Annotated in this window: 53 protein-coding genes and 1 pseudogene (1 of these 54 running past the window's edge); 7 read left to right on the forward strand and 47 right to left on the reverse strand. The window is 31.3% G+C overall.

All coding sequences use genetic code 11. The features are described 5' to 3' along the window. Positions 1 to 146: 146 nt before the first annotated feature. The 7 genes from mraY to mraZ all read right to left on the reverse strand — a co-directional run bounded on the left by mraY (position 147) and on the right by mraZ (position 8,885). Positions 147 to 1,103: a phospho-N-acetylmuramoyl-pentapeptide-transferase gene (gene mraY / locus ABF633_RS06455; RefSeq protein WP_415522833.1), complete on the reverse strand. Its 957-nt coding sequence runs from the start codon at positions 1,101 to 1,103 to the stop codon at positions 147 to 149. 86 nt (positions 1,104 to 1,189) lie between these two features. After that, complete coding sequence (locus tag ABF633_RS06460) at positions 1,190 to 2,581, reverse strand: UDP-N-acetylmuramoyl-tripeptide--D-alanyl-D-alanine ligase (protein ID WP_415522834.1); 1,392 nt, start codon at positions 2,579 to 2,581, stop codon at positions 1,190 to 1,192. Next, positions 2,582 to 4,030: a UDP-N-acetylmuramoyl-L-alanyl-D-glutamate--2,6-diaminopimelate ligase gene (locus tag ABF633_RS06465; RefSeq protein WP_415522835.1), complete on the reverse strand. Its 1,449-nt coding sequence runs from the start codon at positions 4,028 to 4,030 to the stop codon at positions 2,582 to 2,584. It abuts the gene before it with no gap. Between the two features lie 346 nt (positions 4,031 to 4,376). After that, positions 4,377 to 6,569, reverse strand: coding sequence for a stage V sporulation protein D (locus ABF633_RS06470; RefSeq protein WP_415522836.1), 2,193 nt, complete (start codon positions 6,567 to 6,569; stop codon positions 4,377 to 4,379). A gap of 217 nt (positions 6,570 to 6,786) precedes the next feature. Beyond that, complete coding sequence (locus ABF633_RS06475; RefSeq protein WP_415522837.1) at positions 6,787 to 7,275, reverse strand: hypothetical protein; 489 nt, start codon at positions 7,273 to 7,275, stop codon at positions 6,787 to 6,789. Between the two features lie 214 nt (positions 7,276 to 7,489). Further along, positions 7,490 to 8,422: a 16S rRNA (cytosine(1402)-N(4))-methyltransferase RsmH gene (gene rsmH, locus ABF633_RS06480; protein ID WP_415522838.1), complete on the reverse strand. Its 933-nt coding sequence runs from the start codon at positions 8,420 to 8,422 to the stop codon at positions 7,490 to 7,492. A 34-nt stretch (positions 8,423 to 8,456) separates the two neighbouring features. Further along, entirely contained in the window at positions 8,457 to 8,885 is a 429-nt protein-coding gene (gene mraZ / locus ABF633_RS06485) for a division/cell wall cluster transcriptional repressor MraZ (RefSeq protein ID WP_015616032.1), read from the reverse strand. A 232-nt stretch (positions 8,886 to 9,117) separates the two neighbouring features. Here mraZ and ychF point away from each other — a divergent pair, with 232 nt between their 5' ends. The 3 genes from ychF (at position 9,118) to ABF633_RS06500 (ending at position 10,901) form a co-directional block, all read left to right on the forward strand. Continuing rightward, positions 9,118 to 10,215 carry a redox-regulated ATPase YchF gene (gene ychF, locus ABF633_RS06490; RefSeq protein ID WP_415522839.1) on the forward strand — a complete coding sequence of 366 codons (1,098 nt, stop codon included), beginning with the start codon at positions 9,118 to 9,120 and terminating at the stop codon, positions 10,213 to 10,215. Between the two features lie 353 nt (positions 10,216 to 10,568). Next, entirely contained in the window at positions 10,569 to 10,700 is a 132-nt protein-coding gene (locus ABF633_RS06495; RefSeq protein WP_415522840.1) for a hypothetical protein, read from the forward strand. A 33-nt stretch (positions 10,701 to 10,733) separates the two neighbouring features. Then, positions 10,734 to 10,901 (forward strand): hypothetical protein, encoded by a 168-nt coding sequence (locus tag ABF633_RS06500; protein ID WP_415522841.1) that lies wholly within the window; start codon positions 10,734 to 10,736, stop codon positions 10,899 to 10,901. Between the two features lie 193 nt (positions 10,902 to 11,094). Here the strand turns inward: ABF633_RS06500 and ABF633_RS06505 are convergent, their stop codons facing one another. The 7 genes from ABF633_RS06505 to ABF633_RS06535 all read right to left on the reverse strand — a co-directional run bounded on the left by ABF633_RS06505 (position 11,095) and on the right by ABF633_RS06535 (position 19,419). Next, a complete protein-coding gene (locus tag ABF633_RS06505; RefSeq protein WP_415522842.1) occupies positions 11,095 to 12,000 on the reverse strand; it encodes a fused DSP-PTPase phosphatase/NAD kinase-like protein in 906 nt (301 codons plus the stop codon). Between the two features lie 62 nt (positions 12,001 to 12,062). Then, complete coding sequence (locus ABF633_RS06510) at positions 12,063 to 14,375, reverse strand: AAA family ATPase (protein WP_415522843.1); 2,313 nt, start codon at positions 14,373 to 14,375, stop codon at positions 12,063 to 12,065. A 363-nt stretch (positions 14,376 to 14,738) separates the two neighbouring features. Beyond that, positions 14,739 to 15,686, reverse strand: coding sequence for a M14 family metallopeptidase (locus tag ABF633_RS06515; protein ID WP_415522844.1), 948 nt, complete (start codon positions 15,684 to 15,686; stop codon positions 14,739 to 14,741). Next, a complete protein-coding gene (locus tag ABF633_RS06520) occupies positions 15,664 to 16,656 on the reverse strand; it encodes a M14 family metallopeptidase (protein ID WP_415522845.1) in 993 nt (330 codons plus the stop codon). The genes ABF633_RS06515 and ABF633_RS06520 overlap by 23 nt, the downstream gene beginning before the upstream one ends. Positions 16,657 to 16,670: 14 nt before the next feature. After that, positions 16,671 to 17,453 (reverse strand): transglutaminase-like domain-containing protein, encoded by a 783-nt coding sequence (locus ABF633_RS06525; RefSeq protein ID WP_415522846.1) that lies wholly within the window; start codon positions 17,451 to 17,453, stop codon positions 16,671 to 16,673. Then, entirely contained in the window at positions 17,450 to 18,127 is a 678-nt protein-coding gene (locus ABF633_RS06530) for an alpha-E domain-containing protein (RefSeq protein WP_415522847.1), read from the reverse strand. The genes ABF633_RS06525 and ABF633_RS06530 overlap by 4 nt, the downstream gene beginning before the upstream one ends. Beyond that, positions 18,109 to 19,419: a circularly permuted type 2 ATP-grasp protein gene (locus ABF633_RS06535; RefSeq protein ID WP_415522848.1), complete on the reverse strand. Its 1,311-nt coding sequence runs from the start codon at positions 19,417 to 19,419 to the stop codon at positions 18,109 to 18,111. Before ABF633_RS06535 ends, ABF633_RS06530 begins: the two co-directional genes overlap by 19 nt. Before the next feature lie 381 nt (positions 19,420 to 19,800). Between ABF633_RS06535 and ABF633_RS06540 the strand changes: the two genes are divergently transcribed. Next, positions 19,801 to 20,208, forward strand: coding sequence for a hypothetical protein (locus tag ABF633_RS06540; protein ID WP_415522849.1), 408 nt, complete (start codon positions 19,801 to 19,803; stop codon positions 20,206 to 20,208). A gap of 92 nt (positions 20,209 to 20,300) precedes the next feature. Here ABF633_RS06540 and ABF633_RS06545 read toward each other — a convergent pair whose 3' ends face one another. Continuing rightward, positions 20,301 to 22,013, reverse strand: a complete 1,713-nt coding sequence (locus ABF633_RS06545) for a methyl-accepting chemotaxis protein (RefSeq protein WP_415522850.1) — start codon at positions 22,011 to 22,013, stop codon at positions 20,301 to 20,303. Positions 22,014 to 22,246: 233 nt separating this feature from the next. Further along, positions 22,247 to 24,796 (reverse strand): calcium-translocating P-type ATPase, PMCA-type, encoded by a 2,550-nt coding sequence (locus ABF633_RS06550; protein ID WP_415522851.1) that lies wholly within the window; start codon positions 24,794 to 24,796, stop codon positions 22,247 to 22,249. 422 nt (positions 24,797 to 25,218) lie between these two features. Here ABF633_RS06550 and ABF633_RS06555 point away from each other — a divergent pair, with 422 nt between their 5' ends. Then, a complete protein-coding gene (locus ABF633_RS06555) occupies positions 25,219 to 26,865 on the forward strand; it encodes a putative manganese-dependent inorganic diphosphatase (RefSeq protein ID WP_415522852.1) in 1,647 nt (548 codons plus the stop codon). 98 nt (positions 26,866 to 26,963) lie between these two features. Here the strand turns inward: ABF633_RS06555 and ABF633_RS06560 are convergent, their stop codons facing one another. The 30 genes and pseudogenes from ABF633_RS06560 to ABF633_RS06705 form a co-directional block, all read right to left on the reverse strand. Beyond that, entirely contained in the window at positions 26,964 to 27,743 is a 780-nt protein-coding gene (locus tag ABF633_RS06560; RefSeq protein WP_415522853.1) for a flagellar hook-basal body complex protein, read from the reverse strand. A 24-nt stretch (positions 27,744 to 27,767) separates the two neighbouring features. Beyond that, complete coding sequence (locus ABF633_RS06565) at positions 27,768 to 28,550, reverse strand: flagellar hook-basal body complex protein (protein ID WP_415522854.1); 783 nt, start codon at positions 28,548 to 28,550, stop codon at positions 27,768 to 27,770. Next, positions 28,547 to 28,708 carry a hypothetical protein gene (locus tag ABF633_RS06570; RefSeq protein WP_415522855.1) on the reverse strand — a complete coding sequence of 54 codons (162 nt, stop codon included), beginning with the start codon at positions 28,706 to 28,708 and terminating at the stop codon, positions 28,547 to 28,549. Before ABF633_RS06570 ends, ABF633_RS06565 begins: the two co-directional genes overlap by 4 nt. A 38-nt stretch (positions 28,709 to 28,746) precedes the next feature. Continuing rightward, positions 28,747 to 29,283, reverse strand: coding sequence for a hypothetical protein (locus ABF633_RS06575; RefSeq protein ID WP_415522856.1), 537 nt, complete (start codon positions 29,281 to 29,283; stop codon positions 28,747 to 28,749). A gap of 15 nt (positions 29,284 to 29,298) precedes the next feature. Next, complete coding sequence (locus ABF633_RS06580; RefSeq protein WP_415522857.1) at positions 29,299 to 30,024, reverse strand: FliA/WhiG family RNA polymerase sigma factor; 726 nt, start codon at positions 30,022 to 30,024, stop codon at positions 29,299 to 29,301. Between the two features lie 15 nt (positions 30,025 to 30,039). After that, positions 30,040 to 30,702, reverse strand: a complete 663-nt coding sequence (locus ABF633_RS06585; RefSeq protein ID WP_415522858.1) for a flagellar brake protein — start codon at positions 30,700 to 30,702, stop codon at positions 30,040 to 30,042. Between the two features lie 14 nt (positions 30,703 to 30,716). Next, the gene (locus tag ABF633_RS06590) at positions 30,717 to 31,592 is read right to left on the reverse strand and encodes a MinD/ParA family protein (RefSeq protein WP_415522859.1); all 876 of its coding nucleotides are present in this window, start codon (positions 31,590 to 31,592) and stop codon (positions 30,717 to 30,719) included. Further along, on the reverse strand, positions 31,586 to 32,791 hold the full coding sequence (gene flhF / locus ABF633_RS06595) for a flagellar biosynthesis protein FlhF (protein ID WP_415522860.1): 1,206 nt from the start codon (positions 32,789 to 32,791) through the stop codon (positions 31,586 to 31,588). The genes ABF633_RS06590 and flhF overlap by 7 nt, the downstream gene beginning before the upstream one ends. Next, positions 32,791 to 34,860 (reverse strand): flagellar biosynthesis protein FlhA, encoded by a 2,070-nt coding sequence (gene flhA, locus ABF633_RS06600; protein WP_415522861.1) that lies wholly within the window; start codon positions 34,858 to 34,860, stop codon positions 32,791 to 32,793. The genes flhF and flhA overlap by 1 nt, the downstream gene beginning before the upstream one ends. A gap of 15 nt (positions 34,861 to 34,875) precedes the next feature. After that, positions 34,876 to 36,705, reverse strand: a complete 1,830-nt coding sequence (locus ABF633_RS06605) for a fused FliR family export protein/FlhB family type III secretion system protein (RefSeq protein ID WP_415522862.1) — start codon at positions 36,703 to 36,705, stop codon at positions 34,876 to 34,878. A gap of 10 nt (positions 36,706 to 36,715) precedes the next feature. Then, on the reverse strand, positions 36,716 to 36,985 hold the full coding sequence (gene fliQ, locus ABF633_RS06610) for a flagellar biosynthesis protein FliQ (RefSeq protein WP_015616056.1): 270 nt from the start codon (positions 36,983 to 36,985) through the stop codon (positions 36,716 to 36,718). Positions 36,986 to 36,998: 13 nt separating this feature from the next. Beyond that, the gene (fliP, locus tag ABF633_RS06615) at positions 36,999 to 37,760 is read right to left on the reverse strand and encodes a flagellar type III secretion system pore protein FliP (protein ID WP_415522863.1); all 762 of its coding nucleotides are present in this window, start codon (positions 37,758 to 37,760) and stop codon (positions 36,999 to 37,001) included. 113 nt (positions 37,761 to 37,873) lie between these two features. Further along, positions 37,874 to 38,275 carry a flagellar biosynthetic protein FliO gene (locus ABF633_RS06620; protein ID WP_415522864.1) on the reverse strand — a complete coding sequence of 134 codons (402 nt, stop codon included), beginning with the start codon at positions 38,273 to 38,275 and terminating at the stop codon, positions 37,874 to 37,876. Positions 38,276 to 38,340: 65 nt separating this feature from the next. After that, the gene (fliL, locus tag ABF633_RS06625; protein WP_415522865.1) at positions 38,341 to 38,844 is read right to left on the reverse strand and encodes a flagellar basal body-associated protein FliL; all 504 of its coding nucleotides are present in this window, start codon (positions 38,842 to 38,844) and stop codon (positions 38,341 to 38,343) included. A gap of 122 nt (positions 38,845 to 38,966) precedes the next feature. Further along, entirely contained in the window at positions 38,967 to 39,161 is a 195-nt protein-coding gene (locus ABF633_RS06630) for a flagellar FlbD family protein (protein WP_415522866.1), read from the reverse strand. 94 nt (positions 39,162 to 39,255) lie between these two features. Beyond that, complete coding sequence (locus ABF633_RS06635; RefSeq protein WP_415522867.1) at positions 39,256 to 41,538, reverse strand: flagellar hook-basal body complex protein; 2,283 nt, start codon at positions 41,536 to 41,538, stop codon at positions 39,256 to 39,258. 93 nt (positions 41,539 to 41,631) lie between these two features. Next, positions 41,632 to 42,021 carry a TIGR02530 family flagellar biosynthesis protein gene (locus tag ABF633_RS06640; protein ID WP_415522868.1) on the reverse strand — a complete coding sequence of 130 codons (390 nt, stop codon included), beginning with the start codon at positions 42,019 to 42,021 and terminating at the stop codon, positions 41,632 to 41,634. 9 nt (positions 42,022 to 42,030) lie between these two features. Further along, the gene (locus tag ABF633_RS06645) at positions 42,031 to 42,705 is read right to left on the reverse strand and encodes a flagellar hook capping FlgD N-terminal domain-containing protein (protein WP_415522869.1); all 675 of its coding nucleotides are present in this window, start codon (positions 42,703 to 42,705) and stop codon (positions 42,031 to 42,033) included. Between the two features lie 12 nt (positions 42,706 to 42,717). Next, positions 42,718 to 45,225, reverse strand: a complete 2,508-nt coding sequence (locus tag ABF633_RS06650; RefSeq protein WP_415522870.1) for a flagellar hook-length control protein FliK — start codon at positions 45,223 to 45,225, stop codon at positions 42,718 to 42,720. Between the two features lie 4 nt (positions 45,226 to 45,229). After that, positions 45,230 to 45,667: a flagellar export protein FliJ gene (gene fliJ, locus ABF633_RS06655; RefSeq protein WP_415522871.1), complete on the reverse strand. Its 438-nt coding sequence runs from the start codon at positions 45,665 to 45,667 to the stop codon at positions 45,230 to 45,232. Positions 45,668 to 45,690: 23 nt separating this feature from the next. Next, positions 45,691 to 46,998 (reverse strand): flagellar protein export ATPase FliI, encoded by a 1,308-nt coding sequence (gene fliI / locus ABF633_RS06660; protein WP_415522872.1) that lies wholly within the window; start codon positions 46,996 to 46,998, stop codon positions 45,691 to 45,693. A gap of 67 nt (positions 46,999 to 47,065) precedes the next feature. Further along, the gene (locus tag ABF633_RS06665) at positions 47,066 to 47,827 is read right to left on the reverse strand and encodes a flagellar assembly protein FliH (RefSeq protein WP_415522873.1); all 762 of its coding nucleotides are present in this window, start codon (positions 47,825 to 47,827) and stop codon (positions 47,066 to 47,068) included. Next, entirely contained in the window at positions 47,811 to 48,824 is a 1,014-nt protein-coding gene (fliG, locus tag ABF633_RS06670; protein WP_415522874.1) for a flagellar motor switch protein FliG, read from the reverse strand. Before fliG ends, ABF633_RS06665 begins: the two co-directional genes overlap by 17 nt. Positions 48,825 to 48,830: 6 nt before the next feature. Further along, entirely contained in the window at positions 48,831 to 50,420 is a 1,590-nt protein-coding gene (gene fliF, locus ABF633_RS06675) for a flagellar basal-body MS-ring/collar protein FliF (protein WP_415522875.1), read from the reverse strand. 17 nt (positions 50,421 to 50,437) lie between these two features. Then, positions 50,438 to 50,758, reverse strand: coding sequence for a flagellar hook-basal body complex protein FliE (gene fliE, locus ABF633_RS06680; RefSeq protein ID WP_415522876.1), 321 nt, complete (start codon positions 50,756 to 50,758; stop codon positions 50,438 to 50,440). A gap of 11 nt (positions 50,759 to 50,769) precedes the next feature. Continuing rightward, positions 50,770 to 51,204 carry a flagellar basal body rod protein FlgC gene (gene flgC, locus ABF633_RS06685; protein ID WP_415522877.1) on the reverse strand — a complete coding sequence of 145 codons (435 nt, stop codon included), beginning with the start codon at positions 51,202 to 51,204 and terminating at the stop codon, positions 50,770 to 50,772. A 3-nt stretch (positions 51,205 to 51,207) separates the two neighbouring features. Then, positions 51,208 to 51,612, reverse strand: a complete 405-nt coding sequence (gene flgB, locus ABF633_RS06690; RefSeq protein WP_415522878.1) for a flagellar basal body rod protein FlgB — start codon at positions 51,610 to 51,612, stop codon at positions 51,208 to 51,210. A gap of 532 nt (positions 51,613 to 52,144) precedes the next feature. After that, positions 52,145 to 53,017: a flagellin gene (locus ABF633_RS06695; RefSeq protein ID WP_415522879.1), complete on the reverse strand. Its 873-nt coding sequence runs from the start codon at positions 53,015 to 53,017 to the stop codon at positions 52,145 to 52,147. A gap of 130 nt (positions 53,018 to 53,147) precedes the next feature. Beyond that, a complete protein-coding gene (locus tag ABF633_RS06700; protein WP_415522880.1) occupies positions 53,148 to 54,341 on the reverse strand; it encodes a DUF4317 domain-containing protein in 1,194 nt (397 codons plus the stop codon). Positions 54,342 to 54,551: 210 nt separating this feature from the next. After that, positions 54,552 to 56,151: pseudogene (locus ABF633_RS06705) on the reverse strand (AAA-like domain-containing protein). A 203-nt stretch (positions 56,152 to 56,354) separates the two neighbouring features. Between ABF633_RS06705 and ABF633_RS06710 the strand changes: the two are divergent. After that, a complete protein-coding gene (locus tag ABF633_RS06710; RefSeq protein WP_415522881.1) occupies positions 56,355 to 56,477 on the forward strand; it encodes a hypothetical protein in 123 nt (40 codons plus the stop codon). 52 nt (positions 56,478 to 56,529) lie between these two features. Here the strand turns inward: ABF633_RS06710 and ABF633_RS06715 are convergent, their stop codons facing one another. Continuing rightward, entirely contained in the window at positions 56,530 to 57,084 is a 555-nt protein-coding gene (locus ABF633_RS06715) for a transposase (RefSeq protein WP_415522882.1), read from the reverse strand. Positions 57,085 to 57,640: 556 nt separating this feature from the next. Here ABF633_RS06715 and ABF633_RS06720 point away from each other — a divergent pair. Next, positions 57,641 to 57,671 carry the 5' end (the start) of a reverse transcriptase N-terminal domain-containing protein gene (locus tag ABF633_RS06720; RefSeq protein WP_415522883.1) on the forward strand. The gene runs 587 nt beyond the window's last position, so only the first 31 of its 618 coding nucleotides appear in the window; it begins with the start codon at positions 57,641 to 57,643; its stop codon lies off the right edge, out of view.

Consider the following 57,671-nt stretch of genomic DNA (forward strand, 5'->3'; position numbering starts at 1 on the left):
TAGGATTCAAAATAGGCTAGCATACTGACTAGTTATTTATTTGAATATGCCTTATTGCAAATGCCGCCATAAGAAACACTACACTATAGAAATTACACTACTAAAAAATGAAGTAGAACAATTTCTAATTATTTTCTAAAAAGTTGCTAAATTGATAAAAGTGCTATCAGACATAATATAACAGTAACTATTGAGAATATGGCAACCACTTTAGTTTCATGCCATCCAAGCTGTTCAAAATGATGATGAATAGGTGCCATTTTAAACACTCTTTTTCCCGTAAGCTTAAAGGACGTAACCTGAATAACTACTGATGCTGCCTCCAGTACATATATCCCCCCTACTATTATAACCACTATTGGGAATTTTAGTATGATAGCTATTCCTGCTATCGCACCTCCAAGTGCCAGAGATCCTGTATCCCCCATAAAAATCTGAGCAGGAAAGGTGTTATATTTTAAAAATCCTAACAAAGCACCTGCTACAATACCACAAAATATAGCCAGCTCATAATAATGCCATCCAAAACTAATTATAGTAAAAAATGTTATTACCAGCAATGTTACAGAGGTTGCTAGTCCATCTAACCCATCCGTTAGATTTACGGCATTGGTTATTGCCACTAAAAAGAATACTATAAAAATCATATATACTATTGGATTTAACTGTAAAGTTGTTTTGAAAAATGGTATATATACATCTGTTCCTATACTAAGATAAGAATAATATGCAATTATACAGGAAGCTATAAGCTGAAGAGAAGATTTTTGCCTGGCTGTAAGTCCTTCGTTTCTCTTATGTATTATTTTCAAAAAATCATCAAGGAATCCTATAATTCCAAATACTAATAAACATATGAATGCAAATATTGTGTTTTTATTTGATAATACATTGTTCTTCATTATAAACATAGTTATAGCTGTGGTAATTATAAATATTATTCCACCCATAGTAGGCGTTCCAGCTTTTTTTCTATGACTTTTAGGTCCTTCCTCTCTTATGTTTTGTCCAAATTTTAGCTTATGAAGTACAGGTATTAAAATAGGTCCCTGTAACAAAGAAATTAAAAATGCCACTAATACAGAATATATTATTAGGCTCATAATTGCATCTCCTTTTCTAATTGTTTATATCTTTTAGAACATATTGGATAAAATTCTGTAAAAAAATTATCATAGAAAGCTATATATCAAATTAACTTGTCACTGTTTTTCAGGTGCTCCACTATTTTCTCAAATTTCATCGCTCTTGAAGCCTTTACCAATATTACATCTTTCTTTTTAAGGAAGTCGTCTAAAAATTCAGCTGCTTCTTCTGTAGAAGCAAAATATTTAATCTTTTCACTATCTTTAAAACCTTCTTCAAAAGCATCCTTAAATTCACCTAATACTACTAATAAATCAACCGAATTTTTTCTTGCATAAGCTCCTATTTCTTTATGAGCATCATAGGCCTTTTGGCCTAATTCTCTCATAGTTCCAAATACTGCTATCTTCCTTGTCCCGCCTATATTTCTCAAAACATCAATTGCTGCTATCATTGAATCTGGACTAGCATTATAGCAATCATCAACTATAGTATATTTTTCTCCTTTTACTATATCTAATCTCATAGATGTCATATTGAGCTTTTCTATACCCTTATTCATTTCATCATAGGTTAGTCCAAATAATTCACCGCAGGTAATTGCCAAAAGGGCATTGGATATATTATGTTTTCCAGGCAAATCTATTTTAAAGTCTTTAAACATAAGTTTATCATTCTTAAATATATCAAATATAACGGATGTTTCTTCCAGCCTTGTATTTTCAGCTTTAATATCACAAGATGATTCTATACCAGTTTTTATAATCTTATATATTTTATCCTTTCCAGTTACAGTGGAAAGCATATCATTATCTGCATTTAAAATAAGTGTGGAATGGTCATTAAAATAATCAGTTATCTCCAATTTAGCTTCAAGTATATATTCCCTTGTCTTTAAATTTTCTATATGAGATATGCCTATATTAGTAATAAGTGCAACATCAGGTCTTGCAGCCTCTGCCATATTGTGAATTTCGAAAAAATTACTCATTCCCATTTCAAGTACAGCTATATCATAACTGCTGTCAAGACTAAAAATCATAAGAGGAAGACCTATTTCATTATTAAAATTCCCCTGAGTCTTAAATACCTTATATTTCTCTGACAAAATAGCATAGGTCATATCTTTAGTAGAAGTTTTTCCTGTAGACCCTGTAATACCAACTACTTTTATATCAAGAGTACTTCTATAAAATTCAGCCAGCTTCAGTAATGCTTTTTTAGTATTTTCTACAATTACAATAGAGGTATCTTTATTTATCTCCTGTTTGTCAAATTTTATTTCATCCACGATACAAAGAGCTGCCCCATTTTTACTTGCTTCTGCAGTAAAATTATTTGCGTTAAATTTTTCTCCTTTAATTGCAATAAAAATACTATCTGGCTCTATTTTTCTAGTATCTATACTTATACTATTAAACGACTCCTTAGAACCTTTTATAAGTAATTTACCTTCTACTGCCTTTACAATAGAATTAAGTGATATGTATTCCAATTAAAACAGCTCCTTTATAATTTCAGCAATAATTTCTCTTTCATCAAAGTGAATTGTTCCTTCTTTTAAAACCTGGTAATCTTCATGTCCTTTTCCTGCAATAACTATTACATCATCCTTTTTTGCTATGGAAATTGCCTTTTTAATTGCCTCTCTTCTATTTTCCACAGTTACATAATTTTCACTATGAATACCCTTAACTATCTCATTAATTATAGCCATTGGCTCCTCAGTTCTAGGATTATCAGAAGTTATTATGGCAATATCGCTCATTTTGGTCCCAATATCCCCCATTATAGGTCTTTTAGTCTTATCTCTATCTCCACCGCAGCCAAAGACACTGATAAGTCTTCCTTTCGTAAATTCTCTAGCTGTTTTAAGTATATTCATAAGGCTATCTGGAGTATGTGCATAATCTACAATTATATCAAAACCTAAATTTAAATTTGTTTCAACGGCTTCACATCTTCCGGGTACCGCCTTTAATGCCTCAAGTCCTAATTTTATCTGTTTCAAAGTTAATCCTTCTGAAATGCATGCTGCTGCACATCCAAGTGCATTAGATATGTTATATCTTCCTGGAATATTTAAGCTTACAGGAACACTTTCCTGTAGATAATTCAATTGGAACTCTATGCCTCTAGAATGCATTTTTATATTTTTTGCCTCCACATCTTCAGCCTCTTTAAAACCATAAGTTATTTTATTGCCATCTAAATCATCATAAACTTTTTTCCCATAATCATCATCCATATTTATTATAGAATTATCGCTATTTTTAAATAGAATAAGTTTGGCATTATAATAATTTTCAAAGGTCTTATGAAAATCAAGATGATCTCTTGTCAAATTAGTAAATATGCCCTCATTAAATTTTATTCCGTAAACTCTGTCCAAATATAAAGAATGGGAAGAAACCTCCATTACACAATACTGAACTCCACTACTAACCATTTCTTTAAAAAGCTGATGTAGTTCCAGGGATTCTGGCGTAGTTCTATGGGCCAATATTTTTTTATCCCCAATATAATTGGCAATAGTACCTATAAGACCAACCCTATAGCCACACTTCTCTAGAATGGCTTTAATCATATATGTAGATGTAGTTTTACCATTGGTTCCAGTTATTCCAATCATCTTTAATTTTTTATGAGGATTACCATAGAAATTAGCTGCTGCCAGCGCCAGTGCCCTTCTGCTATTTTCTACCTGAAGCACAGTGCAATCAGGTAAACTTTCCGGTACCTTTGTGCAAATTATAACTGATGCCCCTCTTTTTACTGCACTATCAATATATTTATGCCCATCTGTACTAAAACCCTCTATACAAACAAATAAGTCATTATTTGTTATATTTCTAGAATCATATTCTATTTTATTAATACTTAAATTAATATCACCCTTTATAATCTTGTATTTAATACCTTCAAGTATGATCTTTAATTCCATAATATCCCTTCCTCTTTAACTTCAATTTCTAATATTCAATTTATGTAAATGTTAAAACAATTGATCCCTTTATATTTTATTATTGCCAATTAATTACAATATAGTTATCTCACAAAAATATATTAGTTAAAATTATCAATTGAAGTTCTTTAAATAAGCACAATACCTTTTTTAAAGTATTGTGCTGTTTATCAATGAATCTTACTCAGTGGGAGCTTTCATTTCCACTGAGTTTAGATGAATTATCCAGGGACATGCCGATGTTACCTTCGCCTTTAGATTGTGTAGTGTTACAGCGGCTAGTCATCTGATAAAATATCTGTAATTTATTATTTTTTCATCTTCATTAATCTCCTATGTTTTCTAAATCCAAATTTACTGTAGTTCCCCTTTGGACCTTAGTTCCTTCTACTATATCCTGATCAGATACCATACCATCCCCATCAAAATTTGCCTTTAGTCCCAAAGCTTCAAGCATCTGTGAAGCCTTTTGTTTACTTAGACCATCCAAATCTGGTACTTCTACATCACTACTATTATAATTTGCACTGCTTCCAGTGTAAAGTATTACTTTTGTACCCTCTTTAACCGTTGCACCTGGCAGAGGTGTAACATTTGTTACATAATCTCCATTTTGATCTGCATCAAAAGTCAAATTATTATCCTTTAACACTTTCTGTGCATCCGATAATTTCATACCTCTCACATTGGGCACTACTACATCATTTAACATACTCTTTTGAACATCGCCGCTTGGTGCATCTGTCTTTATATTGAGATAATTAAATATATCACTGAACATCTGTTTTGCAACTGGAGTAGCTATTTGTCCTGCATAATAATTTGAAGGATCCGGCTCATCAATAGATATCATAACAGTAACCTGCGGATCATTTGCTGGTGCCATTCCCGCAAAGGATGCCACATATTTCCCTGACTCATAACCACCACCCTTTGGATTAGGTTTTTGTGCTGTTCCAGTTTTTCCTGCTATATGATATCCGTCTATAAAGGCTTTTTTTCCACCGCCATCAGATATTACTTGTTCAAGATATCCTCTAAGCTCTTTTGCCACACTTTCATCCATTATCTTTTTAGTCCCATAATCATCGTAATTTTTATCAACAATTTCTTTATTATTTGGATCATAATGAACTATTTTTTTCATTACATGTGGTCTTACCCATACTCCATTATTAGCTACAGCATCAAAGGCACTTAAATATTGAACCATGGAAACTGTATTAGCCTGGCCAAAAGCAATAGTAGCTACATCTACAGGACTTATTTTATTTGTAGGCTTAATTATGCCCTTTGCCTCTCCCGGTAAATCAATACCTGTCTTCTGTCCAAATCCAAAGTTATTTATCCATTTATTAAGGCTAGCAGCACCAAGTCTTTGCCCTAAAGTGGCAAAACCCACATTGCAGGAATTTTTTATTATATCCACGAAACTCTCCTGTCCATGGCCTGTACGCTTCCAACAATGTATTATTTTATTTGCAATTGTAATACTCCCAGTACAATTAAACTGATCTGTTGCCTTAACTACCTTTTCTTCCATAGCTGCAGTTGCAGTTATAACTTTAAAAATTGATCCTGGTTCATAGGCATCATTGACTGCTCTGTTTCTCCACTCACTTTGAAGCTCATTAAAACTCTTACCCTTTTGCCATGGGTCATTGGGATTATAATCTGGCTTATTTGCCATTGCCAATATTTCCCCATTTTTAGGATTAGCAACCACAATGGAAACCGCTTTTGCTTTATTATCGCTAAGTGCCTGCTCTGCGTTTTTCTCTGCAAATTCTTGAATATTTTCATCAATAGTTAGTACTACATCTTTTCCATTAATAGGCTTTGTATAATCTGAAATTGTATAGGGTAAGCTTGAACTATTTCTACCTATTTCAGCAATTCTCTTTCCTGGAGTTCCAGATAAATAATTATCATATTCAAGTTCAACTCCAGTTAGTCCCTTACCATCAGAATTAGTATGTCCTAGAACCTGAGCCAAAAAATTATTATTTACATAATATCTTTTTGTATCTGGAGAAACTATAATACCATTAACATTTAATTGAGACACCTTATCCGCCACACTCTTTTCAACTCTTCTAATTAGAGTTGCAGATCCTGCTGGACTTCCATTGGGAAGTTTATAATTTAGCAATTTGCTTACATCTTCTGTCTTCATCCCTGTGGCCTCTGCCAATCTTTCTGCTAAGGTATTTATATCCATTTTTTTGGTATTATTTAGATCAGCTCTTATAGTGCTTAAATCCAAATCAATTCTATAAACATTTCCACTAACCGCTAGTTCTTGTCCATTTCTATCAAGTATTCTTCCTCTTTTAGCAGATATCTTTACTTCGCTTGTCCACTGATCAATAGCCATTTTCTTGTATTTTGGCGACAAAATAACATTAACTTTAAATAATCTGCAAATAAGTAAAGAAAATATTACAATAAAAATAATTAATACAAAAAACAACCTATTCTTTACTATTACATTATCCCTGTACATTTTTTTACCCAAACTAAGATACCTCCATTACACTAACAATTTTTCATGATTAGTAATAATTATTAGATATCTTAGTAAAATATAACTAGAAATTTATTAATTATATGTATACAATAATTATCTTTATGGGTAAAGCAACTATTTTTAATTAAATATTATTTTATCATCTATTATTATTAAAATGTTTAATTTTAGTTTAAACTTGTAGAACAACTAAAGTTGCTTGGGATTAAAAAAGTTTATCTTTTATTATTTTGAAGACTGATTCATTTTTTTTATCATTAGCCGCATTTTTATCAGTTTTAATAGTTGACTTATCATAATCCACCTGAACTGTCTTACTTTTATCTGGTTGTACCATATTCATTTTAGAAGCCTTAGCCTCTATATTCTGTATCTGATTATATTGCATTAGCTGTAATTTTAAGCTTTCATTCTCTTTAGCCGCATTGTTGTTTTGAATAGTTGCACTTGATAATTTATTCTCCATATTATATATAGTAGAATATCTAAAAACTACACTGAAACCTATGGTAAAGGTTAAGGCAATACCAATCATTACTTTTGCTTGATTTCTAAGTTTGGACTGCTTTAATCTTCTTAGCTTTTCATTTTCCTCCTGCTTTAACCTACGCCTATCATCTTCCTTGTAAGTTTTTCTCTCTGGTACCAACGCAGTATTTCCATTACTTATGTAGTTTTTTTCTGTTACTATCACTTTATTCACCCCTCTAAATTATTTAAAATATATTTGATTTATTATTTATTTTAGTTTGTAATTATTTTATAAACAGAATTCTTTGTTTCAGGTGGAGTTTTTTTCTCCACCTGAAACTTAGAAGTCGTTATCCAGGGACGTAGCATCCGTTATCTCCCACTTTGATAGAAGTTGGTAGTATTACGGATGGTAGTCATCGGATAAAAATATATAATTAAATTTTTTCACCTATTCGAAGTTTGGCACTTCTACTTCTTGGATTTATCTCCAATTCATTTTCACTAGCTTCTCTTGGCTTTCTTGTTATAATATTCATTTTTGGTTTTTTACCACAAACACATATAGGAAAATCCTTTGGACACTCACAAGGATTTTGGAGTTTTTTAAATTTTGTCTTTACTATTCTGTCTTCTAAAGAATGAAATGTAATTATTGCTATTCTTCCACCACTCTTTAATTTGTTAACTCCATCCTCTATAGCTTTATCAAGTATTTCTAGTTCTCTATTAACTTCAATACGTATTGCCTGAAAGGTTCTCTTTGCAGGATGAGGACCTTCTCTTCTAAATTTAGCTGGAATAGCCGACTTAATAATATCTACCAGCTGAAAAGTTGTTTTTATAGGCTCTTCTTCTCTTCTTTCTACAATAAAAGCTGCTATTTTCTTTGCAAATTTTTCTTCACCATAGTCTTTAATTAAACTGTATAACTCACCTTCTGAATAGTTGTTTACTATTTCATAAGCTGATAAACTATTTTGTCTGTTCATCCTCATATCTAAGGGGGCATCATTCATATAGCTAAAGCCCCTTTCTGCTTCATCAAGTTGATAGCTGGATACTCCTAAATCCATTAGTATACCGTCTACACTATCAATCTGTAATTCATCTAGAATTTCTTCTATATTGTAAAAATTATTGTGAACATAAGTCACATTATTATAATCACTTAACTTTTGTGAAGCTGCTTTAATTGCGTCTGCATCCTGATCTATTCCAATTAACCTACCTTTATTAGAAAGCCTTTTGACTATCTCACTGGAATGTCCTGCACCTCCTAATGTACAATCTACGTAAATACCATCTTCCTTTATATTTAATCCATCTATACATTCCTCTAGTAAAACTGGTATATGTTTAAAATTCATATTATATCTCCTTGTCTCTAAAGCATACAAAACATCAAATTAAAAGTTCACTCATCTGCTCTGCAATGCCATCCATATCTATATCAGATTCATTGTATTCCTTCCATTTTTCTTTACTCCAAATTTCAATTCTTGTAGAAACACCTATGCTTACTATTTCCTTATTAATAGAAGCATATTCTAATAAATTCTGAGGTACAAGCGATCTACCTTGCTTATCTACAGTTACTTCATTAGCTCCTGAAAAGAAAAATCTTACGAATGCTCTAGCATTGCGATTTGTAAGTGGTAATTTTTTTAGTTTACTTTCTAATAGCTTCCATTCTTCCATAGTATAAGCATAAAGACATCCATCTAAGCCTTTCGTTAAAATAAAAGCATCCCCTAGTTCTTCCCTAAATTTTGAGGGAATTATAATTCTATTTTTACTATCAATGGCATGCTGATATTCCCCTATGAACATCTTTTACACCTCTCTGCTATTTTACTCCACTTTGAACCACTTCAAACCACTTTACTCTACTATTCTATAATCGTACGAAAAAATCCTTCCTTAATGGAAATAATTTTTATTTTTTTAATTAATTTACCCATATTATTAATTAGAGTTAATAATATATTAATAAATTGAAATGTACAGTATTGTAGAGTATAATTATTAAGGATTATATAAAAATGAGAAAGGATGTACACAGATGAGATTAGGAATTGTTGGATTACCAAATGTGGGGAAAAGCACTTTGTTCAATGCTATTACTAAAGCAGGTGCTGAATCAGCTAATTACCCTTTCTGTACAATAGAACCAAATGTAGGTGTAGTTGATGTTCCTGACAAAAGGCTTGATATGCTTGAAAAGATGTATAACTCAAAGCGTAAGGTTCACGCCAGCATTGAGTTTTATGATATAGCCGGTTTAGTAAAAGGTGCCAGTAAGGGAGAAGGCCTTGGAAACAAATTTTTATCACATATAAGAGAATCTGCAGCCATAGTTCATGTGGTAAGATGTTTTGAAGATGAAAATATTGTTCACGTAGAAGGTTCTGTAGATCCTATACGTGATATTGAGACCATCAGCCTTGAACTTGTATTTTCTGATATAGAAGTGCTGGAAAGAAGAATGGAAAAATCAATAAAATTAGCACGTTCTGGAGATAAAACGGCTAAAGCAGAGATGGAGCTTATGGAGAAAATAAAAAATCATCTAGAAGCTGGAAAACCTGTTAGAACTTTAGAGCTTACAGAGGATGAACAAATATTTGTTAAAGAATTATTTTTACTTACATCAAAACCAGTTTTATATGCTGCAAATATTTCAGAAGATGACTTACTATCAGGAAACTCCGAAAATGAATTTGTTAAAAAAGTTAAAGAATTAGCTGCTTCAGAAGAGTCAGAAGTTGTTACTGTATGTGCCAGCCTTGAAGAACAGCTTTCCACTCTAAGTGAAGAAGAAGAAAAAGAGATGCTTGAAGAATATGGACTTGAGGAATCTGGTTTGGATAAATTAATCCACTCCAGTTATAAGCTTCTAGGATTAATGAGTTTTTTAACTGCTGGTGCGGATGAAGTAAGAGCATGGACAATAGTGGAAGGTACTAAGGCTCCTAAAGCTGCTGGTAAAATACATACAGATATAGAAAGAGGCTTTATAAGAGCTGAAATTGTATCCTATGAAGATTTGATAAATTGTGGTTCAGAAGCTGCGGCAAAGGAAAAAGGTAAATTTAGATTAGAGGGAAAAGATTATATTATGCAAAATGGAGATGTAGTAAACTTTAGGTTTAATGTATAATCCTTGCATAATTTTATTTAATATATTTAGATTATATAATTTACATTAACAAAATTGCTAATTAGTATTCAGCTAAAATCAATAAAATTATCTATATAATTAATTACTTAGCAGTATAAATTATATAGATAATTTCAGATATATTATCAATTTTTTAATTATTTGCCAATTCATTTTTAAATAAGTCTTTAATTATATTATTTATCAAAAATTTTAAGATAAATAAATTATTTAGAGACTTATTTTAATTTTTCTGCATATATCAGTATAATTTCAATATTTCAAAGTTATTGTATTAAAAGCATAATATTTGGCAATATATATAAATAGTTAGGCAATATAGGAGTGATAATATGAACTACTTAATTATATCAGTACTTACATTTTTTATACTAACTATTTTATCATTGTGCAAGGCTTCAGGTGATGCAGATAAGAGAATAGAAACTATGCTGCAGGAAAAAAATCAGGAAAAAGAAAACTAAAGCTTTAAAGTATTTACAAAAGAGGTGATAGCTATGAACGTAGGAAGTATTGTTAGATTAAATGACAATAATGAATGGAACGGATTATATGGAGTAGTTAAATACATGCATAAAGATGTAGCTTATATATTTTGTATACAAAATCCCTGTTATCTTTACGTTGCAACAGAAAAAAATAATATTTGCATAATAAAGGAATAATAACTCATCAAATTAACATCTATATATAAAAACATAAAAAAAGAGCCCTTTCTAATGCTTTAATGCATTTTAGTTGCAGCTCTTTTTTATCATTAGTAATCTTTAACTTATTATCCATTTCCATATATCTAGTTAGAAAATATTTGTCCAGCAGTATTTTCATTCTTAGTGGCGTTGCAAGCGGCATTGATGGTTAATTAGGATTATTTTTTACCCACTGTGACCATGTAGTCGTATAATTATCATTATTTGCTTTACAGTATTCATAAAAACTTTTTAAAAATTTTGCTCTTTTACCTCTGATGTTTTCTATAGTAGTATTCTTTAATAAGTTTTCTCCACCTAGTAAAAATTGCCTTTTTATTATATCCTCAAAGGAAACATTTTTTGCATTTTTCATCATATCATACATAGCCATAAAGGTAGTAGTCCTACCCTTTCCTGCCCTACAATGAAAATGAAGCCAACTGGATTCAGGAAGAGTTTTTACAAAATTTATAAAATCATCTGCTGCTTCCTTAGAAGGAGCTTCCTTATCTGTTACAGGTATTCTCACATAATTAATACCATGTCTTTTAACTAGACTTTCTTCACTTTCTACATTTTTGACATCTAAAGTTTTATTTTTAATATCAACAGTCTTTTGCTCCGAAAGCTTTTTTAACCTTTCATTTTCATCTGCTAAAACTTCAGCCTTATTTAAGCCTTTATTGGCTTTATTGTGATCATCAGTCCAGCTTATTGCATTTCCGTCTAAAAATCCATGAGATTCTTCTCTTAAATCTAAGACAGTTATTGGCATTTTTTCCCCAATACTTTCCTTTGCAATATCTAATCCCTTTTCAGAAAATTGAGCACTTCCAGATATATTTAAATTATTTAACCCCTCTAGATTAACAGATTTATCAATATCCTTTATTTTGTCACTGTCTGTTGTCTTTCTAAAATTTTTAGGCAATGTAACGGTATTGTGGGCATTTATAGTCAGCCTCAATTCCTTCGGTGCAAATGCCATTACATTAATATTTTCAAAGGCATAACCCAAAGTAAAAATAAATATAAAAAAAGTTAACCATAAGAATTTTATTCTTTTCTTCATATGCAATCCCTCTGCTCATAGTAAATTTTTATTCACAACTATTATGAGCATTTTACAGTTCTCTATACATCATTTTTATCCCTAAAACCTATTTCATATTTGTCTATCTCATCTTTTGCAAATTTAATAATTTTATATGCATTTAAGAAATCATTACCCATCATTATATCCATGGCATCATTTATGTCTTCCATGATGTAAATGTGAAATTTATTATTTTTTACTGCCTCCTCCACTTCATCTTTAAGAATTATACTATCAGCATTACGGGCAGGTATTAAAATCCCCTTATCTTCTATAGTATCAATTATTTTACAAACATTAAAAAAGCCTTCAATTTTTTCATTGACTCCACCTATGGGCTGTATCTCACCAAACTGATTTATAGAGCCAGTAACTGCTATATTTTGCTTTATTGGTATCTTGCTGAGAGAAGAAATCATACACAGTGCTTCTGCTACAGAGGCACTATCCCCTTCTATCTTTCCATAAAGCTGTTCAAAGCATAGATGAAAATCAACAGTTAATTTTCTGTAATCTCCCAAAATATTATTTACCCATCCCTTTAGTATGTTAATGGATTTTGAATGAATACTTCCGCTTAAATTACTATCCTTTTGAATATCAATAATATTTCCATCACCCTTGTAACAGGTACAGGTTATTCTATTTGGTTTACCAAAGCTTATATATCCAGCATCAATTACAGATAAGCCATTTATTTGGCCAATTTTTCTATCTCTCACATTTAACAATATCTTATTTTCTCTATACATTTCTAAAAATTCGTCTTCCACTATGCTATAGCTGCTAGCAGCCTTCAATATATCTTCTTCAGTAATTTCATTTCTTTTATTTTTTACTGCATTGTTGTTAGACAGCATTAATATTTTATCTATTTCTACGTCATCAATAAATAATTTATTTCTATTTTCAGCCTTTCTAGATAGAAACTTTGCCAATTTATTAAGTGCCGAAGGAGCTATAGACTTAATATTATTATTTTCCAAATATTTTTCTATATAGCTATAGAAAACAGCCTTATTTTTACTGTTTATTTTTATATCTGGTTTAAATTCTGCTCTGATTTTAAATATATTTTTAAAATCACTGTCATAATTATATAACATGTGATAGGTATTATAATCTCCAATTACAATAATCTTTTCCCTAATTTTAACTGGTTCTGGATTTAAACCGTTTAAGGATATGAGCTCTAAATAACCTCTATTATAGTCAAAGTTAACTTTTTCATTCAACAATGCCTTTTTTAAATAAAAATAGGCTGAAGGATTATTTACTAGATTATCCATTCTAATTATTAGACACCCTTCATTAGCCTTCAAAATCGAACCTGCCTTTATAAGACTAACATCTGTAATATAATTTCCATTATGATTTTCATATTCAATAGTCCCTATAAGATTATTTACAGTAGGATCTTCTTCATAAATCACTGGGGCAGTGCTATTCTTACTATTATCTACAATAACATTTACATAATATTTAGATATTATACTGATAATATTTTCTTCATCCTCATCATAGTTTATAGTATAATTATCTATTACATTTTTTTCTATATCTTCAAATATACTCTCTATATATAGAGAGACTCCCTTATTATCCTGAAATCTTTCAGCATATTCTTCTTTTTTGCTCTTTAATTTAATTTCAAAATAATCTCTAAATATACTTTTTATTTTTTCTATCTCTACATCTTCAATAATTTGAAGTTCTTCTAATATATTTTTAGATTCAACTCTAAGCTTTTTTATCTTAGTTAATATATTATCTTTTTCTGAGGAACTAAGTCCGTCATAGTCACTTTCTGTCATAAGTTCATTTTCTTTCTTTGGTATAAAGCTAAAGCCTTCGTTAGTAGTTTTAATTTCGAAGCCCTCATTATGACTAGTTTCAATCAGATCATCTATTAACTCATTTTTCTTTCTTTGAATTTTGTCTATTATTTCCTCTTTTTCTTTATCATTACTGCTATTATTATAAAAATTATATATAAAATCCGTATATAATTTCTTAATTTCCTCAATAGTTTCCTTAAGAAAATTTCCCTTTCCATGGTCAATGATAATAGCCTTTGGTGTTTTTTCATCTTTACTAACAACATAACAAATATCCTTAGGATTAATTTTGTTTACATATAGTTTTTTTATATATTGTATAATATCCTCTAATTTTTCTTTGTTAAAATCATCAACAATATAAATATTATATCCACATTTATCAATATCAATTACCTGAGTTAACTTACTATATATATCTTCATATTGAGGCATGATACTATTATTAAAATCCTCATCATTGACTATATCTATATTATATATTATCTCTTTAGGAGTTAATTCTCTCTTCATATGACTCCCCTTTCATTATTTATAAATAAATCTTCACCTGCTAAATAATTGATTTTTCAATTTAACTTAAAATTTTTTATTTAGATGTCCTCTACAAAAATTACACTAATACATTTTTACTCATAAAATAAGTCTATCAGCTAACTATTGCTTACAAATTCTATACTATATTAATATTCTTCTCATTAATATTTAGGAACATTTTTATAAAAAAAAACAAACCCAAGGGTATAACTGTGCCCCTAGGGTTCTAACTTTAAATTGTAACATAATTAACTTTACCCCAAAGCGATAAAATGGAAATATTTGCACCCCAGGGGTGTAAATATTTCCATTTCGTTTCAGTGCTTCATCACTGTGATGCTATATTTCTCCTGGAATTATCTTATATACATATGTACTCTCATAGATAAAAGGAGTGTCATGAACAAAGAAGACCAAGCCATCTACAGGTGCAAAAAATTCTTCCCTAACTAACCCATCATAGGGATCAAGAATTCGCCCCAGCAGTTCACCATGAGTCACATGATGTCCAGCTCTTTTTACCCTCTGTAAAATCCCTGATTTTGTTGAAATAACGGAAGAAACATCTTTAGAATTAATAATTTGAGAGACAAACCCTTCTTCTATGGAACAATTACATATACCCATTTTAGTTAAAAATCGAATTACAGAACGGATTGCCATTTCTGCAGCAGGTTCATCAATTTCTGTGGTTTTACCTGCATAGAGTGAAAAAGCTGAAGTATTCCACAATTGCCAGTTATAATTCAAGGTGGTAGTATCATAGGGCCTGCTTTCACGGATATACACATAAGGTAATCCAAATTCACGTCCGAGTTCTGGTTTTTCATAACCTGTATGCATCATTCTAACATGAGGCACAAATTCACCAGGCATATAATAACTTGGAAACTGTATGCCATAGGTATAGTTTTTAACATTATCAAATACATTATAGGCAATTCTTTGTGTAGTTTCCCCCAAATCATATCCTGGGAACATCCTATTAATATCTGTGTTGTCTAAAGACCAAAATCTTTTATTAGTATTCATAGAATAATTATTTACAGTTGGAATTATTAGTATCTGCTTATTGGGAACTATCTTTCCACCATTTTCCAGCCTTTTTAAAACTGCTACAAGTTGAGAACATACATATATTTGTTGTGCTTCATTTCCACGGGTAGCGCCTACAATTGCACAAGCTTTTTCTGATGTGTTATTTTCATAATCTCCAAATTTAAAAGCTGAAATTCTCATAGTATCCCTATAAGGAGATTCCAATCTAAATATTATTTCCTTTTTCATTTGTTACAGTCTCCTCTCCAATTAATCTAGCTACAAGAGACCCTGTATAGACTATTGGATATTCTCTTAATGTAAATACCATTCCATTGCAGGGAGAAATAATCTTCTCCTTTACCCTTCCCTCTAGTGGATCCAATATATCTCCTATTTTATCTCCTTTATTTACAGTAGTACAATGATCTATTGATGGAACAAAAATACCTGACTCAGCTGAATTTACAAAAAATACTTCATGTTCCATAGAATTAATCGCTTTGTGATTTTCAGCAGTGTTCTCAACCTTTCCTGACCATATATTTAACTCTTTCATTACATTAAATATACCAGTTAAAAATTGATCACCATATTCTTTTGTTATGCGCATTCCTACACCCATTTCTACCACAATGCATGGAGTCCCAATAACATTAAGAGAATGGCAAAGTGTGGATTCTAATACCGTTGCAGCCGGATGAACCCAAAGAAAATCCAAATTTAAAAAACTGGCAAGGGGCACTAGATTCTTAATCATATTCTCATTAATTCTAGCTTGAGGAATCTCACGAAGGAAAATATTACTTGCATGAATGTCTATGACAAGATCTGCATCTTTAAGGCTCTGCACTATGTTGTGTGCAACCTTTCTAACTATAGATCCTTCATCACTTCCTGGAAATACACGGTTCATATCAAGATCAAAATTTGGAATTCCCCTGGATATAGAATCTATTCCCAGAGGATTTAAAGCCGGGTAAATATCTACTATTCCCTTGATATATTGTGGATTTTCCTGAAGTTTTTTTGAAAGTTCATAACATATATACTGACCTTCCAGTTCATCCCCGTGAGTTCCTGTAACAATACAAATTCTAGGCAATGCCTTTTGATCTGCTTCATCAGTATTTTGTGGAGTGTATCGGCATCGTTTAATTTCCAGTACCTCATCTACAGGAAGCTGCATAGAGGAAATTATTTCTACCTTCTTATTCATTAAATTCACCAACTTTACTCATTAAATTCACTAACTTTAGCTGATATTTGTATACTCTGTTTAACATCTCTGTCTTTAGAAACAAAGCACCCTCTATCTACAGTACAATCAGAACAATCACGACCACTTGAAATCTTTATATATCCATATTCAATACTCCTGTCATTTGTAGGATCAATTCCATACCAGGTACCTTCATCATAGTACTCAACCCAAGCATGGGTTTCTCCTTCTCCCTGCATCAAACCGGCACAATAGCGAGCTGGAATTTTAAAATTTCGTAAAATTGCAATGGTTATATGTGCATAATCCTGACATACACCTTCACCCTGATTAAAAGCCTTTGCTGCAGTTGTTTCAGTATTTGTAGAGCCCGGTACATATTTCATTCTACTATATACAGCATGACTTATTAAAACAGCTTGCTTCCTGAAACTGTCAACTTTTGGAATACTAGCTGCAAAATCCTCCATTGATTTACTGATACTTGTCCTTGTAGTTTCATATAGAAATATTCTATCAAGTATTTCAGCAGATTTATATTTACTAATCAAAGCTTTTCCAAAGATTTCGTACTGAAATACTTCATGTTTAAAATTAATACTTCCTGATAGAGTTCTATTATCAAAAGAATCTTTGCTAAAGGTAATAGGTACCTCTGGAAATATAGATATTTTTTCATCATAAATTTTTTGAAACTGATAATTACCGGGAAGGCATCTTAACATAAAGTGTTGATTAGTAATAACGTCTTGAAATTTTAATCTAGTTACAAATGAGAATTCATACCTTTTCATTGCCCTATCCCCCATTTAGATAATTCATCAATATAATTTTTCATAGAATTATATTCTGACATATCTTCACTGTCAATAAATTTAACTTGTTTAGAAGTATTTTCGTTAATTTTTAAATTAACTGCATATCTGTAAAGTCTTTCTATTGCTGCTTTTTTAAGCTTTTTACTTTCATCAAAGCGATTGTAAAGTTCAATTCTTTCTATATATTTTCCAGCTTTTATAAGATCTCTGGCATCATTCTCTAATATATAGTCATCTACCGCTCCCCAAAAGGCAATTAAGTCATCAGTAACACTCTGTAGATTCACAACTACATACTCCTGGCTATTATAACATTTTTTCAAATCATTACATGCCAATTGTATATAGGATAAAGTTTTACTTGTAATGGTATCTCTAAGCACCATACCATTATCATAAGTCTTACCAATATAATATGCTATGCTTATTTCGCTTTCTTCATCGGAAATAAAACGTTTTACAAAATCTCTTTTATCGCTATAATTATTAATAACTCCAAGTCTGCTGCAAAATTCTAAATAAGCATCCTGGTTCTTATCTACCATTTCATCATAAAAACGCCTAAGGTAAGCAATAGTAGTATATGCTCTTTCTGCATATCTGCCAAGCCAATAAAGATAGTTTGCCTTATTTATTGAGATATTATCCATGTATCCTTAAACCCCCCTCCCTGTGAAGAATTAACTACAAAAGAATCTGGATTACGTGAAAATCTAGTTAAGCCACTTTTCCATACCTTAATATCTTTACCATGGACTACAAATGCTCGAAGATCAGCTTTACGTGGAACGGTTTTGTCTCCATCTAAAACCATAAGATCTAAAAAGTCTATAACCTCCTGAGCTATAAATCTCCTTGGGTTATCTATTATAACATTTCTTAAATTATTAATTTCATCTTTTGAAAGCTCTTGTCCAAATATGACTCCATATCCTCCGGCTTCACTTACATCTTTAATTACCAATTTTTCAATATTTTCCAGTACATATTTTTCATCCCTTTTAAAAAATGGAAGATACGTTGGTGCATTTTTTAAAATAGCATCTTCTCCTAAATAATAAGAAATCATAGCTGGAACAAAATAATAAATTCCCTTATCATCCGCTATGCCATTACCAGGGGCATTAACTAAAGCTACATTTCCTTTTTTATAGGCCTCCATAAGATGTGGTACCCCAATTACAGAATTCTGCTCAAAAACCATAGGATCCATATACTCGTCAGATACTCTGTGATAAATGGCACCAACACGCTGTCTCTTGCCATTAAAGGTATTATAATATACCACTCCATCAATAACTTCCAAATCTCCAGAGAAAGCAAGTACTGCGCCAATTTTTTCCGCAAGATAGGAATGCTCAAAGAAGGCAGAATTATATCGTCCTGGTGTAAGCACCACATTAATACCTCCGCAATTTACTTCTTCAAACATTTTAGATAAAATGGAAGCATAATTACGATTTTCGCATACTTTGTTTTTCTCAAAGGTTTCAGGACTTATACTTCTTGTAATTTCTCTTGCAATCATTGGATAAGATGCTCCAGAGGGAATACGTAAATTATCTTCGAGAATATACCATCCATCAGCAGCTTCCACAAGATCAATACCCGAAATATGAGAATATATACCTTTAGGTGGAGTAATACCACAGCACTCTGCTAAAAATCCTTTGGAAGAATAAACAAATTCTTCTGGTATTATTTTATCCCTCAAGATGCAGCGGCTGGAGTAAATATCCTTTAAAAATAAATTAAGTGCACATACCCTCTGGATTAAACCTCTCTCCAGAATGGCAAACTTATCAGCTTTAATAATTCTTGGTATAGCATCAAAGGGAAACAGCTGTTCAATAAATTTATCATCTTTATAAATGCCAAATTTAACACCATATCGTTCAAGCCATTCATTTACCAATCTGGCATTTTCATAAAGCAGCTTCAAATAAATCACTTCCTTTAAATATTATTAATATTCAAAAATTTTTCCATACAAATTTTTACCCATACAAACAAAATATACTATAGTTGTAAAAAAATCAATAGAGCAAAAGCTATAATTCTTGATTTCAGCTTATATATAATTTAATTATTATAATTCATAAACAGAATTCTTGGTATCAGGTGGAGTTTTTGTTTATGACCTCTGATGATTAGAAATAATCATCGGATAAATATACTAATAATAAATGTGTTATAATACATGTTTTAAAAGAATATATATTATGTTATAATGTAGTTGCAATTTTTTATTGTAACCACATTTTCTATAATACATTAAGCTAATATTAATAATAAAATATACTACTAAAAAGGAGCTATAAGAATGGGTTTTAAGGAAAAAATACAAAATTATTATACCAAATCTTATATGAAGAAATATGGGGATAGACTTACACAAGTACAGGGTAATGTAATATCTATTAAAGTTGAAGAGAAATCGATTTTATGGATTTTTCACAGACTATTAGTTACTTTAATTATAAAACCTGATAGAAGCAAGAATATTACACGATGCACTTATAAGAGAAACAGATGGTTTAAAAAGCCAGAATTCATGACTATAAATCAGGGAAATCTTTTGATTGTGCAGGGTGTAAAAGGAGTTAAAGGCAAGGAAAACAGCGAAACTATAGAGATAATGAACATTAGAAATATGACTACCAAGAAAGATTTAGTTAAAATAGATGGGAATACTCCTAAAACGGTGAGACAAGTTAAACGATATAAATAAAATAATATCAATTAAAAAATAATAGAATTTTTACATAAAACGTATTTATAAAAATAGGGAACATATATAAATCATTATAAGTTCCCTTATTTTTATATTTTAAATTTTTGTATCAATTCATTTAATTTTTGGGCAAGTTCTGACTGTACCTGTGCAGTCAAAGATACCTGTTCTATGGCTCTTGTATTTTCATTAATACTGTTTTTTATTGTTTCTGCATTTTCTGCAGACTCCTGCTGACCTGATGAAATATTTCGCATGGATTCACTTACCTGTCCTATTGTTGCTGTGAGTTCTTCTGACATGGTTGTTATCTCTTCAGACATCTTACTGATAAAATCAGAACTATCATTGTAGTCATTTCCCATTTTCATAAATGAATCAAATTGAGGATTAATTTTTTCATTTATAAAAGTCAAAATATCATTACTGCCACTAGAAAGATCTCTGAATGCTTCATTAACTTTTATAATATTATCATTAATTTCTGAAACTGCTTGTTCCGACTGTTCTGCAAGTTTTCTTACTTCTTCTGCTACTACGGCAAAACCTTTACCCTGTTCACCTGCTCTTGCTGCTTCAATAGCCGCATTAAGAGCAAGTAAATTTGTCTGTTTAGCTATACTTTCAATGGTGTTTGCCATTAATTTTATGTTATCCACTATTTTCCCACGTTCAATAGCTTCCAGTATCATATTTCTTTTTTCTCTATATAATTTTTTTGTGTTTTCCACAGCAGATTTACCCTGTTCTTCAGCTTGTATAGCTTTTTCTCTAATGTTATTTGCACTATTACCACCTTCAACAGATTTTTGTGAAAGTTCACTTATATTGGAATCTATTTCTTCAACAGATGTCGTTATTTCTTCAGAAGCAATGCTTGCTTCTACAATTCTGCTTGTAATAATATTAATTGAATTATTTATATGTTCAGATTGTGATAAGAGTTCTTCTGAAGTTGCATACAATTCTTCACTTGAACTATTTATTTCTCCAGAGCTATCCGTAATTGTTTTAAGCAATTCTACTATATTATTTTGTGATTTGTTTAATAATAATTCTGTTTCTCCAAATTCGTCACTTCTTGTTATGACTATTGGAGAAGAAAAATCAAATTGAGAAAAATTTTCTGCAAGCTTTCTAATTTTTAGAAGTGGCTTTTTTATATTATTTGAGAGAAGAAATCCAAGTAATATAGATACAACTACACTTAATAATATTATAGATAATGTAATTATACAAATATTCCTGTAGTACGATTTAATCTTATTATATTGCTGCTGTGATAGAAAATTATTTAGCTCTATTTCTTTATCAAGTATATTAAATGTATTTTCTCTATTTTTTGATGTCTGTTCCTCTTCTTTATCTGCATCTATGTAATTGCCAGCTTGTATTAACTCAATAGTTTTATTTCTTGAATCCCTGTATTCTTTCAAATAATTCTCATATTGTTCAAACAATTGTTTATCTTCACTATTCACTATAGAATTTTTATACTGTTCTCCAAGTTTTGTATCTTCATTTGTTAAGCTATTTATAATTGCTATTTTATCCTTTACTTTATCTTTATTTTTGGGATTGATTATAATAAACATATTTGACTTAATTTCTGTTATATTGATCCTGATCTGTTTAAGTACAGAAACCTTATTCAAAGCTTCATTATTACTATCCAAGCTTTTGTTTAAATGGTTCATCTTTTGAAATACTACTCCTCCATTTATAATGGTAAGAACTGTTATTATTCCGAAGCACAACATTAATTTTTTAGAAATCTTTAAATCTAAAAACCATTTTTTCACATTTCACACTCCATTTCAATAAAATCTAATAGCATGTTTTATTTTATAAAAATTTTTATAATATATATAATTTCCTATATAACATATATGTTATATATTATTTTACAAAATAATATATAAATTTACAATAGTTATCAAAGAATTATATTTTTTTACTTATATATTTTTATATATACAAAAAAGGCTACCTAAAAATACAATTATATATTTTTGATAACCCTTTTCTTATTTTTTTAATTTCCTTTATTAAAAAATAAATATAGGCTGTTAATCATAGATATAAATCCGGAGAAAAATATTATTATAAGCCATTGTCCTATATTTAAGGCATTTGTATGAAAAATCACTCTTAAAAATGGTACATATATAACAGCCAGTAACATTATTATAGATAAAGTTACTGCTCCTACTAAATATATATTTGTAAACAATTTAATTTCAAATATGGAGTGCTTTTCTGATCTACATTCAAATACATGAATTAATTGAGACATTATAAGGGTTCCTAGTGCTATGGTTCTGGAGGTCTCAAGACTCATATGAAAAAACTTGCCTACCAGAAAAGACAGCACTGTACACACACCTATGAGACTTCCTCTTATAATTATCTTTTCTTTTAATCCCCTGGCAAATATGCTCTCGTCTTTAGCTCTTGGCATTTCATACATTACATCCTTATCTGGCGGGTCTACTCCCAGTGCTATTGCCGGTAAACCATCTGTGGCCAAATTAACTAATAGTATCTGAATAGGCAATAAGGGTGTATCTAAATATAGTAATGATGCAAGAAACATGGTAATTACTTCTCCCAAATTACAGGACAAAAGATATCGTATAAATTTCCTTATATTATTGTAAATTACTCTACCCTCTTCTACAGCAGAAACTATAGTTGTAAAATTATCGTCCAGTAGTATCATAGAGCTTGCCTCTTTTGTAACATCTGTTCCGGATATACCCATAGATATACCTATATCTGCTTCCTTAACTGCAGGAGCATCATTTACTCCATCCCCGGTCATAGCAACTATTTTGTTCTTTTTCTTAAAGGCCCTTACTATTCTAAGCTTATGTTCAGGACTAACTCTGGCAAAAATTTTCACTTTATTTATTGCGTTAGATAGCTTTTTATCATCTAATCTATCCAATTCCTCACCAGTTATTACCTCAGATATATCACTGCAAATGTCCAGTTCTTTACCTATAGCAAAGGCCGTATTCTTATGGTCACCAGTTATCATTACAGGTTTTATGCCAGCCTCCTTACATTTTAGCACTGCAGGTTTAACTTCTTCCCTTGGTGGATCAATCATACCTGCAAGGCCTAAAAATATAAGATCTTTTTCCTGATTGTTTTCAGTTATAATTCCATTACCCTTGTAAGCGGCTCCTATACACCTCAATGCTCTGTTTGCCATAGAATCTACAGCTGACTGAACTGTACTTTTATGATTGGAGGTAAATAATTCTACCTTACCATTTATAAATATATATTTACATCTTTCAATAATTCTCTCAGGTGCTCCCTTCACATAGGCAATCTTATTGCCCTGTTCAGTTAAGAGCACAGACATCATCTTTCTATTGGAATCAAAGGGTATCTCACTTATTCTGTTAATCTTATTCAAAAATCTTTTTAACTCATCCACACTTCCAAAAAATGCTTTGATTAAAGCAGTTTCCGTCGGATCTCCCATTAGACTTTTATTAAGATTTTTCTCTTTATAGTTTAAATCACTGTCATTACAATAAGTGAAAACCTTCTTCAAAGGCATTAATGCATTATCATTAAAGGATTTTTCACTGTAGGTTTTCCCATTATAATATATAGATTTTACAGTCATTATATTTTGTGTTAGTGTACCAGTTTTATCACTGCATATTATAGACGTACATCCTAGTGTTTCTACAGCAGGCAATTTTCTAATAAGTGCATTTCTCTTGAGCATTCTTGATACTCCTAAAGCTAAGGCTACAGTGACTATAGCGGGCAGTCCCTCTGGAATAGCTGCTACAGCAAGACTAACTCCTAATAAGAACATCTCATATTTATCCTGACCTCTTATAATACCTAAAGCAGTAACTATTACACATATACCTATACATAGTACCACAAGTATTCTTCCAAGTGATGCTAATTTTTCTTTTAAAGGAGTTTTATCTTCATCTATATTTTGCAGTAAATTTGCTATTTTGCCCATTTCTGTATTCATACCAGTTTCAACTATTCTGCCCTCACCTTTACCTGTAAGTACAACAGATCCCATATATACATTATTATTTTGATTACTTCTTGTCTTTGATACCCCCACAGATTCTCCTGTCAAAAGAGATTCATCTACCATTATATTTGATGACTTAACAATAATAGCATCTGCCGGTATTCTATCTCCGCTTTCAATTATAATCAAATCACCAGGTACAAGATTTTCTGCATTTATTACTTGAATATTACCATCCCTCATAACCTTTGCCGTAGGTGATGCCATCTCTTTTAAAGCTTCTAGAGACTTTTCCGTTCTAAACTCCTGAATAAATCCTAAAATTGCATTCATGATAATTATAATTATTATAGTTATGGCATCTGCCTTTTCTCCCATAAGTCCAGATATAATTGTAGCCCCTATTAAAACCCAGGTTATAAAATCATTAAATTGAGATATGAATATACTTAAAGCTGAAATACTTTTCTTCTTTTCAAGTACATTTAGTCCATATTTTTTTAATCTAGCTTCTGCCTCCTGACTACTAAGCCCATTATAGATTTCCTTTTCATTAATCATTTTCTTTCCTCCTGCCTTAGCTATTAGCTTTTAAACATCCTTCTGTTATTTATTTTCAGATGCCCTACTTTCACACTTGTCCATTAGGCATATGAAAATAAATATGAAGTCAAAGATGCGACGTATATTTTGAATCCAACAAGGAAACAGCCTATCTGAGGGTTCTGTTGACGTAGTAAGATTCAAAATAGACTAGCATACTGACTAGTTATTTATTTGAATATGCCTTATCTCTATAAATAATATATGTTAATATATACAAGCTTTATGAAAAAATTTTAATTCTTTTACTTTACTTTTATAAATGTAAATTATAAAATATAGTAAGACAATTTATGCTAAAATATAGCATTACCAAAGAATTTATTAGAATTTTTAAATTTTATATGACTGAAAATTATTTTAAGGAGGACATTTACAAAATGAAGGATGTAATTTACATAACAGGACATAAGAATCCAGACTCAGATTCAATATGCGCTGCTGTAGCATATTCAGAATTTAAAAATAAAACAGGCAGCACCAAAGCAATACCCTTGAGACAAGGAGAACTCAGCAGAGAAACTAAATTTATTCTTGACTATTTTGATGTTGAAGAGCCACTGCTTAAAACTACTATGAAACTTCAGATTTCAGATCTTAATTTTGATAATATTTCGCCAATAACAGCAGATGTTTCTTTAAAAAAAGCCTGGTCTTTAATGAAAGAAAACAATGTAAAATCACTACCTGTAGTAGATAATCAGGGGAAATTGAAGGGGCTTGCTTCAATTTCAAATTTAATATCTACTTATATTAGTAACTGGGATGATAATATTCTTTCAAAATCCAGCACCAAAATAGATAATATATTAGATGCTCTATCTGCAAAAGCAATTTATTTAAGCAGTGAAAATCCTAGTTTTCCAGGCAAAATTATAGTAGCTGCAATGCTTCCTGAAAGTTTTGAAGAGTATATTAACGAAGGAGATATTGTAATTTCTGGAGACAGAAAGGATATCCAATCAATTATTGTAAAAGCTAAGGCATCTCTTTTAATAGTAACAGGTAATCATGACTTAAGTGAAGAAATACTTGAGAAGGCTAAGAAAGCCGGTACTTCCATCATTTTAACTCCTTATGATTCCTTTACTACAGCAAGACTTATAGTGCAAAGTATCCCTGTAGGCTACATACTTAATAATTCTGAAATTATCACTTTTAATGTGAATGATTATATAGAAGATGCAAAGGATACAATGATAAAAACAAGATATAAAAGTTATCCTGTATTAGATGAATCAAATAAAGTAGTAGGTACAATTTCAAGAGATCATCTTATTTCTAAGAATAAAAAGAAACTTATATTGGTAGATCACAATGAAAAATCCCAAACTATAGATGGTCTTGAGGATGCAGAAATACTTGAAATTATAGATCACCACAGAATTGGAGATATTCAAACAGGTTCACCTATATATTTTAGAAATCAACCTATAGGAAGTTCCAGCAGTATAGTAGGTCTAATTTTCTTTGAAAATGGTATAACTCCTTCAAAGAAAGCAGCTGGGCTTTTATGTGGAGCCATAATATCTGATACTTTATTATTCAGATCTCCAACTACAACTGATACTGATAGAACTATTTTAAAGAAATTAGCTGAAATTGCAGAAATCGATCCTGAAGATTTTGCAAGTAAAATGTTTAAGGCCGGCACTTCTTTAGAAGGTAAAACTGTAACTGAAATATTTAATCAGGATTATAAGATCTTCAATTTATCTGATTATAAAGTAGGAGTTTCACAGGTTAGCACAATGGATCTTGAAGGCTTTGAACCAACAAAACCTGAAATGATCAATTACATGGAAACTAAAGCTAAAGATGAAAAATTTAATGTACTATTATTACTTTTAACTGATATATTAAAAGGTGGCTCACAGCTTATAGCCGTTGGTCCAGACAGAGACATTGTTTCCAAAGCCTTTGACGTAAAACTTGAAAATAACTCCGCTTATGCCCCAGGAGTGCTTTCCCGAAAGAAACAAGTTATACCACCACTAACAAATACAATTGAAGCATTAAATCAATAATAAAAAAACACCCGCTTAAGAACGTTAAATTAACATTCTCAAACGGGTGTTTTTGATTTTCCTTAACACTCTTTAATGAATATGGCAAATTTTTTCATTTACCTCTTTAAATTATTCACCATTTCCCACATTTGATCTGCAGTAGTTAAACTTTTGGTATTGAGCTCAAAAGCCCTTTGTGCAGATATCATATCAGTCATTTCCTTTGCAATATCTACATTGGAATTTTCCACATAACCCTGCATTATATTTGTAGTATTAGTAGCAAATATCTGTGCTCCATTTTTAGGTACATATAAATTATCACCTACTGAAGCCATTGAATTATTACCTATAGTGTCATACACATTTATCTTTCCTACAGCTACATTACCATTAGGCTGCTTTATGCTTAAAGTTCCATCCTGTGCAACTACAAAATTATTTTGTGTAAGAGTTACAGGGCCATTAGTATAATTTACTTCTAATACATTGCCGCTCTTGTCTACCAATCTTCCATTAACATCTAGATTAAAATCACTGCTTCTTTCATAAGCAGCTGTTCCATTGGGACGAATTACTCTAAAATAACCACTGCCATCCAGAGCTAAATCTGTACTCTGATTAGTTTGTGTGATATTCCCCTGAGAATTATCTCTTATCCAATCTGTAGCCTTTACTCCTGTGCCATTTTGAGGATCAGCATTAATGCCATTGTTGTTATTAGTATTAGTAGGGTATCCTACTCTCGTTAAGTTTTCATATAAAAGATCACTAAATTGTACTTGCTCTGTTTTATAACCATCGGTATCTACATTTGCTATATTATTTGATATTGCATCCAATTTTTGCTGCTGTGCATTCATTGCACTTCTGCTTGTCCACATCAATCCATTCACTATAATCACCTCATATCTAATTAATTATTTTACAGTTCCCACATCATTAACTGCCTGACCTAAAGTTTCATCTATGGATTGCACAACTTTTTGCTGTGTCTCAAAAGTTCTCATAGTAGACATCATATTTACCATTTCATTTACTGGATTTATATTGGATTGTTCCAAAGCTTTTTGCTTAACAAAAATATTAGTATTAGTTATTGGATTTTCTCCTTGATATAAATTGTCTCCTACTTTTTTAAGAGTTCTATAATTATTGAAATCTACAGTTGACAAGGAATAAGAAGGTTTTCCAGCAATACTTACATTGCCGTATGCATCGCTGATTATTTGTCCATTTCCAACCATAATTCTCTCTTGGTTTCCCGTATTAATATTCCTTCCCATAACATAATCTCCAGAATCGTTAACTAAATAACCCTGCATATTTACATGAAAATGTCCATCTCTAGTATAATAATTTTGTCCGCCTGCTCCATTGTCTCTGTTTACAGTAAAAAACCCTCTACCGTCAATGGCAAAATCTGTATTAGAGTCAGTATTTTGTATATTACCTTGAGTAAAATCTGTTGCAGTTTCATCAATTCTACTGCCTAAACTTAAGCTGCCTATAGTCTGAGGATAATTTTTTCCATATTGAATATTACTTCTATTCTGAATAAGTACATCATCAAATTTTTTAATGGCAAGATCATCACTTTTAAATCCTACAGTATTTGAATTGGCCATGTTATTTGCTATAACATTTTGTTTAGCTTCTTGAGTAATCATACCTGAAATAGTTGTATATAAACTTCTTATCATTTTTTCACATCCTTATTATTTATTACTTTCATATCCTGTGGATATCTCATACCATAGGAAGAGGCTTTAGTTTCAATTTCAGCCCTGCTTAAGCTTATAGCTGATTTTGCAGTAATCATAAAGCAAGTTGATATAACCATTCCAATACCAATTCCCACAAGAACTTTTCTATCTGAAATAAATTCAATAAAAGCTTTTATTTTATGTACAATTTTTGTATTAATAGTATTTCCCCCTTGCCAATTCCCAATCTTTCTGATATATCCTCAACAGATAAGCCCTCTTTCATAAGCTTTTCTATATCATCAACTTTATCATTATTTATTTCCCTATTATCTATGTATTTAATTTTATCATTTTCATCAGTAATTTTTGTTTCTGCTGCAGTATTCTTGCCATGAGAAATTTCTATTGAATCCAATTCATTATTTGTTAAAATACTATCTTCCATAGCTTTATCATGGATATTTTCTATATCTGAATTATGTATATTTTTATAATTTACCTCAGGACTTATTTGTAATTTATCCTTTAACTCTTCTATTTCCCTTTGAAGATCCAGTATTGTCTCTGCAAATTCTTTTCTTACCTTTCCAATTTCCACATCATAATCTTTCACATTAGTTGAAGCCTTATGAAATACATTTTTAAAACTTGTATTTTCTCTTTTTACAGCCTTAATATTTACAGCTATCAATAAAATTCCTATAATTAATAGTAAAACTGTAGTCATTAAAGCACCTCCACACTATTCATATTTTAGCTTTTTTAAAGCTTGTCTAAGATGAACAATAGCCCTTGAGTGCAGCTGGCAAACTCTAGATTCTGATACAGATAAAATGCTGCCTATTTCTTTCAAAGTTAAACCTTCATAATAGTATAGAGAAAGTACAGTTTTATCTTTTTCGTTTAGGATATCTAGTGCCTTTGATAAATATTCTATTTTCTCTTTTTCTTCTAAAGCATTTTCTGGTCTTGGACTATTTTTATCTTCAATGGTTGTAATTATAGGCATATCGTCATCTTCTGAAAAAATCAAGCTTTCCAAAGAAGTTATAGACATATAATTTATGTAATTTTCAACTTCTGTTATATCTGCCATAGTTCCGCCAAAGGCCTTAGCTATTTCAGCATTTGTAGGATACCTTAAAAGTTTTTTTTGTAAGTTTTCTACTATTTGATTATATTTATTGAGCTTATCCATAGCACCTTTGGATATAGGACTATTTTTCCTAAGTTCATCTATCATAGCTCCTTTTATTCTGATAGAAGCATAAGTTGAAAATTTCATACCCTTACTCTTATCAAATTTATTAAGAGCATCCATTAATCCAATCATACCATAACCTATTAAATCCTCATACTCAATATATTTACTTTTACCTACTATAACTCTAGATGCTATATATTTTACCAATGGAATATATTCCTTAACTATTTCCTCTCTAGTATCAGAAATTTCTGGTATAGCCATAACTGGATTGCCCCCTTAATTTTTTTTCATCTGTTCACGCATTACCCCAAATACATAAGCTATAATTTTATCCTGAATTTTTGTCTCAATATTAAAAAATGAAAAACCTGAAATATACAAATTAGTATCCATATCCCTAAATGCTCTCATGCAATTACTGAGTACAAAGATATTTTCATGATCTAATGCAATTTTTATTATAAATCTATCTCCTGATTTAATCTCTTCCTTGGTCTTTAGTCTGAAGCCTCCACCACTTAAATCAATCATAAGTGCCTTAGTAAAAGCCTTTGAATCTTTTATGAGACTATTAAATGTACTATCGGAAATATTTTTGTCAACCTTCAAATATTGTACATCCCTTAATAAATTCACTCTAAAAAATCTTCTTCTCTGTATCTTTTTTACATCCTTTGGGATAGTTAAAAGTATCATTGGTATTATATCCATACGTCTCCCTATAACATCAGTATTAAAGCCATATAAATTATTTTCATTATAATACACAACTGTCACATGATCATTCTTATTAAGTGGTGCATATTCACCATTTAAAATTGGTATACTTATTCCTATATAATCCTTACCTACATCCTGTATATTGCTCTTATACACCTTATCCTCTATGAGAATTTCACATTTTGCATTTATGCTAAAGTTTACATTAGTACCACTCATCACACTATAACTCCTCACGAAAAAATATTAAATATTTTTTTAAATAATCCCTGTATTCCTGATTTACCCAATTCATTTTCTCTTTCAGAATCACCAATAAGTTTATTTGCTATTTTAACAATATCCTGAGCAGCAGCACAATTTGGACTTCCAATTATAAAGGGCTCCTGACTTTTTACTGCCAACACTAATTTTCTGTCCTCAGACACATTTCCCACATAGGAAATATCCATTTTTAAAAAATTTTTAACTGCATTTTGAAATTTATTATAGGTTTCTTCTGCTTCCCTTTTATCAAAGGTTCTATTTATGACTACCTTGGTCTTAGATTTAATTTTAAAATGAACTACTGCCTTTAAAAGACTATAGGAATCCATGAGTGAAGTAGGTTCTGGTGTTACAATCAAAATCAATTCATCACAGCAGGATATAAATCCCAATACACTTCTATTTATTCCAGCACCTGTGTCCATTATAATATAATCTAAATCTTCCAAATTTGATAATTTATCTAGAAAACTATTTCTTTGTGAATTAGTAATTTCATTTATTCTTGCTACACCAGATCCTCCAGGTAAAAGTTTTACCCCAAAGGGTCCTTCTATGACCACATCCTCTATATTTTTGTTATTAAAAATAACATCAAACACATTGTATTTAGGCAAAAATCCCATTAGTACATCATCATTACCCATGCCTATATCTGCATCAAAAATCAATACCTTTTTTCCCGTTTTTTGAATGGCTATAGACAAATTCACCACAAAATTACTTTTTCCTACTCCACCTTTGCCAGAAGTAACTGTAATTATCCTTGGTGTTTTTCCAGTTTTGTTAGCTTCATTTCCCTTTACAGCCATTTGCCTTAATCGTTGTGCCTGATCTAACATATACTTTCCACTCCCGTAATGAGATTTACCACATCTTCTACCTTCAATGTATTAATATCATCTGGAACATTTTGTCCAATTGATACATAGCTTAAAGGCTTTTTAGCCTCTTTAAGTATATTCAATATAGATCCATAGGTTGTAGTCTCATCTAATTTTGTTATTATAACATTATTATAATTCAAAACATTATAACCCTCAACTATAGACTTTATATCCCTATTCTTTGTAGTACAGCTCATTACCAAATGTAAGTTTTCAGAATGGGTTTTATCAATAAATGCTCTCAGTTCAGAAATTTGCATTTTATTTTTACTACTTCTACCTGTAGTATCCACCAATACTACATCACAATCCCGCATACTCTCCACTGCTGCTTCCATATCCTTTATAGAAAATACCACCTTAAAGGGTATTTTCATGATATCTGCATAGGTTTTAAGCTGTTCCACTGCTCCTATTCTGTAGGTATCAACAGTTATAAGCCCTATTTTCTTTTTTTCAATAAGTGCAAACCTTCCTGCAAGCTTTGCAATGGTAGTAGTTTTTCCAACTCCAGTAGGTCCTACTAATACAATTACACCCTCTTCATTAATTTCAGAAACCTCAATCATAGAGCCTAAGACTTTTTTTAATTTTTCCATTTCTTTCATTTCATCATTTTCTAAATTTATTCTATTTATAATTTCTTCTATTACAGCATCTTCCAAATCATATTTCTCTAGAGTTTTATATAATTCACTATTATGATTTGAATTTTCATTGCTATTATTTTTTACAATGCCCTTTAATATGTTTTTCATCTCTTGCATCTCTTTAATAAGATTATCTTCTTTGTCATATTCATCTTTATTAATGTTATAAACTTCTTTAGAAATTTTTCTACTTGTTACAGGGTAATTTAATTTTTCTAAGCTATTTTTATTACCTATCTGCACATCCATAGCCTTTTTTATAGCCTCTAAACTATTCTCAACAGAATTATGTATAATTTTAGATTTACCTTCATTTATTTCAGCAGCTTTATCAACATTATCTACCGCCGCAGTAACTTCTATAACCTTTTTTGAAAACAATCCAGTAAATCCCTTTTTTCTTATTTTCCTCTGACTTATTATTACTGCGTCCTTTCCCAACTCATACCTTATCCTTGTTACAGCTTCATTCATGCTATTTACAATATATTTTTTTATAACCATTATAAGCTGACAACTCCTTCAGTTTTTATTTCAATTTCATTAGGTACTTCATTGAGGGATAAAACAGTGATATTAGGGAACACCATTTCTATAAGCTTTCTCACTGCCGGCCTTATTTTAGGTGAAACCAATATTGCCGGTTGATTTTCTGGAAAATATATAGTGTTAAGTACATTTTTTATAGAATCAAGAATTCTTGAGGTAGTATCTGGATCTACTGCCGGGAAAGAACCCTGCATAGACTTCTGTATATTATTTGCTATGACATTTTCCACTTCCGGGGCAAAGGTAGCCACAACTATTCTGTTACTTTCATCTATAAGAGGGTTACATATGCTTCTTCCAAGAGCAATTCTCACATACTCTGTAAGGAGCTCAAGATCCTTAGAGTTTCTTGAATTATCCGCAAGACTTTCAAGTATAGTCACCATATCTTTAATAGGAACTTTTTCCTTCAATAAATTCTGAAGAACTTTTTGCACCTCTCCAATAGTCATAAGATCCGGTATGAGTTCCTCTACTACAGCACTATACCGCTCCTTCATTGAATCAATTATAGTTTTAACTTCCTGTCTTCCAAGAAGTTCATAGGAATGTGATTTTATAGTTTCCGTCAAATGAGTTACCATTACTGTAGTAGGATCTACCACTGTAAAACCTTTGATTTCCACATCTTCTTTCTGATCCTTATTAATCCATACTGCTGGAAGTCCAAAGGTAGGCTCAATGGTCTTTATACCTGGTATATCTTCTCCTTCACCGCTTGGGTCCATAGATAAAAGCATACTTGGCATAAGCTCACCCTTAGCTATTACAGTTCCCCTTATCTTTACCACATACTCGTTGGTCTTTAACTGAAGGTTGTCCCTTATTCTTATAGGCTGAACTACAATGCCCATTTCTATGGCACATTGTCTTCTTACAGAAGCAATTCTCTGAAGAAGATCTCCTCCAGAAGCCTCATCTGCCAAAGGTATTAATCCATAGCCTATTTCTATTTCCATAGGCTCTACTGAAATTAAATTCATTACATTTTCAGGTTCCTTATTTTCCTGCTCAGTCAATTCTATATTCATGTTTTCTTCCTGAATTATCATCTGAGCTTTTTCTTCCCTATACAGCATATAAGCACATATACCACAGGCAACTGCTAAAATAAAGAAGGGTGGGAAAGGAAGTCCCGGTATAAAGCTTAAAAATAAAAGTATAGCAGAAGCTATGCCTAGAACCTTTGGAAAGCTTGTAAGCTGTCCTACTACCTGTTTACCAAAATCTTCATCATTACCAGATCGTGTTACTAGAATACCTGTAGCAATGGATATTAAAAGTGCTGGTATCTGACTTACCAGTCCATCACCAATAGTGAGTCTTACATAGGTTTGAGCAGCCTCTGCAATTGGCATACCAAGCTGTACTGCACCAATTACAATTCCTGCTATGATATTTATCAAAACTATTACAATACTTGCTATGGCATCTCCTTTAACAAATTTAGAAGCACCATCCATTGATCCGTAAAAATCAGCCTCCTGCTGAATTTTCCTTCTTCTATTTTTAGCTTCTGTATCATCTATAAGACCTGCATTTAAATCTGCATCTATACTCATCTGTTTACCTGGCATAGCATCCAGAGCAAATCTTGCAGCTACTTCTGCAACTCTTCCAGCACCATTAGTAATTACTATAAACTGTATTACTATTATTATCAAAAATATTATTATACCAACCAGATAATTACCGCCTACCACAAAACTTCCAAAGGCATTAATTACATCTCCTGCATTAGCCTGACTTAAAATAAGTCTTGTGGAGGAAATATTAAGTCCCAATCTGAACAAGGTTGTAATAAGAAGCAAAGTTGGAAAAACAGATAACTGAAGTACTTCTGTAGTAAACATAGTTATAAGTATTATAATTGTAGCAATGGTTATATTTACTACAATTAAAATATCTAACATTGCTGTAGGTAATGGTATTATAATCATAAGTACTATAAACATTACTCCAACGGCTACAAGAACATCTAGATTATTCTTTAATTTGAAACCTTTATTATTGTCATTACCCATTTGTTATCTCACCCTTTACCTCTTTTTCATTTTATATACTAAAGCCAATATTTCTGCCACTGCTTGATACATATCCATAGGGATTTCTCCATCAATATCTACCTTTTCATATATAAGTCTAGCTAATGGCTTATCTTCTATAATTGGCACATTATTTTCTTTTGCAATTTCTTTTATCTTAAGAGCTATTCTATCTGCACCCTTTGCCGTTACAAAAGGAGCACTGCTCTCTCCCTCTTTATATTGGAGAGCTACTGCAATATGAGTAGGATTTGTTACTACCACCGTTGCCTCTGGCACACTTGCCATCATTCTCTTTGAAGACATTTCTCTCATCTTCTGCTTTCTCTTTGACTTTACTTGAGGGTCTCCCTCATCCTGCTTAAACTCTTCTTTTATTTCCTGCTTTGTCATCTTTAGCTCCTTATTATGCATAAATCTCTGATATATATAATCGGCTATGGCAATAATAAGCATAATCAAACAAATTCTAAATAAAATCCCTACAAAAATTCCCTTTAATGCATAGGGAATTGAAGTAAAGGTCAGTGTATTCATTATAAGTAAATTATAAAGATTATCTCGTACAAATTGATATCCTACAAAACCAACAATGATTATGAGTATAATATCCTTAAAAAGTTCTACCACAGTTCTAGATGAAAAAATCTTTTTAAAACCTGCTATAGGACTTAGTTTTTTTAAATCCGGCTTTAAAGTTTCCGTAGTAAAAATAAAGCCAGACTGAATATAATTTGCAAGTATACCTAAAATCATTATAGGCACTGCAAATATGAGAAATATTAAAGCTATATTAGTTATAGCATATATAAGTATATGCTGTATATTATTATAATTTAAGTCCATATTTAAAGATGTATTTAAATATGAAAACATCATATTTCTAAGTCTGTCATAAGAAAAATTCCCTAGAGATGTTACTACTAAAGTAGTTGCCATCAGTGTAAGTGCCAGTGCTACCTCTTTACTCTTAGCTACCTGACCTTTTTTCTTTGCATCACTTTTTTTCTTAGGTGTTGCCTGCTCTGTTTTGTCTTCCGAGGCAAATATAATAACCGCAGGTATTATATTGTAAAAGCCCTTCCAAAGATCTGGTATTAAACTAAAACCCTGAATTATAAGTTTTACTATCTCAGGCAGTATAAGCATAAAAATTGAAAATCCAAGTAGTATTTTAACAGGCATACCAAGTATCATTACATTTAGCTGTGGAACAGTTCTTGAAACAAGTCCCATTACTATATCCGTTATTATTAAAACTATTACTATAGGCATAGCAATCTTTATGCCTATTATAAAAAACTCAGCAAATGCATGTAAAGCATACATAGCAGATTCATTACCTAATATAAATTTACCTATATGTACTGTATTATAGCTATCTATAAGTGCTGTTATAAGTATATGATGACCGTCAATTACAAGGAACAGTACTACAGTAAGCATAGTTAAGATTCTTTCCACCAAGGTAGCATTACTTTGACTTGTAGGATCAAATATAGTCATCATACTAAATCCAATTTGAATATCCATAAAGTTTCCTGCAATTCTGCCGCAAATAAAAGCTAAATTAGTCAAATATCCAAGTACAAGTCCCGTTATTATTTCTGAGGCACATTGCTCCATATAAATCAGTCCATTGTTAATACCTGAAACACTGCTGTAATTTAAAGTTGACATTATAAAGAAAGCAATTATAGCAGAAAAGGCAATTTTAACTGTATTTGGAAGCCCACTTGGAAAAAGCACCTGCAATGCCACAAAAAAAGTTATAATTCGTAAAAACACCAGAAAAAATGCAGCAAAATAAGAAACCTCTATCATTTCATCACACCTATCTAGTAATATTTGCTATCATTTCAAATATTCTTTCTGTAAACCCAGTCATCATATGAAGCATCCAAGTACTGGCCACTATTCCTACAACCGCTATGGCAATAAGTTTTGGGACAAAGGTAAGAGTCTGCTCCTGTATTTGAGTTGTTGCCTGCATTATGCTTATAATAAGTCCTACCACAACAGATACAATTAAAATTGGTGCAGATATTAAGAGTCCTGTGCTTATAGCATCCTTTAATATTCCTAAAAGCATATTTTCTGTCATAATAATTTTCACCTCACGAAAAACTTAAAATAAGTGATTTAACTACTAAATACCAGCCATCTACCATTACAAATAAGAGAATTTTAAAGGGCAGCGACACCATGGCAGGCGGCACCATGAACATACCCATGGACATAAGTATACTGGCCACTACAAAGTCTATAATCATAAAGGGAATAAAGAGCAAAAATCCTATTATAAAGGCCGTCTTCAGTTCACTTATTATAAAAGCTGGTATAACAACATGTATTGGCGTATGATCTGTGTCAGTTTTTGGATCCATTTTTGCCGCATCCATAAATAACTGGAGATCCTTCTGCCTTGTCTGCCTGAGCATAAACTCCTTTAAAGGTTTCTCTCCAGCAGTAATGGCCTGCTGCTGACTTATCTTATTATTTACATAAGGCTGAATGGCATTATTATTAATTGTTGTGTATGTAGGCATCATTATAAAAAATGTTAAAAATAGTGCTAGTCCAATTATTACCTGATTAGGTGGTGCACTTTGTGTTCCCAAGGCATTTTTTAAAAAACCAAGTACTACTATAATTCTTGTAAAGCTGGTAGTCATAATAATTATAGATGGAAGCAAAGTGAGTATTGTAAGCATTATAAGAAGTTTTATGTTATCTACATAATCTGTAGGACTTGATGCATTGTCTACAGATACATTTACCTTTGGCACAGGTATAGTTGGAGCTGCATATGTATTTTTTCCAATAAAAAATATACAAAATAAAATCAAAATAGATATTATACAAGCTTTTTTCTTCATTCTAATCTTCCTCTTTAATCTTAAGTATGTGAAAATAAATAACAATTGAAATATGCTGTCTATATTTTGTATTATACAGGGAAACAGGTCGTAATAATAGTGCTATCATATTGCTATTTCTTTTCTTTCCTCACAATTTTATCCTTTAGTGTTTTTAAAAACTCACTTTTGTCCCCAATGTTCAATTTATCTTTAAAATCCTTATAAAATTCATTAAAATTTTTATATTGAGTCACTGTTTTGGACTCTTGAATTTTTTTTATTTCTTCACTATATAATTCCATTAGAATTTCCAGCTTGTTTCCACTGCTTGAAAAAACATATCCCTTTTCTCCAATTTGTATTACCAAAAGGCTGTTTTCCTTTGTAAGGGGAAGTCTCTCTAATACCTTCATGTAGTTTCCATTTTGCATATTTTGCAGCTTATTCCCACCATATTTTATGCTTACGTATATTAGAGGTAAAATAACTAAAAGTGCTGCTACAAGCTTTAAAATCATTAACAATATTGGCATCTACTTACCACCCTTGTTTATTTGCATATTCAAATAGACAATTCAATTATTTATTTGAATATGCCCTATTGAACTACTAATTCGTCAAAATACACATGGCTTATTTTTCCATTTTTAAGTATTGGATTTACTGCATTAAGTATCTGCTGTTTTGTATCCTCTATACCCTTTCCAGTAAAATCAGAAGCCTTCTTGCTTCTCAATATACTATTAACTGCATCACTTAAAATAGGCTTTTTATTTACAGTTTCACTCTCTAACTCACTTTTAAGTTTGCCGCTTTTAGCATCATAGCCAAAACTAACCTTTACCTTTAAATATCTCTGTGCGTCAGTATCCGATAGATTTACTACAGCTTCATCCAGGGAGTAAGTATTCTCATCTGCTGAGGTAATGGTAACCGCTGAGGCAGTATTATTTGATGCATTACTTGCATGCAGCTTTGATGCCCCGCCAAAGAAGAAAATATAACTTCCAAAGGCTCCAATTAAAACAATAAGCAGCACTAATAATATTATAATTATTTTACCTACTCCATCTGCTTTGTTTCCATTTTTCTTTTCACTCATAGACTCATCTCCTCTTGTAAATAAATTAAAAATGAATTTTTTAATGTTGTAAATTTATTTACAAAGTATTGTATTCTCACAATTATTTTATCAATAATAGGTTTAATAAATAAATTTTATATTTATCTATAATTTGAATTATAAATCCTCTTTTTAAATAATATTATCTTATCTATAACTTCATCTGCAGTTTCCTCTACCAGATATTTATTTCCATTCATCAGGGTTATTACCGTTTCAGGTATCTCTTCAATCTTTTCAATATTATCTGAATTAATTATAAATTCCTTATGATTCATTCCGGTGAGCTTTATCATAAATTAACCTGCTTTCTTTAAGTTTGTTTGTGGGCCAGACCCAAATACCCACCAGATCTGGCCCACAAAAATTAGTTATAGCCTATGTTTAAAATTATCTTACCAAGTTTATTATATCCTGTAAAACCTGGTCTCCAGTTGTAATAGTCTTACCATTGGCCTGGAAAGCTCTGCTTGCCACAATCATATCTGTAAATTGCTGAGCCAGGTCTACATTTGACATTTCAAGCATTCCCTGAAGAGTATCTCCATAACCATTACTGTTATCATCACCACTGGTATTTATACCACTTTTTACAACAGCATCTCCCGAGTTAACTGACACTGCATATAAATTATTTCCCTGCTTATCTAATCCTGCTGGATTTTTAAAGGAAGCCATAGCAATCTGTCCCAGTGTTGCAACTCTCTTATCTTCAAGAGTAGCAGTTATAACGCCATCCTTATCTATAGAAAAACTTGTCACTCTAAGATCCTGTCCTGTAGCAGGGTCGTGTACAGTGTCAGGTATTCTTAAACTCTTTAAGTTGTTATCATAAGAATAAAGTTCTTTAGTTCCATCTACAAAATTTATAACTCCATTATTAGTTATACTCTCTACTGGAGTACCACCTGACAATTGTCCAGAAGTTGTACCATTTATAGTTATTGGTGTACCACCAACCGCTATTGGTTGATTTATTCCCTTTAAAGAAAGCTGATTAGTAAGTGCTGCCTGTACTTGATTTGTAGTTACTGCTCCTGGAGTTACAAAATCTCCATTTACTGTTATAGTATGTTTATTTGTATCAATATCAACAGAGGTAGTTGTACCTGCTGAAATAGTTCCAATATTAATTGTATATCCGTTTAAAGCAGATCCTATTCCTGGTGTAAAATTTATTCCTCCAGCAGAAACAGCAATTGGTGCTGCAGCATTAGCTCCTCCATTAATTATATTTGAAGAAGTGTTTGACAGTAGTGTTGGTGTACCACTTACATTGACATTTGTCCCAAGCGGCAATCCTACTACTGATGATAATGCACCCTGGTAGTCTGCAGCTGACATATTGTTTATGTTTCCATTTATAGTTATAACAGTTCCAGCTAAGCTAGCAGTAGCTGGTGTTGGTCCATTAATATTTCCAAATTGTATTGTATATCCTGACCAAACTCCATTACCACTAGCATCTTTAAAACTAATATTAAGTCCTCTATAAGATACATTACCGTTAGCATCAATACCATTAGATGGACTAATATTCATAGGTGAACCACTAACACTTACAGTAGCTCCTGCTGGAAGTGCTGGAACAGCCGTCTGTATGGCAGTTTGTACAGCATTTGCTGTAATGGCATTTGCATTTGTGAAATCTCCATTTATTGTTATGGTCTGATTTACCGTATCTATATTTGCTGAAATCGGATTAGAACCAGCAGGAATATTTGGTGAAACATTACCAAGTCTGATAGTATATCCATTTAACTGTGAGCCCTGATTAAAACTAAAAGTAAAGCCCCCTGCTGAAACATTTTGTGGTGCGGCTGGATCTACACCATTTGCATAGGCACTAGACGCAATTCCATTAATTGGTGTAGAATTTCCAACTACAGAAACGATCTGCGCTATACCAGCCTGAGATAATGCATTATTCACAGCAGTCTGAACTCCTGCTGATGAAACCGCATTAACAGCACTAAAATCTCCATTTAATATTATCTTTTTATTAGTCTTATCCACTGTAGCAGTAGCTGTAGTGCCTGCTCCTACATCACCTAAAGCTATACTGTATCCATTCAAAGCTTCACCAGGTCCAAATTGAAAATTAAAACCTCCAGCATTTATAACATTAGGAGCTGTAGCAGTAGCTGCAGTATTGGTTGGATCATTTGATAGTGAATATCCCATAATTCTATATCCATTTGAAGTCAAAAGATTTCCCGCATCGTCAAGAGCAAAAGAACCATCTCTTGTATATAAAAGCTGACTTCCTGAGGCTGAAAGTGAATTTGCGTCCACATTATGTGATCCCACTGCCTGATTAACATTTATAGTATTATCACGAAAAATTGCCGGTCCTTTGCCCACCATAAAATAGCCATCACCATCTACAGCAACATCTAGATTTCTATTTGTAGACTGCATTGTTCCCTGACTAACTATAGTATCTATACCAGCCAGTTGAGTTCCAAGACCTACCTGACTTGGATTGGTACCACCCTGTGATGTAGAAGCTGACCCTGCATCTGCCACAGTTTGACTTAACATATCCTGAAATCTTGTTCTCGATGCTTTAAAAGCCGTAGTTCCCTCGTTGGCTATATTATTACCGATTACGTCCAAAGCTGTCTGATTTGCCTGCATACCTGATATTCCTGAATTCAATGATCTTAACATATTATACCTCCATTAATTTAAATTTATTTTATGGTATACTTTTTTGGGTTTCCATCAATCCACCCTTTGTAACTTCCTTTATTAAGGTCCAGTTTAAAGTAAAACCACACTATCCACATTGGTAAAAACATTATTTTTAGCGGATTCTTTATCAACAGCTGTTATTACAGTTCTGTTTTTTACACTAGTCACAAGTGCCACATCCTTATACAATATGACAGAGTTTGTACATCCCTTTTTCTCTGCCTTATTTATGCCTTCATTTATATTTTTCATATCCTGCTCATTAAAACTTATATTTCTGCTATTAAGTCTTTCTTCAGCATGCTTTGACATAATAAAGCTATCATTTTTACTAATTTCATCCTTTAATATGTTATTAAAATTTAAATTAGTTTTAATTTTTTCAGATACTTTTTTTTGTGAAAAGCCTTCAATTGGTTCTATAGGATAAACTTGTCCATTTATTACTCTATAACTCATATTTAACCTTTATTCATTACTTGAGTCAGTACTATCAGTTGATGTAGTACTTTTATTAGTATCTGTGGAATCTGATGTAGTACTGGTTCCAGTGTTATTATTTGTACTAGTATTGGATGAAGTACTACTATTTGTACTAGTACTGGATGAGGTACTAGTAGTACTATTACTTGTACCACTTCCTGATGTGGTATTACTGCTTGTACTATCACCATCAGATTTAGTCCCTGGATTAACCTGTGTAATATCTCCATAATCAAAATCTTTAGTAATAGCTTTTCCATTGTCAGTAGTATCTACAGATAATGTTATTGCATCACCATCTTTTGTTACGGATTTAACTATACCCATATAGTTATTTCCTAAGCTGTCCAGCGAATTAAATTTAACATTTACACCAATAAGATTAGCTGCTGAATTCAGCGTCATAGTTGAATTCAAATTTGCCATCTGCTCCAGAGATGAAAACTGTGCAAGTTGTGCAACATACTGGGTTGAATCCTGATTACTGCTATTTGTTGGATCCTGATTGGATAGTTCAGCTGAAAGTATCCTTAAAAATGAATTTTTGTCAATTTCCTGACCCTTTTTTACGATCTTTGTACCTTTATTTGTAGCCCCAGAACTTGTAACCGCTGACTGGTAACCTGTAAGAATGGGTGTACCATTAGTTGTATTAGCCATAATATACCTCCTTTATACTAAAACATTAACATTATTATTTTCAGCTATTTCATTTTCTAATTTATCCTGGCTTTCATTTAAATTATTATTTAAATTTAAATTACTGCTCTGATTATTAGTGTTTTCATTTTGTCTGCCATCAAACTGACTAAAATTACTGTTGTTACTGAAATAAGTTGTATCATTGTTGTATATATTTATATCCAGACTGTGTATCTTAATATGGTTATTATTTAAGCTATTACTTATTTCATGTAAATTAGAATTCAACAGATTATAAGCATCCTTGTTAGTTGCAGTTATAGTTGCTTTCATAATACCACTATCTGAGGTTATCTTTATCATTACTTCTCCTAATTCCTTTGGCATTATTTTTACAGTCATATCTTTTACATTATTGTCTTCCATATAACTTAAACTTTTAATTATATCTGAAGTAAAATTAGTTTTATTTATTACCGTTGGCTGTATATCTTCATTTTGTCTGCTGCCATTGGCATTGTTCAATGTAAACTGATTCATAATATTAATTACTTTAGAATATTGGTTGTCAGAATTATCATTATTTATAAGTTGTCTCAAAAAATCATTATCTTTATTTTGTGACAAATTATCTGCTGACAATGATTTGTTAACTGATGTCTTATTATTTTCATTTAAATTCTCAAGTTCTGATAAAATATTCTTTAATGTGCTTATTTCTTTAGCATCTAACAGACTACTATTTTTATTTTCCTGTGGATTCTCTAGGATACCATTTTTTGTACTATCTGAAGTTCCATCTGTCTTAATTTGATTTATATGATTCTGCTGCAAAATACCAGATGTATTAATCAATTCTAAAGATTTCAAATTAGTAGTAGTTTGTGATATACTTTGATTTTCACCATCAATATTTTTAATGTTATTGCCAGCATTGATGATATTATCATTACCTAACAAATCATTTCCTGACAATGATTCATTAACTGATGTCTTATCATTTCCATTTAAATTCTCAAGTTCTGATAAAATACTTTTCAATGTGCTTATTTCCTTAGCATTTAGTAAACTATTATTTTTATCTTCCTCGCTGCTATTTTGTATGGCAAGTACCTTAGAGGAATTTTTTAGATTTAATTTATCAGATAAAAAATTATTTTTATTAGCAGCTAAACTACCCTCACTGTGAGCTCCAAAAGAAATTACTTTCTTTAACTCATTCACTATACGTCCTATAAATTTTTCATCACCTAAAGTCTCACCTATTTCAATTTGGTTTATATGGTTCTGCTGGAAAATATCAGATGTATTAATCAATTCTAAAGATTTCAAATTAGCAGTAGTTTGTGATATACTTTGATTTTCACCATCAATATTTTTAATGTTATTGCCAGCATTGATGATATTATCATTACCTAACAAATCATTTCCTGACAATGATTCATTAACTGATGTCTTATCATTTCCATTTAAATTCTCAAGTTCTGATAAAATACTTTTCAATGTGCTTATTTCCTTAGCATTTAGCAGACTATTATTTTTATCTTCCTCGCTGCTATTTTGTATTCCAAATACCTTAGAAGAATTTTTTAGATTTAATTTATCAGATAAAAAATTGTTTTTATTAGCAGCTAAACTAGTTTCACTGTGAGTTCCAAAAGAAATTACTTTCTTTAACTCATTCACCATATGTCCTATGAATTTTTCATCACCTAAAGTCTCATCTATTTCAATTTGGTTTATATGGTTCTGCTGCAAAATATCAGATGTATTAATCAATTCTAAAGATTTCAAATTAGCAATAGTTTGTGATATACTTTGATTTCCAAAATCAATATTTTTAATGTTATTGCTAGCATTGATGATATTATCATTACCTAACAAATCATTTCCTGACAATGATTCATTAACTGATGTATTGTCATTTCCATTTAAATTCTCAAGTTCTGATAAAATACTTTTCAATGTGCTTATCTCTTCATTACTCAATACACTATTGTTTTTATTATCTTGTATATTCTCTAAATCAACATTTTTTGTACCGTCTGAAATACCCTTAATATCTGATATAATTAAAGAAATTTTAGAATTTATGTCATTCAATGAAAATTTATTCTCTCCAGCGGCTATAGTGTCTACTTGTTTTATACTATCAACGAATTCATTTATTACAGATGAATTACTATCTGTAATGCTTTCCTTCTGAATATTAACTGCCTTTGACTGCTGACACATCAAAGCAAGTAGTTCTTGAATATTTTGTCCTATTTTTCCAAGCAATTGTTTCTTACTGGAAATGTCTTTTAAATTATTGTGTTCATCAGATTTTTCTACGGTATTATCATCTTTATCTGATGATGAACTACCCAAATCATTACTATATAAATCAACTTTGTCACCTGACTTACTATCTGATGCTTCACCTAAAAAATCTTGAAATTTCGAACTATTGCTATTTTTAACCGCCTTATTTCCTTTTGTTACATTAGAGACAGCAATTATATCCTTAATACTAGTTGATATATTTATTTCACTCACCCTTTCACCTCCTTTCAAATTTTCTTATAAACCCATACAATGCAAATTCGTCATTAGCTTTTTGTTCAGCTAAATTCTGTTCTCTAACAAACCTAGCCTTTTGCTTATCTCTTAAAATTTCCACGGTCTTTCTGTCTATCTGCTTTTGCTTAAGTTCCTCCCTATGCTGATCTAGTTGAGTTTCTTTATTTGTAAGTTCCCTACTGGCCTGATCAATGCAACCTGAAAGAGAGTTTAAATAAGCCTGTGTCATTTTTTGCTGAACAATGGAACCGTATTTTCTTTCTTCGCTGAATTTTTTATAATTATCATTTAATTTTTCAAGACTTTTCTCTGCATTAATTTTTTCCTGCTGTGATTTTTTAAAATTAATTTTGCTCTCTTCTTCTTCATCTTTTCTTATATCTAAAAGCTTTTGAAGCCTGAATTTAAAGTTTTCCATAATATTTACCTCTCGTAAATAAATCAACTAAACATCTGAACCAGTTTATTTCTACTTTCTTCAAAATTCGACTTTTCATTTATTTCCTGCTTCAAATAATTAACAATATGATCATGATAATGTATTGCTATATCTATCTTTTTATTGCTTCCCCTCACATAGGCCCCTAAGTTTATTAAATCCTCAGAATCATGATAGGTTGCAAGTAAATCTCTGGCGGCAGAAGCTGCCTGTTTGTGATCATCATCGGCTATTTCTGACATAAGTCTGCTTATACTTTTCAAGGTATCAATAGCAGGATAATGGTTTTTTGCAGCTAAATCCCTTGATAATACTATATGACCATCCAAAATACCCCTTACAGCATCTGCTATAGGTTCGTTAAAATCATCTCCATCTACAAGCACTGTATAGAAAGCAGTAATAGAACCCTTATCTGACATACCAGACCTCTCCATAAGCCTTGGAAGCATAGCAAAAACAGAAGGTGTATATCCTTTAGTAGCTGGAGGCTCTCCAATAGCAAGTCCAATTTCTCTCTGAGCCATAGCGAATCTTGTGACAGAATCCATCATGAGTATAACTTTTTTCCCTTGATCCCTAAAATATTCTGCAATGGCTGTAGCTGTAAAAGCTCCCTTTAATCTTACCAAGGCAGGTCTATCTGAAGTAGCACACACTATAATTGACTTCTTCATTCCTTCCTCACCAAGATCTTTTTCGATGAAGTCAAGAACTTCTCTTCCTCTTTCACCTATAAGAGCTATTACATTTACATCAGCCTTAGCTTCTCTTGCTATCATACCTAAAGTTGTACTTTTTCCTACTCCACTACCTGCAAATATTCCTACTCTTTGACCTTCACCACAAGTTAAAAATCCGTCTATAGCTCTTACACCTGTATACATTACATCTTTTATTCTTCTCCTTTTAAGTGGATCAGGAGGGTCGCTGTCAAGCTTGTAATAGCTGCCCCTATCTATTTTTACATTGTCCAAAGGCTTACCAAGACCATCTAGCACTCTTCCAAAAAGTTCGTCTGAACATTTAACATTAAGAGGTTTTCCAGTAGGCACAACTCTGCATCCTGATGCTATTCCTATAAGCTCACCTAAGGGCATTAATATTATATTTTTCTCTCTAAACCCTACCACTTCACATTCTACAGGAGTATTTTTCTCATTATATATTTTACAAACTTCACCTACAAAGGCTTTGATTCCTTCTACTTCAATAGTAAGACCTATTACCTTACTAACTACGCCTTCCACATAGGCTGTACTGCACTCTTCTACTTTTCTCATCAATGCATTAAAGTCCAAAGAAATCATATGTATTCTCCTCATTATGTGTCTTCAAATAAATAACTAATCAATATATTTATTTTTTTAAGATACATTAATTCATAAGTTCTTCTTTTATCTTTTCTAAACCTATACTTATACTCAATTCAATCTTGCCATTGTCCTTTTCAATAATGGCACTGTCATTCTCTATGAAATTATCTTCTATAACAAATATCTCACCTTTTAAAGGTATTTGTTTCTTCCAAAGTTCCACAGCATCACTTAGTGAATTATAATGAAGACTGTTGCATTTTATAATTATAAGAGCACTATTTTTAGCTGTAGACACTGCATCATAGATCATGTCATCAATGCCCTGTTCTTCTTTAACTTCTCTCTTTAAAATTTGCTTAGCGATAAAAAGAGCCAATTCTTTTATATTTACTTGCTTATCCAAAAGATATTTTTCATATTGGATTTTTGCACTATTAATAAGATTAGAAGCATTGTTTTCAGCATTAGACATAATATTATCAGCTTCTGCTTTGTTTTTTTCTATAGTTTCATTGTAAGAATCATTATAGCCCTGCTGTTTTCCTTCTTCATAGCCTTTATTATGGGCTTCATTTTTCATAAACTCAGCATCATTAATAGCTTTAACCCTTATGTCTTCTGCTTCTAATTTTGCCTTTTCTATAATAGCCTTAGCAATTTCATCAAATTTATCTATATTTTCACTACCATTATTTTTTATTATATCTTTAATTTCTTCCAAAGACTGCTGCTTCTCTTCTATATTACTTTCTGTAATTATTTCTTTTTTCCCTTGAGCAATTACTTTAGTATTCTTAATAACACTAGACGATAATGGCATCTTCTCCACCTCTCGCAATTACTATTTCACCGGCGTCATCCAATCTTCTTATTATGCCAACAATCTTCTGCTGTGCCTTTTCCACATCAAGAAGCCTTACTGGACCCAGGAACTCTATATCCTCCTTTAGTGCAGTAGAAGCTCTCTTAGATTGATTTCTGAAGATACAGTTTGCCACCTCTTCTGAAGAGCCTTTAAGTGCCAATGCCACATCCTTATTATCAAGCTCTCTAAGAACTCTTTGTATAGAAACATCATCCATAGTAACAATATCCTCAAATACAAACATAGATTGCTTAATTTTTTCAGCAAGTTCTTGATCCTCTTTTTCAAGTTCTTCTGTAATGTTCTTTTCAGTAGTTCTATCCACCTGATTAAGAATGTCAACTATTGTTTCCACTCCTCCAAGTACAGTTACATCAGATCTAACCACGGAGGACAATTTAGTATTCAACACCTTTTCAATTTCCTTTATTACCATAGGCGATGTATTACTCATAGTTGCAATTCTATAGGCTACTTCACCCTGAAGCTCTTCTGATAAAGCTGACAGTATCTGACCTGCTTTATCAGCTTGAAGGTAACAAAGTATAAGTGCTATAGTTTGTGGATGCTCACTATTAATTACATTTAACAATTGATGAGCATCCGCTTTTCTTGCAATAGAAAAGGGTCTATACTGTTCTGTAGCCTCTACAACTTTTTCTAATATTTCTTTAGCCCTTTGACTTCCAAGAGCCTTTGAAAGTAGATCTTTTGCATATTCAATTCCACCTTCAAGTAAATACTCTTTAGCCTTATTCATTTCTATAAACTCTGCCAGTATTCCCTGTCTTTGCTCTTTTGTAACAGAAGTCATATTTGCTATTTCATAGGTAATCTTTTGTATTTCCCTTTCAGGTAATCTTTTTATTATTCCTGCCGATGTCTCCGGCCCCAAAGTTATAAACAGTATAGCAGCCTTTTGTATTCCAGTTAATTTTTTATCAGTAGCCATATACCATCACCCCTCATTTTCTGAAATCCAAGCCTTAACGACATCAGCAACCTGATCTGGTTTCGTGCTAGCATATTTTTTAACTTCGTTTTCTATATGTGATTTTTCATCTTCCTGTTCAAAGTCTATAGGATCATATTTAACCTGTTCCTTTGGTACTATACTGTCATCAATTATAGCATCAAGACTTGTAGTCTCATCTTCATCTTCTTCTGCTGCTTTTCTTCTCCTTCGCACTAGCACAATTATACCTGCTGCAATTGCAGCTATTACAGCTGCAGCCCCTATGCCAATTGCAGTATATAGTCTCATTCTTTGCTGTTGCTGAGCCTGCTGATTCATCTGATTTAATGCGTTTCTTGCATTATTTTGAAGTGTAGTATCAAATCTCATTCCCTCAACACTAATACTGTCACCTCTTTGCTGATTAAAACCTACAGCCTGATTTACTATATTGTTTATAGATGCCTGTTCATTTGCGGGTATATTAGCTTCATTCACCACTATAGAAACTGTTAACCTGTTTATATTTCCAGGTGCTACTTCTGTTTTTGTTTCCACTCTATTGGTGTCATAATTTCTAATGGTTTCGTTATGGGTGGCATTACCATTATTATTGTTATTATTATTAACTATTTGATTAGAATTAACATTATTATTTGTAGGACTTGCCCCTGCTGCTGCAGTAGTACCACCTGGAGTCACGTCATTAGTATTATGTTCACTTATTACTGTTGGATTGCTTATAGTTGTAGAATTTTGCTGAGTGGAATCAAAATTCATATCAGCATGAACCTGTACTTTAACATTATCCCTGCCATAAATAGGTACTAATTGATTTAATACTTTTTCTTGAAGTTGTTGTTCTTCCTTTGCCTCTATATCATTTCTTTGAGCAGTAGTTGCAGACACATCTTGATTGCTGCTGTTATTTAAGTCACTACTTAGTAAGGTCATATTGTCATCTACCACCTGTACATCATTGGGTGATAAATTCTTAACCCCTCCAGATACTAAGGATACAATTGCCTTTACTTGATTTTTAGTTAAAGTTTGTCCTGGTTTCATCTTTAAAAATACAGAAGCCTTAGCAAGAGAGCCATCTCTAACAAAAACTGAATTATCTGGCATAACTATTTGAACTCTTGCATTGTCAATCTGTGGGAAACCTTTAATAGTCCTCTCCAGTTCTCCTTCCAATGCCCTCTGATACTGTACATTAAACTGCTGATCTGTCATTCCAAGCTGACTGCTGTTATCAAATAGTTCAAAACCTACACTGCCGCCTTTTATTGAAGTAGCATATTGTAATCTTAAATCATCTACTTTGTTTTCCGGTACATAAATAGTGTTTGTACTGGAATCTACTTTATATTCCACTTTATCTGATTTTAATTTAGTTATGATGGCAGCTGAATCATTGGCATCCATATTGGAAAATAACACTCCATATTTTGTTTTACTTGAAGTTATGCCAAATACCGTTATAGCTGCTATTAATCCCACAATTAAAACGCCAATTACTATCTGCTTAGTTCTGCTTAAATCTAACCATTTATTTTTAAGCTTACCAAAAGTCTCTAAAAGCTTATTCATCTCATGCGCTCCCTATATTACACTTGCATTCTGTTTAATTCCTGATATGCCTCAACAATTTTATTTCTAACTTGCACTGCCAATTGAAGAGACATCTGTGCTTCCTGTCCTGAAAGCATAACCTGATGTACATCCACATTGTCCCCTTGTATGAATTGGTTAGTAATATTATCTGCAGCCACCTGTTGAGCATTAACTCCATCTAGCTTATCCTTTAATATAGAAGAAAAATCTAAACCACCATTGGTGTCAGTATTCACATTATTATTTGTGTTTGTTCCTACCATACTATCTAGCTTTGCTATGCTGTTACTTGGAATAAATTGATTTATATTCATAATTATCGCCTCTACCTTCCTATTCCTAATGCTGCTGAAAACATACTCTTTTCTGCTCCTATAGCGCTTACATTAGCTTCATAGGCCCTTGTGGAGGATATTAAATCTGCCATCTCATTTAATATATCTACATTGGGCATTGAAACATAGCCATTGGCATCTGCATCTGGATCACCTGGATCATAAACCCGTTTAAGGGGGGAATTATCATTCACAATTCCAACAGCCTTAACGCCCTTTAACTGATTTTCATACTGGCCAGTACCTAGATTCAGTTCTTTATCCAGATTTTCCTGGAATACAGCTATCTTTCTTCTATAAGGCTGCCCTGTTTGTTCACTTCTTGTAGTATTCACATTAGCTATATTGGATGAAATTGTATCCATTCTCAGTCGTTCAGCAGAAAGACCACTAGAACTAATATTCAAAGCATTGAAAGCTCCCATTTATTAATTACCTCCAGTTATTACATATTTTTTAGCGGAAATCATGCCATTGGCCTTATTTATTAATGCTTCATACATTAATGTATTTTGCGCTTGATTAGCCATTTCAGCATCAATATCTACATTATTTCCATCATTTTTCATACTGGCTGTAGTATCCTGTTTCACGCTGATTTCTCCAAAACCGCTTCCATCACTCATGTGCAAAGGATTATCCTTTTTCATAGTTATATTATCCATACTATTCTTAAGAGTATCCTCAAAGGATACATAATATCCTTTATAACCTGCAGTATTGACATTCGCTACGTTATTAGTTATAACCTGTCCTCTCGTACTTGCTGCATCCAAGGATTTTTTAACTAAATCATAGGTAAATTGGCTTTGAGAAATGTTACCAATCGACACAATATCATCTCCAATCTTGACATTAAATTATTTATTATTATTAAATTCTTCAATATATGCTACTTTTAATTATATGATAAATTATATTACATAATAATACAATATTTGTTATTAATAAATTTTTTCTAATATTCACATAAATTTTAAACTTAAAAAATAATGTTATTAAAATTTAAATTTAAATCATAAAACTATTATAGTAAACTTTTATTAAATATTCTATAAAATTATTTAAATTTATATATATATTAATAAAATTTTACAAATGTTTTACCACATTAAGGCACTTTTATAGCTTTTATGTAATTTTTATGTAATTTTTGTCATTTAGTAGAACTTCTTTGTACTGTCACCCATAAATAAAGTTCTATATATAAGATAAGCTTTTTGCTGCAAATTTAAATATTCACTTTATAAAATATTTAAATTAAAAATACAATAATATAAAAAAGCTGATGTTTTTAGCTCCTAAACTAAAAATATCAGCTTTAAACTTCTATATGATTGATTAAAATCAATAAAATACTACATCTTATCTAACTCGACTTAATATATTTAATATGTCCTGAGGAAATTTGTTTGTCTGTACCATCATCGCTATGCCTGCATCTACCAATATACCTGATTTAGAGTATTCCATTATTTCAGTAGCTATATCTGCATCACTTATACTGCTGTCTGCATCTTGAATCTTATCAGATATTTCATTAGTGTTATTAAAACTATCATTGAATCTATTCTCTATTCCACCATAAACACTTCTAGCATGTACTACATTCTCTATAGCTGAATCCACTAAACTAAGATTTGCATCTACAGAATTTTTAGATACATCTACAGTATCTAAAGTATTCCCTGTGGAATCCTGCATACCTGTTGTAACATTAAATCTTGGTATAACAACACTATCTCCCGGATTTGCACCTACTGCTGCAGTTATTGTGGAGGCTGGATTTTTATTGTCATAAGGCACTCCACTTGTTGGTGAACTGGCATTCAATAGTTTAACACCATTGAATTCAGTATTGTTTGCTGTATTATTAATATCCTGTTTTATCTGATCAATTTCCAGCTGAATATTTTTCTTATCTTCATCTGTGATCCCCGCTGCCCCAGAAGATACAACAAGTTGCCTCATTCTTTGAAGATCATCACTTATATTGTTCATACCACCTTCTGCTGCCTGCAACATACTTATTCCATCCTGTGAATTTTTTGCCCCAGCTTGAAGTCCACGTATTTGCATATTCATTTTTTCACTTTTAGCCATAGCATTGGGGTCATCCTGTGCACTATTTATTTTCTTCCCTGAACTTAATCTATTTAAAGCTCCGCTTTGATTATTAAGGTTTTTTGTATATGCATAATATATATTTAATGATGCTAAGTTATGACTTAATCTCATTTTATCAACTCCACTTAAAATGTTTTTTACTTTCTATAATTATCGAAGAATTTAAATGAAGCTTTATACCACTAGAGTAAAATTTTTAATTTTCCAAATTAACGCCATATAATTCCAAGTCACAGTTACCCTAGTGCAAGATTTTTGCCAACGGAGTGAGCTTGCTACTCTCTTCACCTTCCATTTCTAACTTAAATCCATTTATCTCTACATCTTCACTTAATTCAATTACAAGGCATCTAGTACCATTTTTATTAACAACTTGTTTAACTGAACTTAAATCTCTTGGATTAATAATTATACTAGTATCTTCATTTTCAATTTTTATGGATTTACTTTTAAAATCTGGAATTATATTTTTTACCTTAAACTCGTAATCTCCTCCACAGATTTCTTCAAAAGAACTTTCTAAAACTTCAGTATTCTCTATTCCACTATCTTCTAAAACCCTCTTAATTTCTTTCATATTCATAGTAGGTTCCTCTTCGTCCATACTATCTTCTAATTTTTCATTTATTTTTTCATAAATTTCCTGCATAGCATCAGCTTTTATTTTATCACCAATTACATCATTCAATATAGCATTAAATCTCTCTTTTTCTTCTACAGCAGTCTGTTTTATACTACAATTTAAAACCTCTTCAACAAATTTCAAATTCAATTGTTTTGATTTTGAAGAATAATATACAACTTTATTTACATCCATATTTCCATCACTAAAACTAGGAAACATAAATCCATCTAAAGGTGAATTTAAATTTATTGTAGTATCTAAGGCAGAATTAGGTTTAAAGGCCCTTTCTTCATAGTCAAATTTCAAAACTCTTTTAGGAATATCTACTTTGTTTATACTACATAAAATGAACTGGATAGCTTGTACAGAATCTTCTATTGATTCATCTATTTCTTCTCTTCTTTTCTTGCTTCCTTTGTAGTACTCAGCTTTTACAAAATTTATTACTATATCTGTGTCATATGTATAGTTTTGAGATATTTTTTCTACTATTTTATCAGCATATTCTGCTACCCTTTCTTCTGAACTCAATGCCTTATATAATACATTTTGTGTACTTTCTACTAAGTTTTCACTGTTAAAATCCAATTCAAATATTTTTGTATCTATGGTTCCAGTAAGAATCTTTTTAAAATTATTTAAATAAAGTTCCTTTTTCTCAATTTCTAACATATCAAAATAACTAAGTTCTTTTTTTATAATTTCATTATTGTCTTTTTTTAAATATATACTATATACTTCTTTTATAGACATCATATAGCTGTTTAATTTAAATTCTTTTCTTAAGTCAGCCAAATCTTTTTTATTCATAATCATTACCTCAGCTTTCTCTTTAGGATAATTACATCCTAATAATATAAATTTAAGACTCCAATTTATAATTTTATGCCAATAAATATTATTCTACTCAAAAGCTATAAATCCTCTAAAAATTCTATTTGCCTAATACAATGTCCGAATTATAATGCTAATGACCCTGAGATGATTGTTAAACTAAATTTTCATCCCAAGGGTCATACTTTAAGAGTAAACTTCCACAATTTTCTTTTCCTTTTCATTAATTTTAACCGTTACTTCTTCTACCTTTCCTGCCACTCCTTTAACTTTTCTAAAATCAAATATTAAAAGATAGCCTTGTTCTAACCCATACTGCTCTAAATATTTGCCTAGTTGTACAAGTCCTTTTTCATGATACTTATCTCCACGCCATATTTTCAGCTCCAATATATACATCTTTTTATTATAAGTTATAGCTATATCAAACCTTTTCTCTTCTCCACCTTTTCTCTTCTCCACCTTTTACTTCCTTAAAGGCAAAACCTGTGCCATTTATTATAGGACTTAAAAAAGCAAGAAATAATAATCTTCCATCTTCTTCTAAAAAGCCTTCTCTTCTCTCTGAATACTCATGTTTCATGAAATACTGAAACTTTAATAATACTTTAGCTATATCCAGGCTTCCATCTTTTTTTATAAATTCTGATCTTTCATTGTAAAAACCTAAATTCGTAGAAGTCTCTATTATAGAACTCATATAATCGTATATTTTTTGTTCGTAAATTCTATTATGAAGCTTTAATTTTCCCTGCTCATCCTTAAATATTCCATATATTACACCCAAGTTTATAGTAGAATTATCTTTATTATAAGTAATTTCACTACCATCTACCGTTATCTTCTTTATCAATTCTTTTAAAGCAATATTATTTTCTAGATTTTTGATCAAACTATCAAAATTAGTATTGCTATCTTTTAAAAATTCTTTAACAGCTCTGTCCATATATTCCTTATCCCACTTTAGTTGTTTTATATCCATAATTTTTTCATCTATTATTTTACAAAGCTTACTCACAAGAAAAGGATATCCTGAAGTGTAAAAATAAAGTCTATCTGAAAAATACTCTTTATCTAATTTTACTCCTTTATTTTTTATGTAATCTTCCAACATAGTACCTATTTCTTCCTTTGAAAAACTCATATCCACATCAAAATCTGAAGCTATATTCCAAGGACTGTTGTATTTGTGCTCTTCATCTGATCTTATCTTTAGTTTTAAACTCTTTACATCATGTACACCTGCTAATATTACACTATGAAAAGTCTTATCTTTCCCCGAATTTCTAAGTAAATATTTGTTTCTCAACATACCTAAAAAGCTCAAAAACATCTGATTGTTACTGCTTTTATCTACTTCATCTATCATAATTACTACTTTTTTATTAACTTTTATAATGAACTTTGTTATAGCTCTTGATAAATCATTAAATGTCTGAATTTTATTCTTTTGTTCTTCCAAAAAGTCAGCCAAATCTTCATAATGTAAAAATAAGCTATCAGCCACTATTTGTAAAAATACTTTTACAAAGCGCTGCTCTTCTTGAAAAATCAAATCTCCTACACCTTCAAAGCTTATTGATATAGTTAAGTACTCAATATTTTTATCAAGGTTTTTTTCAAGCATATATAAAGTGGTTGTTTTTCCGTACTGCCTTGGTCTGTTTATTATAAAATACTCTTCATTTTCTATGAACTCCATTATATCATTTAATTTTTCTGATATATCTACCATATAATGCTTCTCTGGTATACATGTCCCCGTAACATTAAATTTCTTTTCCATTATTCTCTCACCCCACTTCTTGTATATATTTTACCACATTACATAACTCTTTAAACACAAAAAAACTGCAAAATATAAAGTCTACAGTTTCCTCATTTTCATCCATTACATCAGCTCATTCACATTTACTATTTTTTTCAAGTAACAGTTATCGTTACAAATAAGGCATTGAAAAAGGCAAAGAAGAAACTACCGTGAATCTTTTGAAGCTTGTAATCGATACAGAAATTATAGCTAAAAGCACAGGTTTAAGTTTAGAAAAAATACTTGAACTTAAGAAAAAATATGAAAACCAGAAGTTTAAGGATAATAAAAATAGAGACTAACATTGAAATATCAATTCTTTGTTAGTCTCTTTGAATATTAGCCTAATAACATTTAACTAAACTTACTAATTGCAGACTCAACAAATCCCTTATACAATTCTCTATTCTTGTCTTTAAAATATGATAATATTTTATCACTACAACTTAATTTTTCTTTTTCATTACCAATGTACATAGAATAACTACTCCATTTATAAAATTCTGGTTTTTGGACCATCTTTGCTCTTACAGGATTTAAATGAATATATCTACTGGCCTCTAATACATAATTATCTTCCTGCATTATTTCTGCATTATACCTATCTTGAAATAAATGTCCTACATAATTATATTTGTTATTAAAGTTTCTTGCATAAGACTTATTTATTCGGCTCATTAAATACCATATATGTTTTTCATTTGTTTTTATTTGAAGATGAATATGATTTGTCATTAGAGTATACACAATAAGCTCATAACTATTCTCATAATAATCCATAGCTTCTTTCAAGTTTTCCAAATAAACTAAATAATCCTGATCATCTTTAAATATATCACTTCTCCTATTCCCCCTACAGGTTACATGATACATTGCGTTAGGATACCATAGTAATTTTTTCTTTGGCATTGAATTCTCCCCATTCACTTTATTCTTATAGGAAGGTACGAAAAGAAGTCGCTAATTATTAGTGTTTCATTGGAAACTGCGTTAGTTACTAGGCGTATCCCCGCTTGAAGCCGCACTCTGAGTAATCGGTTTGTAGATTGCATGAGAGTTAAGTACCTAATGGCATTGCTTTACGCAGAAGCAATACTGGGTTAGGGGAAAAATGGAAAGTATAAACGTAGAGTTGAACCTTTGTAATCTTCGTCAAAGAAGATAAGCGTACTGCGAAGTAACAAGCTTAATATGGATAGAAAAGATTGAATCGTCCTCCAATCGTGCAGTAACCCATATATCCATCGGAGTAGAGAAGGATGCTTACCCATTTGAATCTAATATTAGTGGAACTTGGTAAGCCCTTTGTGTTCCTCGAGAGAGGTAGGGTAATCGTAAGAAAACTACAATACCAGAGAGCAAAGGAGTGTGGAGAAAGCGAATGCCAGTAGGACGAAAGTCCAGGGGAAAGAATAACCTGCTGGATAGGGTTTGATAACCCGCTCGAAAGAGGGCAGACTTCCACATGGTCATCAACACGAAAAAAAACGTAAAGA

It is taken from the genome of Clostridium sp. (genome assembly GCF_047718555.1).
Classification (GTDB): domain Bacteria; phylum Bacillota; class Clostridia; order Clostridiales; family Clostridiaceae; genus Clostridium_I.

Bases quoted from the DNA above. Each gene is read 5' to 3' on its own strand.
- ABF633_RS06465 (WP_415522835.1), bottom strand. From the start codon at position 4,030: ATGGAATTAAAGATCATACTTGAAGGTATTAAATACAAGATTATAAAG.
- ABF633_RS06540 (WP_415522849.1), top strand. From the start codon at position 19,801: ATGGGTTTTAAGGAAAAAATACAAAATTATTATACCAAATCTTATATG.
- flhA (WP_415522861.1), bottom strand. From the start codon at position 34,860: ATGGGTAATGACAATAATAAAGGTTTCAAATTAAAGAATAATCTAGAT.
- fliE (WP_415522876.1), bottom strand. From the start codon at position 50,758: ATGAATATAAATCAATTTATTCCAAGTAACAGCATAGCAAAGCTAGAT.
- flhF (WP_415522860.1), bottom strand. From the start codon at position 32,791: ATGGTTATAAAAAAATATATTGTAAATAGCATGAATGAAGCTGTAACA.
- fliJ (WP_415522871.1), bottom strand. From the start codon at position 45,667: ATGGAAAACTTTAAATTCAGGCTTCAAAAGCTTTTAGATATAAGAAAA.
- ABF633_RS06695 (WP_415522879.1), bottom strand. From the start codon at position 53,017: ATGAGATTAAGTCATAACTTAGCATCATTAAATATATATTATGCATAT.
- ABF633_RS06530 (WP_415522847.1), bottom strand. From the start codon at position 18,127: ATGGATAATATCTCAATAAATAAGGCAAACTATCTTTATTGGCTTGGC.
- fliF (WP_415522875.1), bottom strand. From the start codon at position 50,420: ATGAATAAGCTTTTAGAGACTTTTGGTAAGCTTAAAAATAAATGGTTA.
- fliQ (WP_015616056.1), bottom strand. From the start codon at position 36,985: ATGACAGAAAATATGCTTTTAGGAATATTAAAGGATGCTATAAGCACA.
- ABF633_RS06635 (WP_415522867.1), bottom strand. From the start codon at position 41,538: ATGTTAAGATCATTGAATTCAGGAATATCAGGTATGCAGGCAAATCAG.
- ABF633_RS06510 (WP_415522843.1), bottom strand. From the start codon at position 14,375: ATGAAGAGAGAATTAACTCCTAAAGAGATAATATATAATATAGATATA.
- mraY (WP_415522833.1), bottom strand. From the start codon at position 1,103: ATGAGCCTAATAATATATTCTGTATTAGTGGCATTTTTAATTTCTTTG.
- ABF633_RS06585 (WP_415522858.1), bottom strand. From the start codon at position 30,702: ATGAGTGGTACTAATGTAAACTTTAGCATAAATGCAAAATGTGAAATT.
- flgC (WP_415522877.1), bottom strand. From the start codon at position 51,204: ATGGGAGCTTTCAATGCTTTGAATATTAGTTCTAGTGGTCTTTCTGCT.
- fliG (WP_415522874.1), bottom strand. From the start codon at position 48,824: ATGGCTACTGATAAAAAATTAACTGGAATACAAAAGGCTGCTATACTG.
- ABF633_RS06715 (WP_415522882.1), bottom strand. From the start codon at position 57,084: ATGCCAAAGAAAAAATTACTATGGTATCCTAACGCAATGTATCATGTA.
- ABF633_RS06505 (WP_415522842.1), bottom strand. From the start codon at position 12,000: ATGAAGAAAAGAATAAAATTCTTATGGTTAACTTTTTTTATATTTATT.
- ABF633_RS06515 (WP_415522844.1), bottom strand. From the start codon at position 15,686: ATGAAAAAGGAAATAATATTTAGATTGGAATCTCCTTATAGGGATACT.
- fliI (WP_415522872.1), bottom strand. From the start codon at position 46,998: ATGATTTCTTTGGACTTTAATGCATTGATGAGAAAAGTAGAAGAGTGC.
- ABF633_RS06700 (WP_415522880.1), bottom strand. From the start codon at position 54,341: ATGAATAAAAAAGATTTGGCTGACTTAAGAAAAGAATTTAAATTAAAC.
- ABF633_RS06665 (WP_415522873.1), bottom strand. From the start codon at position 47,827: ATGCCATTATCGTCTAGTGTTATTAAGAATACTAAAGTAATTGCTCAA.
- ABF633_RS06620 (WP_415522864.1), bottom strand. From the start codon at position 38,275: ATGCCAATATTGTTAATGATTTTAAAGCTTGTAGCAGCACTTTTAGTT.
- fliL (WP_415522865.1), bottom strand. From the start codon at position 38,844: ATGAGTGAAAAGAAAAATGGAAACAAAGCAGATGGAGTAGGTAAAATA.
- ABF633_RS06520 (WP_415522845.1), bottom strand. From the start codon at position 16,656: ATGAATAAGAAGGTAGAAATAATTTCCTCTATGCAGCTTCCTGTAGAT.
- ABF633_RS06565 (WP_415522854.1), bottom strand. From the start codon at position 28,550: ATGATAAGAAGTTTATATACAACTATTTCAGGTATGATTACTCAAGAA.
- ABF633_RS06495 (WP_415522840.1), top strand. From the start codon at position 10,569: ATGAACTACTTAATTATATCAGTACTTACATTTTTTATACTAACTATT.
- ABF633_RS06630 (WP_415522866.1), bottom strand. From the start codon at position 39,161: ATGATAAAGCTCACCGGAATGAATCATAAGGAATTTATAATTAATTCA.
- ABF633_RS06645 (WP_415522869.1), bottom strand. From the start codon at position 42,705: ATGGCTAATACAACTAATGGTACACCCATTCTTACAGGTTACCAGTCA.
- ABF633_RS06590 (WP_415522859.1), bottom strand. From the start codon at position 31,592: ATGTTAGATCAGGCACAACGATTAAGGCAAATGGCTGTAAAGGGAAAT.
- ABF633_RS06640 (WP_415522868.1), bottom strand. From the start codon at position 42,021: ATGAGTTATAGAGTAATAAATGGACAAGTTTATCCTATAGAACCAATT.
- ABF633_RS06525 (WP_415522846.1), bottom strand. From the start codon at position 17,453: ATGAAAAGGTATGAATTCTCATTTGTAACTAGATTAAAATTTCAAGAC.
- rsmH (WP_415522838.1), bottom strand. From the start codon at position 8,422: ATGAATTTTAAACATATACCAGTTTTACTAGAGGAATGTATAGATGGA.
- ychF (WP_415522839.1), top strand. From the start codon at position 9,118: ATGAGATTAGGAATTGTTGGATTACCAAATGTGGGGAAAAGCACTTTG.
- ABF633_RS06605 (WP_415522862.1), bottom strand. From the start codon at position 36,705: ATGATAGAGGTTTCTTATTTTGCTGCATTTTTTCTGGTGTTTTTACGA.
- ABF633_RS06500 (WP_415522841.1), top strand. From the start codon at position 10,734: ATGAACGTAGGAAGTATTGTTAGATTAAATGACAATAATGAATGGAAC.
- ABF633_RS06550 (WP_415522851.1), bottom strand. From the start codon at position 24,796: ATGATTAATGAAAAGGAAATCTATAATGGGCTTAGTAGTCAGGAGGCA.
- mraZ (WP_015616032.1), bottom strand. From the start codon at position 8,885: ATGTTCATAGGGGAATATCAGCATGCCATTGATAGTAAAAATAGAATT.
- ABF633_RS06555 (WP_415522852.1), top strand. From the start codon at position 25,219: ATGAAGGATGTAATTTACATAACAGGACATAAGAATCCAGACTCAGAT.
- ABF633_RS06575 (WP_415522856.1), bottom strand. From the start codon at position 29,283: ATGACTACAGTTTTACTATTAATTATAGGAATTTTATTGATAGCTGTA.
- ABF633_RS06580 (WP_415522857.1), bottom strand. From the start codon at position 30,024: ATGGCTATACCAGAAATTTCTGATACTAGAGAGGAAATAGTTAAGGAA.
- fliP (WP_415522863.1), bottom strand. From the start codon at position 37,760: ATGAAGAAAAAAGCTTGTATAATATCTATTTTGATTTTATTTTGTATA.